Genomic DNA, 56,167 nt, shown 5'->3' on the forward strand with positions numbered 1-56,167 from the left:
ATCAGCTTTTTCCCGGGCTTTGGCGCAACGCCGACGCCCGCGCGGGGTGTTTCCCCGGAAACCCTGCGTGACGTGCTCGCAGCGATCCGCGAGCCATCCGCCTTGCAGGTGACCTATCAGTCCATGTCGCGGCCCGAACCCAGCGCGCGCTGGATTGAGCCACATGCACTGGCCTTTGACGGGTTCCGATGGCACGCCCGGGCGTTCTGTCAGAACGACCAAGTGTTCAAGGACTTCTTGTTGTCTCGGATCGTCGAGGTGGGTGATCAGGGGGCCGTGACCGCTGAGCCCAGCGCTGATGAGGCTTGGCAAAGGGAGATCGTGCTTGAGATCGGCCCGCATCCGGACCTCTCGGATAACCAGCGCCGTGCCATCGAGATGGACTACGGCATGGAGGAAGGCAGGGCTCGGATCGCTGTCCGCCGCGCGCTGTTGTTCTATGCGCTGAAGCGTCTTGGCCTGGACACCGACCCAGCAGCACGCCGTCCCCAGGACCAGCAGATTGTCCTTCTGAACCGTGACGAGGTCATTAGATGACCATGGCGGCACGGAAAGCAGAGATTGGGGCGAAGCAGCCCTACAAGATGTCCTTCACCTCCGGGGGGCTTTTCTTGAACGAATGCATCGATCTCGCCGAGAGCTACCTGGAAACCCGCGACTGGGATGTCACGATCTCCCAGTTGCAGGCTGATGGCCTCACATCATCGCCCAAGCAAAAGTCAAAGCGTCGAATACTCCGGGAACTGGTCAATCGCATCGAAACGCTGACCGAGGACGAGTTGCGTTTCCTGGTTGAGCGTGCCGATCGACAAGATCAAGCGCTGCTCATTTGGCTTTCCTTTTGCCGTGCCTACCGGCTGGTCCGCGAGTTCACACTCGAAATCGTGCAAGACCGGTATCTCGCCTATCAGCTGGATTTGTCGACCGACAGTTTCGATTTGTTCTTCGAGCATAAAGCCGAGTGGGATGACACTTTGGCCTCCACCTCTGCCTCCACACGCGTTCGCCTCCGGCAGGTCGTGTTCAAGACCATGCGAGAGGTTGGGATTATCTCGGAAGAAAACCGGATCCAGTCGAGTTACCTCTCGCCTCAGCTGCGCGCGCTGATTGAGGCGACCAATCCGGCTGATCTGGCCGTGTTCCCTGGAGTTGTGATTGAGGGAGGTCTGTCGTGAGCCTGCAATTGACGCGCAAAGAACGCGCCGAGCATCTGTATCGGGTCATCACCAGTGAGCGCTTCCTGACGAAGCAGGGACTGGGCAATGAAGTGCCGTTCTTCATTTGCCCGTTTCCGGCCGAAGAAGGCCTCACGATGATCGAGGACCGGCTCGACCTGATTGAGCGCATTGGGCATGGGGCCGGCACGCCCTTCGGAAACGAGACCGACGAATTGGTCGTAGATCTTCATAACCTCCGCCTGCAGGTCTGCGCGCACGGCGTCCGAGAGCGGTCCGAACGGATGTCCGTCCACCTTGTGGGCGCCCGCGTGAATCAGCGTTGGCTTGACACCGCGGTCCTCAAGTTCCCCCGAGCGATCAAAATGGGTCAGCACCACGCCGATCGATCCGACCATTGAGGTCGGCGAGACGATGATTTCCGATGCCGCACTGGCGATGCCATAGGCGGCAGAAGCAGCGACGTCATTGACGAAGGCCAAGACCGGTTTGGTCTGGTTGATCGCGCTCACCAGTCTGGCCGTCGCGAACATCCCCGTGGCCTCACCGCCGGGGCTGTCGATGTCGAGCAGGATCACCCGAACTTCCGGATCAGCTCGCGCATCCCTCAGCTGCGCCGCAATGCCCTCGTAAGACACGAGCCCCGAACTGGCCCCGATCCAGGCGCCGCGGTTCACCAGACTGCCGACGATCGGCAGGATCGCAACGCCGTTTTCCACGCGCATGGACCCCACGCTGCCATTGTCGCGGCGGTATGTGCCAACGAAGCGGTTCGATTGCGGGTCTGGCGCCGCCAATGGCGCGATGCCGATCCGCCCCTGCAACACATGCAGGATCAGATCGACCTTGTCCGGATGCAGCAGCAGCGGCCGGTTCAGAACTCGGCTCGCGATCTGCGCAAGCGATGGTCCTGCGCTCCGTTGAAGATCGGGCTCCAACATGGTCCCTGGGAGACCGGTCATCGCAGCCCTCCTGTTCCCAGAGCAAACCGCATCGGCCGACGGCTCTGGTGTCGGGCACAATCCTGTTCGAAACCCCGAATGACTGCCAGGAGCCGGTCGGGATGCGCACTGTGATACCGCACCGAGCGTTCCACCCCGTTCGATCCCGCCCGGAACCGCACCTCCATGGCGCCTTCACCCGCAACAAGCTGGACATAGACCTGCCGCAAGCCGGCCGCCGCCGCGCAGGGGTCAGCCTCATCGATCTGAACTGTCATGGGTCATCCTCTGCATCCGCGTTGGCGGGGTCAGCGTCTTGGTCATCGTCGTCACCAGCCTCATCGCCGTCACCGCCTGTGGGACCACCGCCCTGCGCCCCCATCATCTGCGGCTCCGGTAGACCGTATTCGGCCCGCAAGGCCCGCTCTTGCGCCAGCTGCTGGTAGACATCGTCCACATCGGCACCGAGATCGGTGCAGATCATCGCATCCGACATCACGCCGAGCCGCTTCCAGACCTCATGCGCCTTGGCTTTCTTCAGATCATCCGCCTGCGGTCGCGGATCGCCGCGCCACTCCGCCCGGCACGCCGCCGTGCGGTTGGCCATGAACCCTGCCACACCGCCCGGAAAAGGCACACCGCCCGCTTCGATCTCTTCCTCGAGCCAGGCCTCGTAAATCGGCTGACAGAACGGCGCCATGATATTCCGCCGTCGCGCTTTCGTGATCGCGAATATCTCCGTCGTCGCCGCCTGCAGCGAGGAATAGGTCGCCCCCACATTGTCGCCCGTCGCGCTTTCATAGGTCAGCCCAAGGCACCGCGCGAGCTCTCGCAGCAGATGCATCGAGAAGGCTGCGTATTCCGAAGATGGCTGGTTGGCCGTGTGGAAGGTCAGCTCCTGACCCGGAAACAGATGCGCCAGCCGGCCATTGATCCCGACATCCAGCGTGCTGTCGTCATAATACCCCGCCACCATCTCGATATACGCCTCCATCGGCGACACACCCTGCGCCAGCATCTGCGCCTGCTCCTGCGGCGTCAGCAGACCCGCCAGCACCTGCTCGGTCGGCTCGTCCGAAGTGATCGTCACCGCAAAGAGCGTCTGCACGATCGCCGCCATCAGCGTGGCATCCGCCAACTGGTCGAATTGCCGCGCCACCTGCAGCGCCGGAACCAGCGGCGAGATGCCCCGATGCGTGCCCGGCGCACCCTCGAAGACATGGATCACCCGCGGGCGTCCCGCCCGGTCCCGCGCCCGCACGTCATATTCCACATCATGACGAAACAGGTCCTTGCGGATCGCGCGGTAGCCCACCGGCATGCCGTCAGCATCCGTGTAGACCCCGTTGATCAGCCGTCGCAGGCTTTCGGTCTTGCGCGACAGCCGCTGTGGCGGCAGCAGGCGCACCTTGGTGCCGTAGCGGTTCCATGGGCGTTTGCGCCAGGGCAGTTCCGCGAGGATTTCCCCGGTCACCAACCAGGACCGAAAAGCCGCCGCCTGCATCTGGCCAAACGTGCGCAAGCCCTGAATGTCGCATTCCTGTGCGCTGCGGGCCCAGAGCTCGAACCGCCGCTCCACCGTCTTCGCCCAATCGGACGCCTCCGAGGGCGTCATGCCGAAGGTCTCGTTTTCCGGCAGGGCTTTCAACTGCAGCCCCGTACCCACGGTATTGGCCACACATTGCTCCATGGCACCGGCCAGCCAGCCGCTGTTGTGCAGCAGGTCCTTGACCCGTGCCGCCGCATCATCCCAGGCCTCGCCGATATCGTCCTGCGCCTCCCGAAGCGCAGGCTTCCACCCCGCAAAGGTCACGCCCCGACCGCCGCGCATGTATTTGCCCGAGGGGCGCGGCAGAGGGGTGGGGCCTTGTGGCACGGCTAGCGGTATCGCCTCTGCAAGGAGAGATTTGAGCCTTTGAATCATGAGCAATTGACCTTATCGGAATACTGCGGCTGGCCTGCACCTGTTCTGCTCCAGCCGCCTGCCGCTGCCTCCGCGTTTGCTCGGAAATTGCGTTGACGGCAGCGGCGCAGCGCAATGCATTTTTTCTTGAGTTCCCGGGTTCTCGTTTTTTAACTGACTGGGCAGCCTCAGGTTTTGGCGGTGGGAGGCTGCATATGCTGCATGTCGGGTGTTCCCAGCACACGACAGAAAGCATGGGCAGCGCCCTCAAATGCTCTCCAAGTTGGTTTCGTTGAAACAGACCGAGGGCGCTGCCAAATCATCTTTCTTCGTCCTCACCGCGGAATATAGGTATTCATGCGCGCGCATTGGACATGCTGAGATTTTTGCGGTTTACCTTGCCTCGCAGTGGGGATTCGTGACGATACCGAACTGCATCTGCCCGGGTTGCTGTGTTGTTCGAAGGCACGCGCATCAACAAGGGTAACGGCAGCGCCCTCCTTTCCGTCGTTCGCTCACCTCGTTGGAGGGCGCTGCCATCTTGCGCGGTGGCCTGCCGCGCTGCGCTCTGTGCACCGGCTTCTCTTGAGCCGGCGCGGGCGCTATCTGTTCAGCCTGCTGCCGTGGCGCGCAAATCGCGCCCGCAGCGCGCCGCCGCCTCCGCGGACTGGGGAACAGCGCGATGTTGGCGGCGGCGTTTCAGCATCCTCGCCACCCACCTGCGCCTGATCATGTGCGCCGGGCACCGCCGCCTCGCGATTCGGGGCCCGCTCAACGCCCTCCGGAATGCGCTGCACATTCATCGTGTAGCCGATGGCGGCACAGAGCGCCTCGCAGTCGAGATAGTGGTTGTGACGCGAGCGTTTCACCCAGACCGGCTTGCCCTCAATCACCACCCGGGCCTCCGAGGTCAGCTGCTTGCAATACTCCTCCGTGATCGCCTCATGCACATGAAACGCCCCCGGCTGATCCGCCGGTGTGCGGATGCGCGACATCACCAGCGACTTGAAGAAGTCGGTCGACAGCGTCACCAGATCGATCGAATAGAGCGCCTTTTTCCCGTCCGGCTTCACCTCGATCTTCGACACCCGGTAGGGCGGGCTCTGCTGATCCCGCCCCTTGGTGGGCGAACAGAGCCAGCTGTAGCGACGGCAGAACTCGTAGACCTTGTGCTCGTTGCCCAGCTCCGGCTTGTCCGGCCGGAAGCCTGAATCGATGAACACCTTCTCGATCTGCAGCCCACCCACCTGTGTCAGCATCAGATCGGCCAACGCCGACCAGACGTCATCGTCTTCCGTCGGACCGTAGAGCTCGCCATGGTCGATCAGCCAGGATGTTCCCCGCGCGCCAAAGGCCCGGATCACATAGACAAGGCTGAACTTCTGCACATCCACACCCATCACCAGCCGCAGCCCACCCGCGGGCACATCCCCGGGCCGGTAGGGCTGGCGCCGCTCCAGGATCTCCTGCCAGTCCGGCACATCCCCCGAGGCGGTCATGGCATGGCATTCGCCAAACCCTGCATTCATCGCCGTCTGGATGCGACCATGATCGCCGGACTGCAGCGCCGTGAGATAGGTCTCCGCCCGCTGGCCCCAGGTCACGAAGGGCGAGCAAAGCCCGGAGGTCCACATCGACAGCGTGGCGCTGTCAGCCGACGCGCCGGTGACATGCGCCGCGTCATCCTTGAGCGCCACCTGCTGCCCCGGTGCGACCATCGCGCCCCGGGCATTCATCCAGACCTTGTCGGTCTCCACATGCTGCGCGCCGCAGCGCGGACATTCCAGCGTTGCGGCCTGCTTGGCCTGCGCGGGACTGCCCGTCTTCGGCCAGCGCAGCTGCTTGAAGCGCGGGATGAAGTAGTCCGCGCAGGACCGGCAGGGCCAGGCCCAATGGTGCCGCGTGCCCTCCTGCCAGAGCCTCCAGATTGGGCTTTCCAGATCCTCCGGGCTGGACCGTGCCCAGAACTCCAGACCGCTGGCATCATCCGGTTCGATCTCCACAAGGCCTCGCGCCGGTGTGCTGGTGATCGCGGTGACAAAATCGGCGTAGGTCTCGCCCCGCGCCTCCACCAGACCCAGCACATCCCCTTGGCCTTTCACATTGGCCATCATCTCGTCGTATTCATCGATCAGCGCCAGTGCCGCCGGGTCGGACTTCAGCGCCGTGGACGAGCCCGCATGCGCAAGGCGCAGCCGCACACCGGCCACATGCTTCAGCGTCTTCTTCATCCGCCGGCCGCGTACCACCTTGCCCGCCAGCGTCTCCGCCTCATCCAGCAGCGCCATCAGCCGTGGCTCGAACTGGTCGGTCAGGAACTCTTTTGTCGGCCCGACATACAAGATCGGTGCTGGCTTTTGATCGAGCCGCGCCCCGATGATGTCCAGCATGCTGTCGGTCTTGCCCGACTGCGCCGAGGTCACTGCCACCACCCGGCGGTAGCCGCCGCGATGCACCGCCGAGGACCACGGGATCATGTAGGGTGTCAGCCCCGGGTCCCGCGGTCCGGGAATACCCGCGGTCTCGGGATACACCCGGTGGACAGCCGCCCAGGCCGCAGGGTCACGCTTCTCGCTCGGCCTCCAGATCGCCGCGACCAGCGCCCAGAGCTGCGCCCGCTTTGTCCGCGCCGCCGGCAATGCGCTGGAGGGAGTCATCAATCACCTCTTCAAGCACCCGTCGCGCCTCCATGTCGCGCGTGTAGCGCGCTGCCAATCCCGCAAGTTCGGCGCGGACAAGGGCGGCCATTTCGCCAATGACCGCCCGGGCATCCTCCATGGCGATCAACTCGCGACTGCGTTCCTGAATGCGCAGTTCGATCTCGCGGGTGCGCGCCTCCGAGGCGCGTGTGGCGGCTGCGGCCTTGTTGTTCTTGGTGATCTGGTCTTCGTAATAGGCCACGGCACCGCGGATGACGGCCACCAGCGTGTATTCGCCGCGATTGGCGCGCTCGATATATCCCGCCTTGACCAAACCCTGCACCCAGCGGTCGGAGCGCCCCAGCAAGGCCGCCGCTTGGGAGACGGTGATGGTCTGGCCGCGTGGGCGGGACGTGGACATGGGTCATTCCCTCTAGAAGGCAGAGTGTACGCAACAAAGCGGCAGCCCCGGTTGGGGGGCTGCCATTCGTGATAAGTGAAACGTGCGTGTCAGACGTCTGTTTCTGCCAAAATGGCGTAATGGGTGACCCAACCATCGAGATGAGGCAGGCCTTCGGGGATGCCGTGACTGGCCTCGGTCTGGGCGGAGATGCCGCGGCGTTGCCATTTGTCGATCGTGGCCTCGAGGGCTGCCTTGGTGTTTGTCTCGCCAGAGCGCAGGGCGTCGATGACCTCATCGGCGAAGTGACGCCCCATCTTGCTGTCCAGGAAGTCGCGGATGCCGATCATCTCGGCCTCGCCTTGGGCATTGACCGCCTCGGCGATCAGGGTGCTGGCCGATGTCCAGAAGACGGCGCTGGTGCAATCGCGCAGCGGGCAGGTGGTGACAGTGCCGTAAAACCCATAGGCGGTGTTCTGGCTGGGCAGAATGGTGCGGTTGGTCATTTTGGGTGTCTCCCCGTGTTCATGGCGCGCAGGATGGCGTGCTTTCTACGGACCCAAGCCCGGACCAGCCGGGCAGGGGGGGGGGGCAGGCTGCGCGATCAGGACCATGTAAACTCGATGCTGGCGAAGTCCTCTTTCTCGAACCCGTCAGCTGTGAAGTCGTCAAAGATGTCCTGCGGTTCGCGTTCGGTGTCGAAGTAAAAGCCTCCGATCAAGCGGTTTGCAGTCTTGGCTTCGGTCTCCAGAAGGATGCTGCCAAGGGCACGCTCGATGCTGTCGTGTGCGGTGCGCGGGTTTGCAAAGCGGATGGTGACTTGCATGTCGGTGTCTCCTGTTCGTGCGCCGCGTGCATCGCGGGCCTTCTACCGCCGCGAGCCCGGAGGTTCCGGGCTGTTGTCGCGCCGCGGGTCAGGCGGCTGTGTGGGTCTTGATGCAGATCTCTGCGAGGTAATCCCGCAGGGGGGTGTTCACCGCGAGTTCGGCGAGCATCTCCGTGATCGGCATGTCCGCCTTCTTGGCAAAAACCTCGACGGCGGTGGGGAGCACGATGAGCGCTTCGGGTGGCATGCGCATCTGCGCGGCAATCGGGGCGAGGGCTTCAGGTGTCAGGGCCATGTCAGGTCCTCCGGGATTGGGAGCCGTTTCCGGCGAAGGATCATCATGTTCGCTCTGTAAAACCCGATAGTGTAGAGAATTCAGCCTCATAAGATTGCTGATATACGCGGGCGATTGTTCGATCAGAGCACATCGAACCAGCGCATGGCGGTTTGCAGCAGGTGGTCGTAATCGCCGGATGTGGCCTCGGTGACGAAGGCGGTGATCTCGCTGTCCCGCAACCCGGCCTCGCGGGCGGCTTTGCGGCAGCGGCCAAGGATGGCGAAGGCATTGCCATCCTCGCCGGTGAGCGGAACGGTGATGTGCGGATGCTTGGGGGTCATGCTACGGGTCTCCTGTGATTTGCCGCAAATGCAGCCCCGGCGCATTGAGCCGGACAAAGTGGGTTATCTGTTTTGCGGGCAGGGGATCCTGCGCAGCCATGTTGCCCGGCCATTGCCCTGCACGAGCCAGTATCCTTCGCCGTCCTCGTCCCGTGTCAGCCAGCTTTTGGGGATGGCGCCGAGCGCGTTGCCGATCGGGTAGCCGCGCAGCCAGACAACATTGCCAGCCGCGTTGTTGTTGACCCTGTCAGGCCCCTCGTTGCGCGTGCGCAGTTCCAGAAAGGCGCCCTCGGCGCGGATCACGTCGCCGATCTGCAGCGCGTGTGTGGTCACCGTCTCGTAGGTGTCGCCGTTGATGATCGTGATGGTCATGTTGCGTATCTCCCCGGTGTTGCGTCGCGTCGCGCAGATCGCGCCGCTGCTACTGCCGCAAGCCCGGAGGGGCCGGGCAGACGCGGAGGAGGGGATGCCGTCAAAGGCTGTTTCGGCACACAGAATTGATCGTTTCTACCCGGTTATCCACGATAATCGGGGTCAGAAGATGGCTTTCTCGCCGGCATCCTTGTCATGATCTTATCCGGGGTCGTCGTCGGTTTCGGCGTCCGTGTCCTCACCGGTGGTGGCTTTCGCGCCAGACCGTGTGCCAAACGCCTGTCCGGTGCTTTCCAACACGGCGACCTCTCCGGTGAAGTCCTGCCAGCGTGTGACGGCAACATCGACATAGGCCGGGTTCAATTCGAGACCCAAACAGACCCGTCCGGTCATTTCCGCGGCAATCAGCGTGGTGCCTGATCCCATGAACGGTTCGTAGACGGCCTGGCCCGGGCTCGAGTTGTTCTCGATGGGCCGACGCATGCAGGCCACCGGCTTCTGCGTGCCGTGGATGGTGCTGGCATCCTGATCCTTGCTGGAGATGTGCCACAGGGTGGTCTGCTTGCGATCCCCCGACCAATGACCCTTGCCGGAGGTGCGGACCGCGTACCAGCATGGCTCGTGCTGCCAGTGATAATCGCCGCGGCTCAGAACAAGCCGCTCCTTGGCCCAGATGATCTGGGAGCGGATCGCAAACCCGCAGGCCTCAAGGCTTTCGGCCACGGTCGCGGCGTGCAAGGCGCCGTGCCAGACATAGGCCACATCCCCGGGAAAGAGCGCCCAGGCCTCGCGCCAATCGGCCCGGTCGTCATTCAGCACCTTGCCGGTGCGTTTGGTCTTGGCCGCGCCTGCGGTATTCCGCCAGGCCGGATCATACGCCACCCCGTAAGGTGGATCGGTGCACATGAGCAGAGGTTTGACGCCTCCCAGCACTTTTTCGACATCGGTCGCCACGGTGCTGTCGCCGCAGAGCAGCCGGTGCGCGCCGAGGATCCACACGTCACCCGGCCGTGTCCCCGGGGTTTCAGGCAGCTCCGGCACATCGTCCGGATCGGTCAAGCCGCCTGTGGTCTCCACCAAGGCGTCTGGCAGCATCTCCGCCAGGTCGTCCGCGCTGAACCCGATCATTCCGAAATCCTCGATCCCGAACTCCGACCGCAGGTCCTCGATTTCCAGGCGAAGCATCTCCGGGTCCCACTCGGCGATCTCGGCTAACCGGTTGTCCGCCAGCGTGTAGAGCCGTCGGTCTTCCTCCGTCCAGCCACGGGCCACCATAACCGGCACTTCGGCCAGGCCCAGTTGTGCTGCCGCCATCAGCCGCCCGTGACCCGCGATGATCGTGCCATCCTCCGCCACCAGCATCGGGATGGTGAACCCGAACCGCTGCATGGACGCCGCGATCTGGTCGATCTGGTCCGCCGGGTGCTGCCGCGCATTGCGGGTATACGGCACGAGATCGGCGACCTGCCACATCTCGACCTGCGCCGCGGGCCAGGCCCGGGCGGTGTGTTCTGCATCAGCTGTCATCTTGGACCTGTTCTTTGGGTGCGAAAACCGGGCCGGCGAACCGAAACGGGGCCGGGGTTGGGTTAATCAATCTTGGGTGGTGCCGCGCCGATTCAGAGACGCATCAGGCGGGTATTTCATGCAAAAAACACGCTGTTTTGCAGCGCCGACTGTTCGTCAAATCGACGCCTAAGTCATTGAAAACATTCGGTCAGACCACCTCTGAAGCGCACAAGATCGCGGTTTCAATTTGCGAAACCAGCGGGGGGCATTTCGGCAATTCGAGACCCAAGCCATTGAAATCCTTGCATCGGACCCTCTCTGAAACGAAGCGAAATGGATTTTTCAAAAAATAAAAAACACGAAAATCCCGCGAGGCGGCGGCCCCGCATGAGATCAAACCTCTGGAAGGGACCCAAGGGGTGGGGGGGCTGAAGGCCGCGGCTGGCCGACACCAAGCCAATTCGGGCGCCGGTGCGGCCGCACGCTTCCGCACCGGTGTCGGAAAGGGCATCTTTGTGCGTCATTGGGCGGGCTTTCGATTCTATCGGGCTTGATCTTCGAGCAGGCGTTGGAGCTGCCGTGTGGCTTCTGCCAGCACGTTTGGCTGCGCGGCCTCGAATGCCGCGCGTGTGGCGTCCTGTATCATCTCCTTCGGGATGGATGGGCCGAACATCTTCTTGATCGGGAACCTGGCCTTGCCCTTACGGACAAAGGCGTTGTTGCCGAGGGAGCCGACGAGGAACGCGCTCTCGAACCGTTGCCAGCGGCCCCAGGGCTTGGCGCGGACGCCGTAGCCGAACTGCCGTGGGCTGAAATGCGACAGCCCGAGGTAATCCCCACGCGCCTCGATCGTGTAGGTCAGGTTTGCAAAGGTTGACCGGATCGTGCGTGTCTCGCGGTTGATCAGCGCGGCTTTTGCGCCGGTCTGTTTGCGCAGGGCACGGTGCACCTGAGTGCGGACCTTGTTGTCCGAATTGATCCGCGCGGCTCTTTCCGGACAACGCCTGCGCACCCGGCGTGCGGCCCCGCGCGTTGACCCCGATCTGGTGCGCGAGCTGGCCCGGATCGGGAACAACCTCAACCAGCTGGCCCGCGCCGCGAACCGCCGCTCTCCGGTGGAAACCGTCTCCCTCCTGGTGAAGCTGATCGAGATCGACCGGGAGCTGGCCGTTCTGCGTGCTGCACATGAGAGGCCGCGTGATGCTGATTAAGTTCACCAGCGGCGGGCGGGGCGGGGGTGGGACCATCGCGCAGTATCTGACCGCCCCGGACCGCGAGGGCCGCGACCATGCTCCGCCCGAGGTTCTGCGCGGTGACATGGACCGGACGCGGGACCTGATCGACAGCATTGACCGGAAGTGGAGCTACACCCATGGCGTGGTCAGTTTCGCCCTGGAGGACGCGCCGACCGAGGATCAGCAGCGCCTGGTCATGGATGAGCTGGAGGCGCTGGCCTTCGCGGGTCTCGACCCCGAGCAATATGACATCACCTGGGTGCGTCATCAGCACACCGAAGGCGGGCGGGTAGAGCTTCACTTCGTGACCCCTCGCCTGGAGCTGACCACCGGAAAAGCCCTGAACATTGCCCCGCCGGGCTGGGAAAGCACCTTCAGGCCGCTACGGGACTGTCTGAACCATTCCCATGGCTGGGCGCGGCCAGACGATCCGGAGCGCGCCAGAGAGCTGCACAGCGCCCCTGTGCGCGATCTGGAGGGGTTTTCCCTGCGTGAGGGCAGGGAAGCCCTCCACGGCCTCCTGACAGACCTTGTGGGTGCCGGTCTCATCCAGGACCGCGCCGGGATGGTGGCGGCGCTGGAAGACGCCGGCATGACCGTTCCCCGGCAGGGCAAGGATTACATCACCGTGCAAGACCCCGAGACGGAAGAGCGCTTCCGCCTCAAGGGCCGGATTTACGAGAAGGACTGGACTTATGACGCAGAGCTTGACCGAGCGGCTGCAAGCGCGACACGCCACGCAGATGGCCGAGATCGAGGCCCTGACCTCGGCCGAGCTGAAGAAGCTCGCCGAGAACTTGATGCGCGTATCGGAAGCCGAGCTGATTTCCACGCACGACGCTATCCGCGAGATGAACGCGAGATGGACCTCTCAGCTGGAGACCGTGAACGCGATCGCGCGCTGGTGGTGGGTGGCGCTGATCGCGACCTGGGTGATGGTGGGGGGCTTATGGGCCTGGCACTCGCTGACCAACCCGACCCCGCCCCAGGGGATCGCGCAATATCAGAGGTTCTGGTTCGAGGGCCGGACCTATCTGATACTGCCCGAGGGGACGGAAGTGATGACATGCCGCAGCGAGGGACAGGTCATGCCCTGCGCGGCCCTACCAATGCCGGAGTAGATCATGGACCAGTTGACCCCCTTCGAGCGCGCCTTGCTCGCACAGTTCGAGAGTTTGGCGCGCGGGTCCGAGAACTCGCTGAAAGCCTCAAAGGTCATGGAGAGCGCCTTGCAAGACTGGTCCGCGAAGATTGGGGCCCGGATTCAACAGATCGAGGCGCGACAGACCGCTTTGACCGAGCACTTGCAGGACTTGGACACAGCCTTGACCGAGCAGACGCAGCAAACGAAAGCCTTGGTCGATGCCGTGAACAAGTTGCTGGCCACACAGAAGAGCTAGAGCGCGAGATCGAACGAACGGCTCAGCGAGATCGTGGATGGTCTCTATAAACGGGCCTATACAAGATGTTATCGGTAATTTTGTATGATACCTATCGTACGGGTTGAAGTAACTCGTTTACAGTGTGGGCACACTTCAGTTGTTATATTTCGATCAATAGAAGATCTTAATATGAATTTACAGTTATTACAAAAAGCACCATCACATACTGAGCAACACTCAACCCGATTAGCATTGGCAGTAGAACCACAGTTCTGACATGAATTTATAAATTCTGCCATTTTTCATCACCTTGCAAAAACAAAATACATTACTGCTAATAATACTAACACCCAAAACCAAGGGAATTTTGATCTATCTGAACCAGTCTTGCCATCAGACGTTGATTTATTTTTCCTTCCAGAGCCTCCGAACGTGATTGCCCGTGGGTTTCTGCGCTGATCTGCAAATTCAGATTCACTTGGCGCTCTTTCGCTGTACGTAAAATTGAGCACCATATTTCCTTTACCAGGAGCTCTGATACTACCCTTTTTTCTTAAATCGTTGATGTTTAGCCCGCTTTGGCTGTCATAAGATGGGAGCTCATTGTCATCACGCCAATCCACACCACTCCCTGAGCACTTCGGGCAGTTTCGATCAACGCCCCGAAAAGAATTATCGGGATTGCACCTCCAGCAGTTTGAAAAGTATGGCATCACGAACCTTAGAATGTTAATTATTTTACTGTCACACGCTCAGGACTTATGCCCAGCTCGCGGAATTTTTGCCATGCAAGGCTTTCAGCCTCAGCTCTAGAATTAGCCACAACGCTGGTGAATTTCCACGGCTTTCCATCCTTGTAAGCACAACATTCATACGACATACTCATTGCCTACCACCTCCCCACAATGCGACGTGTGTCATTGTTTACAGACCAAAGCCCGCCAGGGTATCCTTTATTACGTACGTTCATTTCCTCAAAGCATTTTGGACAATGGGTGAATCCCGTGTTCTGGAAACTTGTTTTCAATGCTTGAACTTCGCTTGAACTTCGTAAATTGTTCGGCAGTCTTCATCATCACACTTGATGGTCAGCCACTCATATCCACTCATAGTACTCTCCACCTGTCGTGCGTTCATTCATGGGAAGTCCGTGCCACAGTTTCGGCACTTACTGGAATAGTACTTGCTCGAAGATAAAAGGATATCAGGATTTGCGCAACATCCCCTGGAAGATCTCATCTTTCCTCGCCCTAATAGGGATAATATACCGACTACTATTACGGCGAGGATTATATACTCCATTGAATCATTTCTTACCGTTAAGCACGTTTGCGACCTTTGTTGCAGTGCTGTCTCGTGCGGCTGTCACCGGAGAACTACCAGAAGATGACCCTGAACCAGATTTCTGGGTGTTGGGCGACGAAGGCGTGTTGCTGAGCTTCTCGGACATGTCGTTCTCCTGTTTTGTGCATTAGCAGCTATGCGCTTATTTTTTCAGTATTTTGTCCACTGAATCGTTTGTTTTGTTGACGGCGCTCGTGACTGGGTGAGGCTTGTTCTCACTGGATCTGGATGTGTTGCGCTCCACAGAGCCTTCGCCGCTTCCTTTGCCTTGCTTGTCCACTGACATTTCACTCTCTTACTAGATGAAATCGTAGCCTATAGGAGATTCCCCATCGATCAATAGCTTTGTTCGAAGAACTTCATCGTATCTTCAGAAGGCGTCGCCAAAAGCTGGGACGCCATTGACCTTCCTGATGAAGGCCCTGCTGTCGCTCTGCCAGCCTACGCCAGTGATCCCGATCTTCCTTGATCTGCTCCAGCTGTTCCCGCAGCGCGTCCCGCTCTGCCTCGGCGCGTGCAAGTGAAATCGCCAGATCAGGAGTGGGCAAGGTGGGCACTTCAGGGTGGGCATGCACACTGGGCGTCCACTGGGCGTATGCCCACTTATCAAGTGCTTGCGGATCGATCTTCCAGTGATTTCGATTGTCACGAAATGCCTGTAAATCTCGGGATTCTATCGCTCGCATGATGGTTCTGCGGCTGACGCCTTTCATCTGGGCAGCCTGGGCGGGAGACATGGGCGCAGAGGTGGGCGCTTTGGTGGGCATGTGATCAGACCTTGCCCACCTTGGCACAGAAGTTCCGGAATGCCTTCTCGATGCTGGGCGCATCCAGGGCAATGCCCTTGTCCTTGCACCAGGCCCGGAACTTGTCCGCGATCAGCCCATTGTCCATGTTGCACCCAGCCGCCTGTTTCAGTCCCATCCAGTGGGCATCATACCCTCGGAGTTGAGCGCGCGGTTAAAGGCGCGCGCGGCTGCCTGTTCGCCAACCCGGTGGATCGCCACTTCGAAATGTACACGGGTCTGGTCGAGATCGCGCAAGATCACGTTCATGGGCCACCTTTATCGAGTTGATTGTCATCGGTGTCAGAGCGACACCAGTCATGCTGCATCGCGCCCGGCCCGCCAAACTGCGGGCTCCATCTGGTAGAAGGCAGCGCGCGACGCGTTGTCCCTGACCACCAGAGGACACGATGCTGAAACTCACTGATACCCAAAACCTGATCCTCAGCCGCGCGGCGACACGCCCGGGCAATCTGGCCATGCCGCTGCCCGAGGGTCTGCACGGCGCTGCCGCCAGGAAGGTCGTCACGATGATGACCGATCGCGGTTGGCTTGAGGAGGTCGATGCAGACCTGCGCAAGGGCGAGCCGCTCTGGCGCGAAACCGGCGATGGTCACGGCACCACGCTGGTGGCCACCGCGTCCGGACTTGAAGCCATCGGCATTGAGCCCCTTGTGGCGCAAGTTACCGCAGCCGTTCGAAAAGCCCGCACGCAGAAGGTCGCGCCCAGCGCGTCTGACACTCCCGCCCAGCGCGCCGGCACGAAGCAGGCTCAGGTGATCGAGATGCTGCAACGCCCCGACGGCGCGTCCATAAAAGAGATCGTGGCGGCCACGGCGTGGTTGCCGCACACGGCGCGCGCGGTGATTTCGTCCGCTCTGAAGAAACGTCTTGGTCTGCCGATTACGTCGCAAAAAGAACCGGGCAGGGGGACCGTGTACAGGTTGCCGCCTGCGTGACGGCACAGATTATCGCCAGCGTTCAAACACACGGCGCAGCGCGTAGCTGCGGATCAATGAGACGCCGACAAAAGCTGCGCCGATGGCAAGGTTGTCCTGCAGGCTCGCGGTTAACCCAAACCACGGGAACACGATCAGCTGTGTGAGCACGGCCAGCGCGTAGCCGACGACGACATTGGTCATCGCCTCAAGGAGCGACAAGCGGCGAGACTGGGGCATGGGTTGGTCTCAGGACGAAGTTGGTGAAGAAAGTCGTGACGCGTTTACGGGCGAGCTGACGTGGTGCCCAGCGCGGGACCGTATGTTCAAAGAAAAAGCGCCCGGGTGAACTTTCATCCGGGCGCAGCTCTTCGATGATCAAGGTGTATGTCAAGGGGGGCAGCTTGTAAACCCTCAATGTGAATCGGAGTCACTTTTTTAAAAGATCGCAATTTTTTCGGGTTTTTCACGTGTCGGTACCGATTACCGTTCTGACACGAGAGATCGCAGGTTGGCTTCGAAGGTTCTCGGGTCACCCATCAAATCGACCGTCTTGAACCGCATCACATGTCCTTGGACGGTTATTTCTTCGTCGACTGATCCCCCGGTCTGTGGGTGTAGGAGCATGCCTTCCGCCATCAGGCTTGCGGGGTCATCGTCTCGCTCCTGACTGCGCAAATATGTATAAAGCTGATGCATGTAGCCGCTTTTTAGGATCTGGTCGCGATAGGTGGATGCGGTAAAAATCGCAGTACATTTGGTGTCGATCTTGGCCACAATCTCAGTATAGGTCATGTCACGATGGTCCTGGGCTTGATTGTCCTTCATGTGTTGTGGCGCATGTCCCAGAAGGTTAGCCGCGAGTCACGTCGCGGAGTAATTACCTTACTAGAGAACAATATCATTAAGACTGTCGATCGGGCGCAGCGGCACGGCCGCAGATTCGGACCGCTCGACCCGGCGTGCCAGCGGGTCCAAGCCCGGCAGGGTGCCGAAGTCGTAGCCCAAGGTTGCCGCCAGATCAGCCAGACGCACCTGGAAGGTACGGAACGCACCGAAGGCGAAGCCTTCGATGACTTCGCTGCGGCCCTGCCGCGCCAGCATGGCCTGGATCAGCTGCCCCTGGCTGAGGACATATGCCGTGACATGCAGGCGCAGCACCTCGTCCTCGTCCTGCGCCAGCATGGTGACAACCTTCCAGAACGCCAGGGGGATCGTGGCGCCGGTATCTCCCAGCGGCGGGTCGTCGGGGGTGAAGACCGGCCCGGCCATCACATTGGCGCGAAAACCGTGGGTGGCAGTGGAGGACAGGATGTAGTTCTCCAGTCCCAGCCACATCTCGGTATTGCGGTTCAGGTCGGCATGTTGCGGCGCGCAGACGGTGTAGTGAAAGCTGTCGGCATCGGATTGCCGTGCGGTGTCGTCATCGGGGCCCCAGTTCGTCGCCGCGCGCCGCACCAGGTGGCCGCGGTCGATCTCCGGGTCGCCGTAGTCGGCGCCGCCCAGCTGGATCGCCTCGGGCAGGCGCATGTCCTTGCCCCAGGCGATGTTGCGCCGCTTGAGCGGGCGCATCCGACTTCCGTCGATGTTCAGCGCGCAGAGCGCTGGCATCTTCTGGGACACCGAATGCAGCACCGAGAAGTGGCGATAGCGCAGCTCGAACGGGCACTCGGCGCTAGCGTCGGAGGGGCGGGCGAGGTCCAGCCAGCCTGGCACCACCGGCAGCGGCACCTCGGCCACGCGCAGGAACTGTGGGTCATAGCCGGGACGCCCGGCGAAATGGTCGGCCGGGCGCAGCGGATCGCGGCGCTCGTCCAGGTCGGGCATGGCGGTGCCGGGGACCAACCCGCGCTCGCCGACCATCAGGGCGCGCAGGGTGCTGGCGCGGACCGCGCTGTTGGCGACGCCGTATTCGCCCGCAAAATGCAAGCCCACAGCGACGCGGCGTTCCAGGCTGATGACGGGCGAGCCGGAGTTGCCCCCCAGCGTCGTGCAGTCATGCGACAGCACCTCGTCTGGGCCCGCGGCGGTGATTCGCCCGGGCGAGAAGCGCTTGATGTCGTAGAGACCACGGAAATACCGTTCCATCGCGCCGGGATCATTGCGATAGGGATCGGCGGCGGGGTAGCCCACCACCGCCACCAGCTCGCCGCTGTCAGTGTCGCTGTCGGCCAGCGGCATCGCCACCGGCGCCGCACCGGCGGGCAGGTGCAGACGGGCGAGCGCGACATCGGCCTGAAAGGCGTCGGCGATGTAGGTGAACCCTTCGACCCGGTGCAAGCGCGCGGCGTCGGCGGGCATACCGGGCTCTTCGGCGGTGTTAAAGCGCGCGCCGTAGCGGGCGCTGCTGGTCGGCGCGAAGAGAAACACGCCGTCGCCGCGATGGGTGCGGCGCGCGATCTCGGTGGCGACATGACGGTTGGTGACAATCAACGGCCCGGCGGGATCGTCCTGTACCACCCAGGCGGTACCGCCCCAGGACTTGGCGTGGTTCACGAACTCCACCCGCCCGACCGAGGGCAGGAAACGCTCGACCGCGGTAATGCGGTCAGCGATGTCATGGGGAAAGGCGGTGCCGTCATTGGCGTCTTCCAGCAGCGACGTCTTGCCCTCGACCCGGTCGTTGCGCACCATCAGCGGCGGGCGGCCCGCCATCCGCACGATCGCCTCCAAGAACATCGGCGGATGCGCGGATTCCAGCGTCGAGCCGGGGGCAAGAAAAGCGGTGGCGACATCATCTGGATCAAGGCCCAGTTCGCGCAGGACCGGGTTGCCGCGTTCGGCGGCGCGGCGGATCAGGTCGCGGCTGCGGTCGGAGATCGGGGTGCTGTTCATCGTCAAGACCTCTGCTAAAAAGTGTCAGTCGAATTCTTCAGGTTGGGACAGAGCCGCGGGCACGACCAGCCCGGGCGGCAGGTCGCGGCGCAGCGCCGCCAAGGCGCGCGCAGCAGTATCGCCGTCCGGCATCCGGCCCTTGAGGCGGCCGGACAACCTTGTCCGCGCCTCGGGCTCGGGCAGCCAGAGCTGCGCCAGGCGGTCGGCATCGCGGGGCGGCATGGCCAGCAGGTGCTGCGTCACGGCGTCCAGGCCGACCGGTCCCTGCCAGCCCTTCGGCGGGCGCTTGGACAACGTCCACAGACCGTGCGACAGCCGCCGCCAGCGCTCGGCCGAGACGGCCAGTCGCGCGGTCTCGGCGTCGCGCAGCGCCAAGGCCATGGCGGTTGCCGCCTCGGTAAGCAAACCGCAGGCGGCCAGCAGGTCAAGCATGTCAAAAGGTGTGTCCAACGCGCGTGCCAGATTGTCCGGCGCCATGGTGATCCACGGTGCCTGAAGGCGCAGGATGCCGTGCAGGCGCGGCGCTAGTGCGGCCAGCCAAGCCGCCCGCGCCGCGCCCGTGCGGTCTGTGGCCAGCGCGGTCAGGGGCACCAGATGCGGGATCATTGGGGCGATGGTCACACCGGGCCGTAGCGCGTCCGGCAGGTCGGGGGTCAGCGACACGCCGGAGCGTTCGCGCCGCACCTCGGCCTCGGCCCGAAGACGTGTTGCGGCGCTTTCATTCATGCCTGGCATCCATGGTGCCAGCAGGGCCTCGGCCCCCAGTCGTCCATCCGAGGGCGAGGGCTCCGGATCGCCGGTCGTTGCCAGCGCCACGTCATAGGCCGAGCCCAGCAGCGCGCTGCGCCCGGAGGCGGGGGGCGCGGGCAGATCGGGCAGGCGACGGCGCGCCGTGACGAAACGCGCCTCGGCGTCGATCTCGCGCAGCAGGCGGGCGAGCGCTGGGTCGTGGTCGTCGCAGGGTGCGCCCATGGCCCGCCAGAGCCGCAGGGCCGAGGCCCAGGTGCCCGAGAGCCACAGATAGCCCAGCAACACCACCGCGCCGGGGTCGTCGGCCCGGAAGGGGTTGGACAGCGCCTTTTCCACCAGATAGGCCGCCTCGCGCAGGTCGCCGCCGGTCAGCATCAGGCGCAGATCGTCGGTCAGGCGCGGGTTCAGCGGACGGGGAGCCCGGGTGAACCCCGTCGTCAGGCGTCCGGTGGCGTGGTCATGGGCAAAGGCGGGAACGGGGCGTTGCACGGGGTAGAGCGATGGCCGCAGCGCGATGGAGTCGTTATCGGTCGTGTCCATCCAGTAAACCGGTGCGGTGTCAGGCGGCGCATCGCCCGAGCCTGCGCGGAAATTGTCCGACCGTTCTCCCCGGGCACGGCGCAGCGCGTCGCGGGCCTTCTGCGGAAGTTCGTCGATCATCGTGGCGCCAAGCCGGGTGGCGGCCAGGGGGTCGATATCCGGAATATCCGCCCCCGTGCGCGTCAGTTGCAGCCGGTGATAGAGCGCGGCGCTCGGGTCCGTGTCGGCGAGCACCTCGGCGGCGCGGGCGTTGACGCGGGCGGCCAGCTGCGGCTGGTCTGCATAGAGCAGCGGCAGGAACGCCGCTCGGATGTCGGCGCGATGGCGCAGCCAGCCGCCGCCGCTGTCGGCCTCGACTAGCCAGTGCTGGGTCCCCAGGTCATCAAACAGGGCCTCAGCCTGTCTCTCGGTCAGGGAAAGGTCCAGCGCGGGGGCCAGGATGGTGCCTATATACTCAGGGTGGATGCAGTGCAGCACCAGCCCGGCCTGTGCCAGAACGTTCAGCGGAGGATCGAGCCGCGACAGGATCGCGCGGTAGAGATACGCACCCGCCGTGTTTGGCCCCGCGCCTGGTGCCTCGGACAGCGACAGCCCGTCGGCATGGGCGCGCGCGCTCATTTTCAGCAGCAGCGGATTGCCCTGCGCCATGCTCAGGATCGCGGCGCGGGCCGTGTCTGGCACCTTCTGCGCCGCAAGGTAGCTGTCGGCCACCCTGTCCGGCAGGCCCCTTAGGATCACCCTGTCGCCGCACCGGTCGGGCACCGGGTCCAGCGCGTCGCCCCGCCCAGCCGAGATCACGCCAAGCGGCGCGACACCTTCGGCCAGCAGGATGTCGAGATTCTCGAACAACCGCATCACGGCGGTTTCGCCGCGGGCGCGCAGCACCTCCAGAGTGTCCAGCACGATCAGAACCGGCCGGGGCTGGACTGACACGATCCGGCCCATGGCGGACAGCAACTGCCGCGGCAGGGCATAGGCGGCTTCACGCGCGGACAGCGCGCTGCGTTCGCGTGCGGCTTGCAGACGGATGTCGCGCAGCGCTGCCGCCGAGGAGGGCAGCGCGTCTCCGATCTGGCGCGAGACCTCTTCGAAGAACGCGGTGGCGTCGGTGACGGCGAGACCCGAGCGGTCGAAATCTAGCCACACCGTCAGAACCCCGGTATCGCCGGCCGAGGCCGCCCGCACGGCGGCTTGCAGAAGGTAGGATTTGCCGATGCCCGGCAGTCCCGAGACGTGCAGGCTGCGAACCGGCGTCTGGCGATGCGGTTTGGCGATCCACTCGGCGATGCGCGCCTGTTCGGCCTCGCGTCCGAAGACACCGCCCGACAGAAGGTCGGTGGCGCGGGCGCGCTGTTCCGCGGCGTTCAGGGCGCTGCGCAGGGCCACGACCTGATCGTGGGCCGGGGCCTTCGGGCCTGCCCTTTCCAGCGTGTGCAACCGCCGCGCCAGCACGGAGGCGGGTGCCGGGCGGGCGCCTTCGGCATAACGCACAAGGCGGCGGATGGCGTCTGGTTGGTAGCCCGCACTACCGGTCAGGGCCTGTGCGACCGCGCTGTCATGCGCCGCCAGAGCGCTGTCCGGGGTCGTTTGCAGAACCTTGCGGCGCACGGCCGGGCGCAGGGTCCAGATCTGCCCCTCCTCATCCCGGGTGACTGTGCTGTCCGCGCGCAGTGCCGACAGGGCGGCGGCGATCACCAGGTCGTCCTCGGGCAGGCCGCCGACTAAAGCGGCCAACGTCTGTGCCGGGCGAAAGCCGCCGCGCAGGGCGGCATCGGTGCGCAGACGAGCGTGCAGGTCGCGCACGGCCCCCGGATCTGGCTGGCGCGCGGTCATGCCGCCAGCCTCTGGCGGAGGGTTTCGGCGAGACGCAGCGCGACGGTGCCCAGATGCTCGGCCGCCAGACGTTCGCTAGGGTGCGGCAAGCCGGCAAGCGCCTGTTCAACCTCGTGCCGGATGATGTCCGGGGACCATTCCAGACCTGTGTCGCGGCAGGCCTCGGTCAGAGTTGCGCGGATGTCGGCGACGGGTGTGTCGCCCAGAATCTCGACCAGCAGGCCCGGGCGGGTCGAGGTGTGGACGTCATCAATGCTTTCGAAACGGGTGTCGACCAGGCCGTAGGTCTCGAATCCGGCCAGCACAACATGCACGCCCGCGATGCGCAGTGCAAGGCGCACGATATGCTCCATCTGGAACTGGGCGCGCTGGCCCAAACCTTCGGGCGGGTTCTCGAAGAACAGCCATTGTTGGCGCCCGGCTGCGGCAAGGGCGCCGAGGCGATCCATCAGCGCGGCGGCGCGGTCGGCATCGCTGGCGGTTAGCGTGGTCTCGTCGCCGCGCACCCCGGCGCGGGGCGTTGCGGGATCGGCACCGGTCAGACTGTCGATAGTGGCGATCAGGTCGCCGCTGGCCTGTTCCGTCGGGATCAGCGTGACATCGGCAGCAACGTCCAGCCCCTGCAGAAGGGCCGTCAGGATGCGGTGGCTGAAGGACAGGCCTGTTGACATCGCGGTATCCGCGCGGCGGACCCACAGACCGGCCAGCATTGGCACCTCGCCCAGAGCAAGCGCGCGGGCCGCATCGACGAAAAGGCTGCGCCCCAGCACCAGATGTCCGTCGGGCGAGCCGTCCAGCGACCAGAGCGCGCGCAACCGGCTGTCGGCGGCGATCTCGTCACGAAAGGCGGAATTGGCAGCAAAACGGTCGAACGGTACCAGACGGCGGTTGTTGCCCCCCCGCAGTCGCCCCTGGTGCAGACCGACGAAGCGAAGCCCGCGGTCGAAGCCCGGCCCGCCAGACGAACCCGGCTCGGTCGCGATGTCATGGACGAGGCGCAGTTCGCCCGGGTTGCGCAGCACGCGCCCGGGGCTCCCGCCTGTGTCCTCGCCTTGCGGGAAATGCACCAGGAACAGGTGGCGTGGGCCGGTCCAGTTCGGGTCCAGCCCCTCGGGCAGACTGATGGCGGCAAGGCGGCGCCCGACCGGATGCAGCAGCTTCAGCAGCGCCGCGTCGGCATTGCTGACGGCGGCGGCTGTCGGGGGCAACCCGCCCAGGTGCTCGTCCGGGTGGCAGGGCGAGTCCCAGACCTTGCGGGCGACATGGCGCGTCCCGTCCTCGGCCATCACCTCCAGCCGCTGTCCGTGCGTCAGCGATTCGATGACATGGGCCGCGGTCAGCACAAGGCGGGGTGAGACGAAGGCGCCCGATCCCCACGGCGCGCCATCGATCAGGATGCGGCAGCGAAAGGCCTTGGCGCTGAAGGCGAAGCGGCCCAGTTCGTCCAGGTCGAAGCCGCCCTCGGTGACCTGCCCGATGGCCATGTCATGTGCCGCGGGCAGGGGGGCGAAGGGTGCAGGTGCGCCCTGCGGCAGCGCGATCTGCCGGGCGCGCAGCATGACAAGGAAGGCATCCGTCTGTTGCATCTGGTCCAGCAGCGACAGCAGCATATCGGCGGTATCGCGCCCGCGCAGCATGGCCTGCACCTCGATCGCATCGAGATTGTACTCCGCCGCCCCGGCGCCGAGAAAGCGCAGAGTCTCATCCACCACGGGACGGTGGGCTGCGATCACGGCGGCCAAGGCTGCGGCGGTCAGCATGGCCTAGACCGGGCCAAGCGCCCTTGCCAGCGCAGGGCGAGTGGCCAGTTCCGCGGCAAGCGCACCGGAGGGCGCATCGGGCACGGCGGCCAGCGCCTCGGCATGGCCGGTGGCAACGGCGCGTTCGCGCGCCGCGTTGCGATAGGCCAGCCAGAGGATTTCCGCGGCGTGATCGGCAAGGTCAGCGTCCAGCTCAGCCGCCGCCTTGGGCATCTGCGCAGCCAGCGCGGTGACCGCGACATTGAGCGTGCTTTGCGCCCCCTGCGGCGGCAATTGCGCATCGGCCACCGCCTCGGCCCCAGTGGGACCGGTGGGCAGCGGGGCGTCCAGCGTGCGTTGGGCATCCAGGAGCCCTGCGCCCAGATCGGCTGCACCGTTCCACACCGGCGGCGGCACGAGCCCTGCGGTGGCGCAGCGGTTGAACATGGCCTGCACTGTTGTCCTCGCCGCATCGGCGCGCGCCTTAAGCGCGGCGCGCCCGCCGTGCTGCGCGACCCAGAGCGCGGCCACCCCGGCGGTCAGCGAAGTGGCCAGGGTCGTGCCCTGCGCCGGACGAACACCAGCATCGGGGTCGGTCGCCTTGTTCTTGGCGGCGGCCCAGACCTGCTCGCCTGGCGCGGCGATCGTCACCTGCGGGCCGCGCCCCGACTTGGCCCAGGGCGTCAGACCCGGCGTCAACGCGGCTACGGCACAGCACAGCCCGTCCGGCGCATAGGCGGCGGGAAAGACGACCCAGGGCCAGCAGTTTCCGGCGGCCGAGGTGATGATTACCCCCGCGGCGACGGCATCGCGTAGCGCGCGTTCAGTCGCCGCCACCCGCGACGGACCGCCCATCGCGAAAGTGATGACATCCGCGCCCTCGCGGACTGCGTGGGCGATGGCAGCGGGAACATTGGACTGGTTGAAATTGATGACCGACCTGATGGCCCGGATCGGCAGGATCGTCGCCTCAGGCGCCGAGCCGGTGATCGCGCCGGGGCCGGTGGTGTTGCCCTGCTCGTCCGCCCTCCCGCGCGACGCCACAACCGAGCAGACCACGGTACCGTGGCCAGGGTGCTTCAGGAACCCGTCCGAGAAACGATCCTGCGCATCGCTGCCTCCCTCGACGAAATTGCGCTGCCCTTGCACGCGGATCGCGCCGTGCAGTTCCTGATGAGTGGAATGGCCGGTGTCGATCACCGCTACGGTGACGCCCGCGCCGCGCGTCGTCTGCCAGGCCTGCGTCGTGCGGATCACCGGATGCACCCAGCCGAACGGTAGGTCGTCGCGGCGCGGCGTCTCGCACAGGGCGGGAAAGCTCTCGGGGCTGGTGGCCCCCACCGCGACGGCGCCGATGATGGAATCGGGCAGCACCGGGTGCGCCTCGACCGCCTCCATCTCGGGCCGCAGTGCCCGCGCCAGGGAGAACAGCGCCCGTTCGTTACCCCGGGGCGAGACAGTTTCGAAATCGAGAAAAACATAGCGGTCGCTATCCATCTCGAAGGCGCTGCGCGCTGTCACGGTAAGGTCGGGCATCAGCGCCCCGGCCCGGACGGCGATCTCCGTCACAGAGCGGGGCGCGTCGAACACCAGTTCGAGAACCGCCCGGTCTTCGGGGGCGAGGATAACCTCGGACGCCTTCAAACGGGAAATGGCTTCAATAATCATGACTGCCTCTCGATATGGTGACGCAGATTGGCTCAACTTGATGAATTTTACACAATATTTCCATTGCAGCAAATCCCATGGACATGCCTCTCGGTGATAAAGTCCGAACCCATCGATCTGCTTCAAGGGTTTGCGATCGAGTGCCCGCAGTGGCGGCCTTCGAGTGTCGCTGTGGAGAACAATGAGTGGCCGCTTTCCGCCCTCAACGTCGGTCTCGCGCTTCATGCAGCGCTCTGCCCGACCGTGCGCAGAGTGTCGGGCTTACCCCGTCGCTGCCCCGAGCCTGAACGGCTGCTTAAGCAAAATGCGCGTAGAGGCGCGACAGGCTGCTACGGATCAACCACGCGGTTGCCCATGATGATCGTTCCCACGCTATGGCTGGTTTCGCTCCCACGGCCGACATTTCGGCATCACGCCTGTAACCTCAACCTCTCGCAGCAACCCCACGGCCTGCAATCCGTCACGCAAGTACTCTAGCGCCTGCCACCAGTCGTGATACGCGCGTCGCGCGGCGTTGATCTGCTCTGGATAGGGCCGCCATATGACGGGGCAGGCCAGGACCTCAACGGTTCGCCATTTTCCGCGGGACCAGACACGCTCGGTGCCAACGACGATTGTGACAGCTTTTGGTCCATGCTGGTTTTCAAGGACATCCACGGGCACACAGCGCGGCACGGCCCCCGGCATCCAGTCTGGCGTCATCCCCGCCCGCGCGAGCTCTGCCACACGAATGGCCATGCGCTTGCCGCCGTGACTGTCGGGGAGCCCGGCGACAATCGCAGCGATGACCTCGGCGTCGGGATGGGTGTAGCTGCCCAATTTGTAGCGCCCGCCGTCGACAGCGGTGCCAAGGACGGCGCGCTGCGCCAGCACGTGTTCCAATCCGAAGCTGCGGGGTTCCCCATCATCGGTCCCAGGCTCGGGCAGGTCGAGCTGGGCTTGCTCAACCCGGAAGGCCCATTCAAGGGCCTGCTGAATACTCAAGCTACGCTTGGCGCGGGCGCCTGTGCCGGAGCGGCCGTGCAGGCTTTGATCGTGTTTCACTGGATGTTCCTTTCGCGCAGGCGCTGGGCGGTGACGAGGCCGCGGTTCAACATCTGATCGCGCATGGCGTTGGTGATGGCGTTGGAGGGCAGGTAGCGGTCCGAGTTGACCCAATCGGCGTAGAAGGCGGGTGGATCGGCGCTGGGCGGGCTCGCCATGCACGCGGTGGCGGCCTTCTCCGAGGCGCGACGCGGTGCGCCTGCTGCTTCCGCCTTGCGCCGGGCTGCACGCTGCATGACGCGGTCAAGCGCCTTGGGCCCATCCGGCGGGGCAGGGTGGGTGTCCCGAGAGGCCGACGCTGCCGCAACGATCTCCGCCTCGGTCAGACCGAGATCGATCTTCCAGCGCCGGACGTGTTCCCGGGGTGGCCAGCCTTGCCACCAGCCGGGCAGGGCGCCGCTGGGATCGACGCCCAGCGCCGTGAGCAGCGCGCCAAAAAAATCCTCATCGCGGCTCGCGCGCGCCTGCGCGCCCTCCTCCTCATTTACTGGTTTACTTAAAGGTTCCCTTACAGGGTTAGTGTCCCATTTTGAGACACGGGAATCGCCATTTTTGAGACACGGGTTTGCGCCAAAATGAGACACGGGCCCGTGTCCCGGTTCGAGACACGGCGGAGCTGGGGTGGGGGGCTGCGCACCCGTGCCCTGCATGGCAGATTCGGCTACATCCCCGTGTCCCAAATCGAGACACGGGGTTTCTAGCGGCGCTGCAGGTGGATGTGACGGGGTTTCGGACCCGCCATCAGGATCCGGCGTGCCCTTGGTCAGGCCAGTGAGCTCGAAGCCGAGCAGATACCGGGTTGGGCGCTGCTGGCCGGTTTTGGTGTCGATGATCGGCACCCGGCGGATCAGACCACGGGCCTCCAGATCGTCGAGATGCCGGTTCAGCGTGGCGCGGCCGATCTCGCAATCCAGAGCCAGGCGCTCCTGCGTCGGGAAACACCCGAAGTCGGGATTGTAACGATCGCACAGATGCCAGAGGACAATCTTCGTTGTGGGCTTCAGCCCGCGTTGCTGGATCGCCCAATTGGTGGCGGCGTGGCTCATGACGACGCCCTCCCGGAACAAGGTCGAGACCCGGAGACGCCCAGCGCCGGGCTGCCGACAGCGCCGACCACCCGTGTGGTGAACCCGTGATCCGCCAGTGCGCCTAGCGCGTCATCCAAGGAGCGCACCAGTGCCCAGCCAAACCCTTGCGCCTGCACCGCGTCGCGAAACGCCCGCTGCGCCGGGCTGAGCTGCCCCTTGCGGGATTTGAGCTCGAGAAACAGCACACGGCTATCACACAGCACCACCAGATCGGCAAAGCCGGGATGCACCCCCATGCCGGTCAGGATGGCCTGGCGCTTGGCGCCCCGAGGCCCGGCCTGCGCAACCTCGTTGGCGCTGTGATGCACGATCGCCCCTTTGGGCAGGACGACCCGCAAAGCGCTGACCACAGCGCGCTGCAGGTCCGCCTCCGGTGTTCCGCGCGTCTTCATCGCCGGTCCTCCGGATCGGCCGAGGCGGGGCGGCCGCGGCCATGGGCTTTACCACCCAGAACGACCAGCAGGATGCGGGCATCCTCGCGCTCCTCGGGCGTCTGGCCATGCTGGACCAGCACATTGCAGGCCAGCCGCACCATGTGGTCGGAATGGTGCACCACATCGGCCACCACGATGCGGGCCTCGCGCAGGCGCTCGTCGATCCAGTCCTGGCGGCTATCATCGCGCGCGCCGCGCCGGCGGCGGCTTTGCGCACGGAAGGGCAGGGGAATATTCATCGACGTGCCCCCCGGCGTCCACGACGCTGGCCGATCGTCTCTTGCTCCTCCAGCCAGTCGAGAACGGCACTGCGTCGGTAGAGGATCTTGCGTCCGGCTCGGATGTATGGCGGCCCTCGGCGCGCATCCGCCCAGCGCCGGAGCGTTTCCTCACATACGCCAAGTTCCAGGGCAAGGGCAGGCCGGCTGATCCAGCCGCTCAGAAGCGTGGGGCCCTCTGAATTCGATGACCGACCGGCGTCGGTGCACATCTGTGTCATGTCATGTTCTCCCGATGATCGCCGGGTGTCGGCGAATGTGGTCTCTCATCCAAAACACACCAGGAGGGGTGGCAGGGTGGCACTGACCGGCAGTGACCGGCAGTGACTTTGCAAAGTTTGCCGGTATGCGTGCCACCCCCTGTTTTATTGACGATTGCGGAGTTCACGCTGCGCTGCGGCAAAATTTACAGCGGTTGTAAATAATCTTGGCATCGACTGCTGGTGATTCAAAACGCGCTGCGCGATCGCTGTAGCGGCGGATTCAGCCACATTCGCGGGATTTGAGCCAATTTGAGCAACATTCAGGGGTGGCAAGGGTGGCACTGACCGGCAGTGAAAATCAAAACCTGTGCCGGTCATTGATTTTATTGAGAAATCCCCTGTTTCCGCGGTTTCGGCCCAGTTTTGGAGGTGCAGGACGTCCTCCCCGTTTGCAGGCGGCAACCGGCATTTTGCCAAAACCGCAATAAAATATGGGGTGGCACGCAGACCGGCACGGTATGAAAAGTCACTGCCGGTCACTGCCGGTCAGTGCCACCCTGCCGGTTCGTTGCGCATGATTAACTTGATGGCGCCGCGTTTCTACGCGTGATGACGGGAAAGGAGGGTGCCGATGGCCAACAGAGTGCATTTGACAGAGAAAGTGCTGCGGGAGGCGTTGCCGGTCGCGGGACGGGACTATCAGATCTTCGATGATGACATCCGAGGGTTTGCGGTCTGTGTCTATCGGGGTGGGGGCAGGGCATTCACCTTCGACTACCGGGTTTCCGGGCGTCAGCGCCGCATGACCTTCGCGCGTTGGCCAGCATGGTCTGTCACGGCAGCACGGGATCGGGCGCGAGAGCTACGGCGTGCGGTTGATCTCGGGCAGGACCCATTGGCCGAACGTGACCTGCAGCGGTCTGTCCCACGCGTGCAGGATCTGATTGATCGATACCTCAAAGAGCATGCTGTTCGGCTTGCCCCGACAAGTGCGGCAGATCATAAATCGATGCTGGAAAAACTGGTGGCCCCGCATTGGGGAAAGAAGCTGGTGACGGAGATCACCAAATCCGACGTCGATCGGCTTTTGACCAAGATCGCCGAAGGGAGAGCGCGGCCGCACAAGGCCAAACCGAACAATCGGGCCCGCAAGCTGCAAGGCCCGAAGCGAACGCCGATCCGAGCGAACCGTGTTGGTGAAGTGCTGCGCAAGATGTTCAATCTGGCGATTGATTGGGGCATGCGGGAGGACAACCCTGCAAATGGCTTCTACCGTCGTGTTGAGACGCCGCGGGAGCGGTTTTTGACGAAAGAGGAAATCGACCGTGTGGCCGCCGCATTGGATGCGGACGAAGATCAACGTGCGGCCGGGATCATCCGCCTGTGCATGCTGACAGGCGCGCGTGTCGGTGAAGTTCGTCAGGCGCGGTTTGAACAGTTCAATTTGGACCTCGGGATCTGGACGAAGCCTGCCGCGACCACGAAGCAGCGCAAGGTGCACAGGGTGCCGATATCCTCGGATGTGGCCGCGATTGTGCGCGAACGGCTGTTGCTTGTGCCCAAGGGCAATCCTTGGCTGTTCCCAGGAGATGTGCCGGGGCAGCCCGTGAAGGAAATCCGACGCTTCTGGAGCCGCATCCAAAAAGTCGCCCAGATCGAGGACGCGCGCATTCATGACCTGCGCCATACATTTGCCTCGCTGCTGGTGAGCGGTGGCGCCTCATTGGAAATGATCGGCAAATTGCTGGGGCATACGCAGCTGCAAACCACGCAACGCTACGCACATCTGCTGGACGCGCCCCTGCGGGCAGGGGTGGATGCCGTGGCCGACGCTGTCCGGCCGCGGCTCAAGGTCGTCCATGACGCAGACGCAGGACCACGCGCAAGGAGCGCGTAAGTCCGTCACTCTGTTTATTTGCGCGCCTTTTTCAACGCACGCCAAACAGGCGAGACCCTGCGCCGTACGGAGCGCTCGTCTGGGAGATCATCGGCATCGCCGTTCTCGGCGAACCAATCCAGCATCGCAGATACCAAAGCCCCTTGGGAGTCAGGAACACCTTCTTCGTGAATGTAGAGGGTCAAGGCTTGCAGCATGCCTTCCCAGTCATACGGTGACACGGAGCCGGTGGCACCGCTGATGCGACCGAGCAAATTGTGCTTTTCCTCGAAACGATGCACTTGTGGCGCGGCGACGAGCAGGTCTGCTATGCACACCTTGACACCTTTTCGCGGCGTCGTGATCAAGGACCAGACCGGTATGTCCTTCTTGCGGACTCTGCGCACCCGCGCGACCTGTGGCCCGGTTCCACAGCGGCGGAACATGGAGATCATGTCAAAAGGACGGATCACCACCTCGCCTGCGATCACGTCCTCGGTGCAGGTCACTGGCGGGATGCCAGTCAACATGTCGAAATTCCCCGATGCTGCCCAGCCGGCAATATCTGCATTTGTGCACCCCCATCGCGCAGACAAGTCGTTGACGGAGTAGTAAGCAGGCTTGGGCAGTTTCATGTTCATAAAGGACTCCTGTTCCAGGTGAGGTCGCTGCGGCCGCGCCGCTGAACCGAATGATGATGAGCAATGGGTCGCGCTGAGGGGATGTCATCTGCGACTCGCTTGCTGGTCCATTCTGTCCTACCGTGGGTGTCACAACCTTACGTGGAGGGCATGATGTCGTTTCAAAAAGCGCAGGATCTCATGCGGATTGCCGAAATTGCGAACTCTCGGCATCGCGGTATTTGTCTGAATGACGTGGAAGAAGAGTTCGGGGTGAACCACAGAACCGCCCAGCGCATGATGCGCGCGTTCGAGCTGGCCTTTCCGTCCTACACCTGCACGACAGACGCAGACCGGCGGAGGCGGTGGAAGATCCCCGACACGTCGATCCTCTCGATGCGCGGTTTACAGGACACGGAACTTGTGGCGCTTGATATGGCGATTGTGCGCGCGCGACGCGATGGGGCCGAGCAGGACGCCCGGGTCCTCACATCCATTCGGGACAGGTTGCTAGCGACAATTCCCAGCCTTGACGCGCGCCGGGCGCAAACCGACGCCGCAGCCCTCCTGGAAGCACAAGGTTTTGCTTGCCGCCCCGGGCCGCAGGTGAAGATTGACCCGAGAATACTGGGCGTCATCACAATCGCGCTCAAAACGCCGTTTTCTTTGGAGATCCTTTATCAGGGTGCAGCAGACGCTGAACCCAAGTTGCGACATGTGGAGCCCTACGGCATGTTGCTGGGAACACGGCAATACCTGATCGCGGTTGATGTCAAGAAGCGGCGAGAGTTCCGACGTTTCCGGACAGACAGGATCAAAGAGGCGAACATCACCGGGCAATCGTTCCGTCGAGACCCGGAGTTTGATCTGGCCGCCTATGCGAAAAAATCGTTTGGGTCCTATCACAGTGACGCGGAGTATCGGTTGGTCAGGTGGCGCTTCACCCCTGACGCGGCTAAAGAAGCACGCGAGTTTGAATTCCATCCAACACAGATAATGACCGAAGACCCCGATGGCAGCCTGCTGGTCGAGTTCACGGCATCCGGCTGGCTTGAGATGGCGTGGCATCTTTACCAATGGGGCGATCGGGTCGAGGTCCTGGCCCCGGCAGCTTTGCACGACATGGTCGCCGACTACAGAAGAGGGGATTGGCCGTCGCCGCCCTGAGGAGTGCATCGGCGACTGCACGATTCCCCGCAAAGGTTAGGACAGGTGCAGCCAGCGTTGATGGGCAGTCAGGTTTGGCTGCTCCCTGGTCGTTGCGAAGCCGGTGCTCGTAGCGGATAATAAAGCTCTATGGCTGCAGGTGCGGCAGACGACTTTGTGGGCGGGAAGCTGCCATTCGCTGCGGGTGCGTACCCATCCTGGGCTCGACGTGGAACCGGACATTCCGCCACCTCCCGGCCGCCCATGTCGCGCCGCTGCCCGCATCGACAACCTTCAGGCATGCGGAAGTTCGCTGTTGTGGCGCAATCACGTTGCCTTGGGTACGGAAGAGGGCATAGCAGCAGACGCTTTAGAGCTGTGCTTTCCTCACAAGGCATGTGCAGAGTGCAACAATCTCTAAAAACTGGATCGATGGCGTCACGTCGTATTCGCAATTTTCACAGGACTGTCTAAGATGGCCCGCAACAGGGAGACGAAACTGGTGGCCAACGCAAAGCAACTCATTGGACTCTTGAAGAGTCACGTTGAGGGGAACGAAGAACGATTCTTCGATCTCGCGCTTCAGCTTGCGTCCGCAGAGGAACAAAAGGGTCATACTCGTTTAGCCGAACAGCTTCGTCAGTGGGTTGAAGCGGGGCAGACACCTAAGTCGCAGACGCCAACCCCAACATTGATCGCCAAGCCACGGGGCGAGTTGGCATCGATCATTGGGACTGCCTATCCAGAGACCAGGCTGAATGATCTCATCCTACCAGAAGCTGTGTCGTCGGAGCTCGAGCAACTCGTCGTCGAGTTCCGCAAACGCGACATCCTGGAGAAACATGGTCTGACACCACGGCAACGTGTGTTGTTGGCGGGTCCCCCGGGCACCGGAAAGACCATGAGCGCATCGGCATTGGCGGGTGAATTGAAGCTTCCGCTCTATTCCGTGCTGTTGCACGGGCTGATTTCAAAGTTCATGGGGGAGACGGCCTCCAAACTGAATGCGATATTCGAGGCCGTCAGGACCCAACGCGGTGTCTACCTGTTCGATGAGATCGATGCCCTTGCCGCCACCAGAGATAGCGACAATGATGTTGGCGAAGCGCGGCGAACCCTAAACTCATTTCTCCAATTCATGGAGGAAGACACAGGGCCATCATTGATTATCGCGACAACGAACCTGCCGCGAATCCTGGATAAGGCAATCCTTCGCCGCTTCGATCTTGTATTGATGTACGATCTACCCACCGCCGAAGCGATGCAGAAAGCCATGTCGCGCCGCCTGATCGGATTTGATTTGTCCGAAGTTATCTGGGACGATGTGGTTGAGCAGGCCCACGGCCTTTCATCCTCTGATGTAATTCAGGCCGCGATGGACGCCGCACGTCGGGCAGTATTGGATTCGAAAAAGACAATAACGTCGGCTGATTTGTTACGTTCAATTGGTCGCCGACGAGACTTGCAGGCGTTGGGTATAAGCAGTGGCAGAACGGAATCTCCCTCACATCGTAGTTAACGGTGTCGCGACAAGAAAAGGGTTCAAAGGTCGCGGCGGGGGTGGCAGTCCAAGGCCATCCCAAATCCAAGATAGACAGGCCCATGCACAAAGGTTGGTCGCAGAACTTGATGCCATTCCGGTCACAGAGACTGCCAAAGCAACTTACATCGCTGTTGAGGGACGCCCTGGCGAACCTTTGATCGCAGACAAATTCAACGTCAGCGGGCTATCACTTCTTTCCACGCAGGATGCCGACATCGAACAGCAGATTGCTGGACGCGCAATCATCAAAGCAAACCGTTCGAAAGATGGGTTGACCAACCTGAAAGGCAAGTTGAACGAGTTCGCTGGTGACCTTCGACCGCCAAACAAAAGTGGTGTTAGGAACCCCTACAATGCTGACCTTGCGAACAGTGTTGGCATGTTTGCCGAGATTGAACTGCGGGATTTGTGGCGACACCCTACTAAGCCCTTTCCGCAATCTGCCGAACCAATCGCATGGGAGGTTTGGCTTGAACCCGATGAGGTCAATGACTTTGTGGCCAAGGCTGTCGAAGAAGGGATGACGGTCTATCCCGACCGCCTAGAATTTCCTGAAGACACGGTTGTTCTAGTCGAAGGAACGACGGATCAAATGGCCACAACGACCGTTGGAACAGGCTCTGTACGAGCCGTTTCCCCACCTGGTGTGCCAATCGATTTTGTCGATGGCCTAGAAGCGGAAGAACAGGCCGAGTGGGTTCAGGATGTTCTTGGCCGGACGCAGTATGTGCGTCAAGCTCAACAGAATGCGTCTTACGTTACGCTCCTAGATACGGGCATCACGTTGGCGCACCCATTGATCCAGCCCGCGTTGGACGCGGCAGATCGCCATGTGGCTGTGCTCGGTTGGGACCTAGAGGACCTGGATGGTCATGGTTCCAGAATGGCAGGCTTGGCTCTCTTCGGGGATTTGCGTTCCCATCTGCAAAGCACATCTGCAATCCAAGTCCCTCATCGGTTGGAGTCGGCGAAAGTCATCCCAGATGCGGGTCAGAACCCTTATCACCTGCTTGGAGATCGGACCCAGAAAGCGATCAACGCGGTGGAAGTCGAGCCGAATAGATTAAGAACCTTCGCGCTGGCAACCACGACTGATGATGACACCCCGCACAGCGGAGCCCCCACGTCCTGGTCCACCGAACTGGACCAACTTGCCGTAGGTCGTTCTGGCACTGTGAAACAGCAAAGGTTGATTGTCGCATCGGCAGGAAACCTATCTCCTCAGCATGACGGCACGGCGAACTATCTTGCCAAATGTGACGACAATGATGAAGCCGAGATCGAGTCTCCGGCACAAGCATGGAACACAATTGCGGTGGGTGCGATGACCGAAATGAGCGGTTTTGGAGGTCCAACCCATGGGGCAACCCTCGCCCAGATCGGAGACCTGGCACCGATGTCTCGCACAGCGAGTTGGACCAAAACCTGGCCGATCAAACCTGATATCGTGTTGGAAGGCGGAAACTGGTACGATGACGGGCTTTCAACGACACCCAATCAGCATTCTGATTTGATGCTGGTTTCGACCAGTCGGAATTACCCTGCTCGGTCTTTCACACACATTTCTGACACTAGTGCCGCAACGGCTCTGGCCGCTCGTGAAATCGCAATCCTTCGCGCCTCCTATCCCGACCTTTGGCCAGAGACGATCCGCGCTCTTTACGTGGGCTCGGCGAGATGGACTGATCAGATGTGGTCTCATGTTGCGCCAGCGGATCGAAAGAAAAAGGGTGCCTACGATGTTATGTTTACCCGATATGGTTACGGTCAGCCGAACTTGGAACGTGCGCTGAGCAGCGCCAGCAGCGCGATTACACTGATCGTTGAGGACACCATCCGCCCCTATGAGAACAAGGGATCGGGACGTAAATTGAACGAGATGCGGTTGTTGGAACTGCCATGGCCGACGAACGTTCTCCGTAGCCTTGTCGGACAGAACGTTTCTTTGCGCGTCGCCCTCAGCACTTTCATTGAACCGAACCCATCGGAGGTCGCACGTGGCCGAAAGAACAGATACGCATCTCATGGTCTGCGCTTTGCCCTGAAGGGTGCGGATGAAGGCGTCGATGCCTTCACCCAACGTGTCGGTCGCACGGCGGCTGAAGACCAACAGGATGACAACGGTCCAGACAGTGGCGAATGGGACTTCGGCTACAATCGCCGCAGCGTCGGGTCCCTGCACATTGACACGCTTACCGTCGCTGCCAGCGATCTTGCGCAACGCGGGGTTCTTGCCGTCTATCCGGTCGGGGGCTGGTGGAAAGAAAATCGCAATGTGGACCCTGAGCGGTGCGAGGCGCGTTTCTCATTGGTCGTCGAAATTGATGCTACCGAGGCAGACGTGGACCTTTACGCGGAAGTCCAACAGAAAGTGGCACCTCAAGTGAAAATTCAGGTCTGAGCACATCCTTAGTCGTTACCACTTCGTCTATCCTCGCGGCTACAATCCCACTTTCCGTTTTGACGCACTGCGCAGCGAATGACCGCAAAGCGCAGTGCTCCGCAGCATTACATCTCAAGCGCGAATGGCTGGTATGGGCCGACCAGCGCATGGCTCGCCAGTCGGCGATATCACTACAGATCGATCCCTTCAGACAAGGACAGCGCATCGTCCAGGTCGACACCAAGATACCGAACAGTGCTGTCCATTTTGGTGTGCCCGAGCAAAAGTTGAACAGCGCGCAGGTTGCCCGTCTTCTTGTAAATCTGTGCCACCTTCGTGCGTCGCATCGAATGGGTGCCGTAGGAGCTCGGTTCAAGCCCGATCGACAGAACCCAGTCGCGCATGATCCGCGCATACTGGCGCGTAGACAGATGCGGGCTGGCATGGACACGGCTGGGCCAAAGATATTCGCAACCGATCATCTCTGGATCTTTGATCCAACGCTCAACCGATAGTCGCGTGGTTTCGGTGATCTCGAAGCGGACAGGCTTGCGGGTCTTGCTTTGCGTGACCGAGGCGCGCTCCTTGACACGGCCTGCGGCGTAAACATCGTTCACCTTCAGGCAGACTAGGTCGCAACCCCGGAGCTTGCAATCAATGGCCATGTTGAACAGCGCAAGATCGCGTTTATTGTCGGCCATTTCCAGCCGGACACGGATGGACCAGACATGTTTGGGCAACAGCGGGCGTTTCTGGCCGACGATGCGGCCCTTGTTCCAAGGCGCGCGTGTGGGACGAAGGGCGGGAAGTGTTTCGATGGACATAGCTTCTCTCCTGTCCACCATGCCCGCCACGTCTTCGGCTTTGCCGACAGGACACTGTAACATCGATCACCATTCCCGTGCTGATGTATCGTATCGGGCGGGAAGCGGTCATTCGGGGTTACACCGCTTGACCGCATCATGAACGAGCGACCCGATGAACGGAGCGGCCTGCGCCAATTATCCTCTTCCTCGCGTAGTGATGGCCCGCGTCGCTCCATGAGCGGCAGCCCGGATTTCGGCGGTCTCGAAGCCAGAGTAGCCGATCACAAGCCCTTGTTGTGCAGGGGCCTTGAGGAACATCTGCGAAAGGCGGCGGCTGGTAAGTCCGCCCGCCTGCGCTAGGCGCTGCAGTTCGGCATCCACCTCGTCGCCGCGGGCATAAGCAATCAGATGCAGCCCCTGATCGGGGATCTTTACATCCAGCGGTGCTGCGGACAGCCCCTCGACCAGCGCATCCCGCGCCATCCGACAGCGTTTGCGGGCGCGGCGCAGGTGGGCGGCGTAATGCCCATCGGCGATGAATCGGGCCAGCACCGTTTCGATCAGCGGGTTGGGATAGCGGTCGGTCAGGTCGCGCAGTCTGCGGACGGTTTCGACAATCTCGGGCGGTAGCACCGCGTAGCCCAGCCGCAACCCAGGTGCCAGCGCCTTGGAGAAGGTGCCGAGATAGATGACGCGGCCCGCCCGGTCGATACCGTGCAGCGCGGCCAGAGGCGGGCCGGTGAAGCGGAATTCGCTGTCATAATCATCCTCGATGATCCACGCGCCAGCCCTTTGCGCCCAGTCCAGCAGCGCCAGACGGCGCGGCATGGAAAGCGTCGCGCCCAGTGGGAACTGGTGGGACGGCGTCAGATAGGCCGCCTCGGCCTCGGGCGCGGCAAGAACGCCTGCGGCGGGGTCAAGGCCATCCTGGTCCACCGGCACCGGGATGATTGCCAGCCCAAGGCTTCGGAACAGGTTCAGCGCCTGCGGATAACAAGGGTCCTCGACCCAGATCCGGCTGTCAGACGGCAGAAGCGCCCGAGCAATCAGCGACAGGGCCGATTGCGTGCCCGACGTGATCATCACCTGCTCGATCCCCGCACGGATGCCGCGCGTGGCGCGCAGGTAATCCACGATTTCACGGCGCAAGGACAGGTCACCGAAAGGATCGCCGTAATGCAGGAACTCCGGCGGCGGGCGCATCAGCACCTCGCGGAACAGGCCGCGCAGATCGCGCAGTGTCTTGTCGTCGGCCGTGCCCCCGCCCAGCTTGCCCGGTGCCGGGGGCGTGGGACCGGTTGGCACGGGCGCCTGCGGTGCGGTGCCGTGGGCGGCATGCTCGGGAACCTGCGCCGCAACATAGGTGCCGGCGCCAAGCCGCGCATCGACAAAGCCATCCGCCGCCAGCTGTTCATAGGCCGCGACCACGGCACCGCGCGCCAGTTTAAGCCGCTGCGCCAGCTCTCGGCTCGGCGGAAGCTTTTGCCCGGGCAGCAGGACCCGCGTCTCGATCAGCCGCCGCAACTCGGCCTGCAGCGCATCGCGGCGCGGCCCTGCGGCAGGCAGCACCGGGATCAGCGCGGACCAGTCGGGCAAATTGGTTCGATGTTTCTGCAAATGATTGGTCCTTTTGGGGTCCAATATTGCCTGCTACTCCGCCCGCAACAAGAGGAGACCCTCCATGACCGACGCCGCAACCCCGACCTATCCCGTCACCACCCGCAACCGCCTCAAGCGTCGGCATGACCGGGGCCGCTACGACCATGCCAGCGTCCATGCCATCCTGGATTCGGGGATGCTGTGCCATGTGTCCGATGTCATCGACGCCCAGCCCTATTGCACGCCGACCCTTTATTGGCGCGAGGGCACACGGCTTTACTGGCACGGGTCCTCTGCCAGCCGGATGTTGCGTGCGCAGGAAGGCGGCGTGCCGGTCTGTTTGACGATGGCGCATCTCGACGGGCTGGTAATGGCGCGGACGGGGTTCAACCACTCGGCCAACTACCGGTCGGTCATGTGCTTTGGCCAGGCCCATCTGATCGAGGGCGAGGCAAAGGTCGCCGCGCTTCACGCGATGATCGAGCGTTTCTATCCGGGCCGGGATGCCGGGCTGCGGCCCGTCTCGACGCAGGACATCAAGGCCACGACTGTCATCGGGATGGAGATCGAGGAAGCCTCGGCCAAGATCCGCGCGGCAGGGAACCTCGATGAGCCTGGGGACATGGACAATCCCAGTTGGGCCGGCGTGATCCCGGTTGCAATCGTGATCGGCGCGGCGCAGCCTTGCCCGAAGAACCCCGCCAAGCCCATCATGGCGGGGCTGGAAAGCTATGTCGCGGGGGCCCATCTCGATGCGGTTATCGCCGCGCTCGTGCCCCGTTGATCCCTTCCCAGGGCGGGTTGCCTGCGATCAGCGCGCGATGAAGCCCCCTGGTCCGTTACAGTCGCCTAGGGTTACAAGAGGTACAGATGCATCCCAATCCCGCCTTCCGGCGCGTTGACGCCGCGCAAAGCCTTGCACTGGTGCGGGCGCGTTCTTTTGGCATTCTGGTGGCCCAAGGCGCCGAGGGGCCGCTTGCAAGCCATATTCCGTTCATGCTGTCCGACGATGGGTCGGTTGTGGAGTTCCACCTTGTCCGCAACTCCGCCATGGCGCGCGCGATTGCCGATGGCGCGCCCGTGCGGCTGATCGTGGACGGCCCCGAGGGATACATCTCGCCCGACTGGTATGGGGTCGCCGATCAGGTTCCCACATGGAACTATGTCGCCGTGCATCTGGTGGGTGAGGCGCGGCTGAGTGATGAGGACGGCTTTCGCGATCTTCTGGATCGGCTTTCGGCGCATTTCGAAGCGCGGCTTCTGCCGAAGAAGCCCTGGACCTCTGACAAGATGGCCGAGGGCGTGATGGAGCGGATGATGCGCGGCATCGTGCCCTGCGTCATGCGTGTCAGCGACCTGCAGTCCACCTGGAAGCTTGGCCAGAACAAGACCGAAGACGCGCGCGCTGGGGCAGCCAAAGGGCTGGAGGGTCAGGGCAACGCCGCATTAGCTAATCTGATGCGCAACCCGCCTGCGTAGCGAGGTGTCACCAAGCTTATGCCGGTCGTTCGAGTCGGATCGTGCTCCTGTCCTTTTGGCAGTGGCGACCCGTAACCGCTCGTCAGAGCTGGCTTGGAATGAGTGTTCACTCCATGCAATTCACATCGCGCTCTTGAACGTCCGGTCCCGGCGGGAAGCCGACTTTCGCTGCATCTGCGAGCGCAACAAATCCAAACGGTCAAAGCAGACACTGAATTTCTGACTGCGCCGGGTGCCAGTTGATTATGATTGCGGGGCGCGAGGGGAACATTCTCCTCGGCGAGGAAGGCACTGGTTTTCAAGTAGACATCCCCGGGTGTTGCCTCTTGCCGGCTCGAGATAAGCACACAATATCAGATGCTTGCCTAGTAATCGAGCGCCCTTCCAATTTGCGATCGATGCAGCTAACCTGCAGAGCAATAGGCGCATTGGAAATGCCTGAGCCATTCAGGGCCAACCATCAAGCACGAGATAATCGGTGACAGTACAGTTAAATGAATAAGGAAATCAGAAAAGACTTACGCGTCACGAAACCGCGCGCAACTCTGCAGTGCTTTCAGCCTACGTGCCACTTTCCTGAAGACACAGGGGCGCAACTATCCGAATTCCTTTCAGAATATGTAAGATCAGGCGGGCTGACAATAGAGGTATCTTTTCGAGAGCTTGTGCCTTGGGTACATGGCGGAAGTCGGGCTAGTCATTACTTGCATAGTTATCCAGCCAAGCTTCTTCCCCAAATCGCTCATTTCTTTCTGGCGAACGCGATTCTCTGCCCCCCTGGTGGCGCTGTGCTAGATCCTTTTTCAGGGTCTGGAACTGTTGCACTTGAGACGATTCTTTCTGGGCGGGATGCCTACTATTGCGATGTAAATCCGTTTGCGCGATTTCTGACCAAAGGCAAGACAACGGCCTTGTCAAAATCTGAAGTAGAATGCGCTATGAAACAGGTGCAGGACGCTTACGCAAAAAACCATCTTCTCAAGACGCCCACGCCTGACGTTGTCAACCTAGCCTACTGGTACAATCAGACAACGTCGAAAAACCTGTCGAGGTTAAAAGCGGCAGTATCCAAGGTGTCAAGTGAAGACGCACAACACTTTCTGAGCATTTGTTTTTCGTCCGTTGCGAAGAAATTGAGTCGTGCAAACCCCAGATTCTCAGTTCCAGTTCGCCTGAAGAAGGATGGGGAGCCTGTCGATATCGTCGCGAATTCAGAACAAGTATGGGACAGCTTTGAGAAAACAGTATCAAAGGCGAAGCAAAAAGTAAGCGATCTCTTGAAATCGCCATCCTTAGGGAAAGCAACCCTAGTTTCAGACAATGTTCTCAATTTAGGTACCAACTGGCCTACCGAAGGTCGCCGTTGCGGCGAGATGGATCTAATTATCACTTCGCCTCCCTACGCCGGAGCACAGAAATATGTACGGGCCACAAGTCTCTCTATGGGTTGGCTAGATCAGGTCAGAGCGAGTGAGCTTACAACAATAGAAAAGCAAACTCTTGGAAGAGAACACCTTCCAAAGAAAGCGATACATAACCTCGAACCCACCACAATCAGTGCCGCAGACGAATTGATTCTTTCGATAGCGTCTGAGAATCCAACACGAGCCGCAATCGCTTCGGTCTTTCTGAACGAGATGAGGTGTGCAGCGGTACAGGCCATGAGCGCACTCAAGGTGGGTGGGTACGCTGTGGTTGTAATGGCTGATAACACAATATGTGGACGGAGTTTTCCAACAACGAGCTATACGGCTGAAATGTTCAGACGAGCCGGAGGTGTTCAAGTCTTACAATTAAACGACAAGATTGTTTCTCGTAGCTTGCAAACCAAGAGAGCTTCCACTTCCTCGAGCATAAGTCATGAAAAAATCATGGTTTTCAAGAAGGCATAACAAATTGAATAGTATAGACGAAATTCTTGGAATAGATGACGATCATCCTGCTGCGCTCTCCTCGGATACTTTCGAATTTTTACGTTCAAGGATTACAGTCTTGAACATTAGGTCTTGGGAAAACAAACTTCAGTGGAACACTGTCGAAAAGTGGCTTGATAACTTCGATGGTCGATCAGGTCAAAGCAAGGAGGTCGAGCAACTTCACGCCCTATTTATCTTGTCAAAGTTCATGTATTTTGGCGGTCGCGAAGTGCGGGTGCTACTTAGAGCACTCTACCGAGAAAAGATCGTAGTACCGTTTGTTCAACGAGCTCGAAGTTCTCAACAAAATACACGTGATCTCGACATGATTGAAGCTCAGCTCAGTATCATGTTGGACAACACCAAAATACTGGGTATCGGCAATCCCTCCGAAAGTGGGCCGCACCTTTTGTACTTCTTTCGTCAGGAGAATTCACTGTCAAAGACGCGTTTCATGGGCGCCTCGGAGATCATGGAAGCGACACGCACTCAGGATGGCTTCTTCAGTCGAACAATCCGCCACCCAAATGTGACAGATTACTTTTTCATCGATGATGTTTGCGGATCAGGTGAGACTGCCCGCAAATTTTCCGAAAGCGTCTTGGAAGAGATCGCTTCGATGGTCGACGCGTCTAAGGTGAGCTTTCACTACTACTCGATTTTTGGAACTGAAGCGGGCATCAAGGAAATCCGGGACAAGACAGTGTTTGGTCAAAATAGCGGCGCAATTTACGAGCTCGACGAGACGTTTGCATCTCTTTCGGCGAACTCGCGTTTTCTGAAGGACCACCCAGATGACATTGACCCGGAAATTGTGCGTAGCGTGTGTCTTTACTACGGAGAGCTGCTCTGGCCAGGCCTGCCAGGTGGATTTGACAACAATCAACTCGTTCTAGGGTTTGGCCACAACACTCCCGACAACACTCTGCCGATTTTCTGGGGACACCGCGATCATACTGCACAGATCCCGTGGGAGCCCGCATTCCAGAGACACTGGAAATATGGATACTAGTCATATGACACAGAACCCATTCGATACTCCGAAGGCATCGCATTTCACCGCTGACGAAATCCTTGACCTCTACGTCGATGCGACCGGCGACAATGAAGAAGTTGTAGCTCGGCTTCTTGAGCCTACTTCTACCACGCCATTGAGACTGTTGGGTGGCAAGGGAAGTGGCAAGACTCACTTGTTGCGTTACTGTTCTCACTCAGTCAGGAAGCGCAAGTTTGGTGACAATTTAGTCCAGGCGATTAGAAACGACGGCTACATCGGCCTATACATCGACTCGGGTGCCTTGAACGCCCAAAAGTTCTTTGGAAAAGGTATGGAGCGTGAGCAGTGGCAAAGTGTTTTCGGCTACTACTTTGAGATGTGGTTGGTTCACCATTTCTTGACTGTATTGCAACAGTTGCCCACGGTGTCAGAAGGCGATGTTTTCCTAAACTTAGATCAGTTCCTGTCAGAGGTCAGAAACTGTTTTGACGTCGATGTCGGTCACGAATTTGATAGTTTGGAGGGCTTACTCGCATTCTTAACTCGCCTTCGAAAGGACGTCGACTATCGGTCGAACAATGCGGCTTTACAAAAGGATATCTTTAACGATCTTAAAATTCTCTTCTCCCCGGGTCGACTCATTTTTGGCACTGCCAAAGCGCTTCATGCTGCATGCACCGAAATCGGTGGCGCAACGGTCTGCTACATGATTGACGAAGCTGAGAATTTCAGTGAGCTCCAGCAAACATTCATTAATTTCCTGATCCGCTATCGAGAAGGGCGCGTAACATTTCGAGTTGGCGCACGTCTTTACGGTATTCACACAAACGATACTATGAATGACGGTGAGCCGATCAAGCGAGGATCGGAGTATGATGAAGTTAGGCTTGATGATTTCTTAAGGGGCCTCGGGGACGCAGAGTATCGCGACTTCTCAGCTAAATTGATTGCGAAAAGGTTGAATCAAGCTGGGATCACTTGCTCCCAAGAGAGGAAGAACAAACTTTCACAAGAGTTTGAAAGTGTTGATCCAGCCAACGACTATTCTGACGAATGCTTGGAAATCCTGCGAAGGACCGATCAGGGCAACCGTGAACGCCCGTATTTTAAGAAGTTTCGCTCAACTTTACTTACAAGAACTACAATAGACGAAAAGTCAGTTGATGAAATTATCGACCAGCTACAATGCAAAGAACGTCCACTCATAGAGAAGACAAGTTTGCTCTTATTCTATCGGAGAGCTCCTCGAGAGGTCGGTACTGCCAAGATGGCGGCAAAAGAAATAGCGGATAGCGCCAAAGCTTATTCCGAAGGAGATAAGGCGAAGGGTAGACTACACCTAAACGTGCTAGCGTACTATAAATCTGACCTTCTGGCACAACTGTACAGGGAAGCGAGACAGCCAGTTGCCTATTGTGGCTTCGACACTATCGTGACTCTTTCCCAAGGAATTCCGAGAAACCTTTTGATGCTTCTAAAGCACATTTACCGTCGGTCTCTTTTTGCTGGTGAGCAACCGTTCGAAGGGGGTGTCATTAGCAAGCATGCGCAAACAGACGGTATCAAAGATGCATCGCAATGGTTCTGGGAAGACGCACAGCCCGAAACAAATGCAGCATCTGTTCGGCTTAGCATAGAGGCTGTCGCAAGGTTGTTTCGAACGGTTCGATATAGCGCAAAACCGTCGGAGCCGGGACTTTCTTCATTTAGTGTTCGAGAAAGTGAGCTGACTGAAGAAGCTAGGAAGACCTTACGTACCGCTCAAAACTGGTCTCACCTGATACACGTTCCTCATGCAGGCAGTGACAAGAATACGGAAGAACGGAGATACAAGTACCAACTCGTACCCATGTTGGCGCCAAAATGGGATGTTTCATACACCATCCGAGGAACGATCGAACTCGATGATGATTTTGCCAACGCTCTGTTCGACGAAGGCCACCGAGACAATTTAGGTATGCTGTTCAAGAAGCGAACTGAGCCGATGCTTGAAGTGGGCATTTTCCGCGTTGACCCAGATCAGGACGTACTATTGTGATCTCTAGAACTGAAGTTTCCTACCTAATTGATTCAAAGCAAAGAATTGAAAACTTTGATGCTCTTGGCAAGTTCGATGTATTCATTTCTGCATTCAATCATAGTGAACGCGTCAGGCATGTATTCGCGAATATCCAAGCAAGTAAGAAGCATTGGTGGATACTCCCAGAATATCACTATTCCGACCAAGACTTAAACGAGATTTCGATTGATCTTTCGCGGATAGAAGGACTACCTGAAAACGAAGCCGAACTTGTTCTCAAAGGTGTACATGATTCAGGACTAGCTGAACCAGCAGCTCTTTCTGTTTGCATCGATATAACAGGCTTTATGCGGCATCACATTTTTATGCTTTTAAAGTACTTTGAAGCGTCCAGAGCGAAATCGTTGTCAGTAATCTATTCGGAGCCGGAGCGGTACTCCAGAGGAGCAGACACGAGCTTCTCTCTTGAGGATATCCAGGACGTTCGGCAAGTTTCAGGCTTCGAGGGTGTTCACGTTCCGGATACTGGCCGGGATGTCTTACTTCTCGGTGTCGGATACGATCACTATCTAATGGGGCACGCAATTCGTTATAAAGAGAGTGCTCGGTTACTTCAACTATTGAGCCTCCCGTCATTGACTGCCGACATGTATCAAGAGAGCCTTATCCGAGTTGATAAAGTTGACACAGACGAGCTTAATCCACCCGGAAGAACAGAGCAGTTCTGCAGTGCCAACGATCCTTTTTTGGTCGCTGCAAGTGCTTCGCGATTGTATCACAGAGAGCTGAGAAACAGTGGTATATCAAATTTCTACTTGTGTCCGTTAGCTACAAAGCCTCAGGCCCTTGGATTTGGGTTGTTTTACCTGCGCGAGCTTACGGGTACACCCTCCAGCGTATTCTTTCCATTCCCACGCAACTACAGTAAAGCTACGTCAAAGGGGATCGGTAGGACATGGCTCTATCCTATCGTTTTTTGACTTTCATAGTGACCCAATGGAACTCTCCGATGACGCGAGTATCGTCATGCTGCCTCTATCAGCAATCAAGGCCAGCTTTGACAAGCCACGTTTCATAATCGGTAACATCTTTGAATGTCAGCTTTAGTGAATGCCGCAAGCTAAAATTGAGCCAATGTCGAATGTCCGCTTAGGGCCGTCAGGCACCAAGTCGTTTTAGGTAGGTTTCCTGGTCTTCGTACTCTATCTGTGTCCACTCATCGGCGTCTTGGAATGATGGATAAGCGGTATTTCGCTTCGGCCCGATTGATCGAATGAGTAAGGCCTCTAGATCGCCGATTGTGGTGTTGGTATCGCCCGTCAAGTCTTCTGAAGGCGTATCTAGTTCCAAGATACCGGTGTCCGGAATCGGCCCGCCTATGGGACGAAATCCGAACCACGAGAAACGATCCCATCGATTAGCCAAATGATCGTCCAAGTGATCCTTGAGACGCTTCCCAAGTCCTTGAGCTCTTGTTAGACCGACGTAAGAGGGGCCGTACTCGTCATAAAGGATATAAATTCCCTGCTGAAATCGGAGAGTTATTGTCAAATCTGGTGTCCAAGCGATCATCATGCGGCGGTTAGCTGCTGGTTTATTGACTTGATGCCGTTGACGAAATCGACGCCCTGGATGACGTCGGCGAGATGAACGAAGCCGCGCAGCTTGCGCCAGCTTTGCTCAGCGCATTGTCCGAGTTTGAACATCATGTGAAGCATGCCGTCCCGGCTGAGACAGCCTTTGGTGCGCTTGGTCCGGTGCCGGATCGTGGCGAACGCGCTTTCGATCGGGTTTGACGTCCGGATGCTCTGCCAATGCTGGGCTGGGAAGTCGTAGAATGTCAGCAGTTCATCCCGATCCTTGATCAGGCATTCGGTCGCCTTCGGATATTTCGCCTCGAAGTTTTCGATGAACAGATCGAACGCAGCATGGGCATCCTCGCGGGTCTCGGCCTGCCAGATGTCGTGAAGCATCTTCTTAGCCTTGGGCTGGGTGCGCTTGGGGAGGTAATTGAGCACATTGCCCGTTTTATGCATCCAGCAGCGCTGTTGGCGCGTGGTTGGAAGAACCTCTTCCAATGCCGCCCAGAACCCCATGGCCCCGTCACCGGTGGCCAGCTTCGGAGCAGCGAGCCCACGGGCTTTGAGGCCGAGAAGCACCTCGCGCCAGCTTTGCGTGCTTTCCCGGACGCCATCTTCAATGGCCAGGAAGTGCTTCTCGCCACGGGCGTTGACCCCGATCACAACGAGCACGCAGAGCCGATCATCAGTGTCACGGAGCCCGCTGTAGATGCCGTCCGCCCAGATATAGACCCACTCGTCACGGCTCAGATCGGCCTTGCGCCAATCATTGTATTCCGCCGCCCACTGGCCTTTCAAACGTGAAATTGTCTTGGCAGAGAAACCGGTGGCCTCCGGGCCCAAGAGCATCTTCAGAGCCGCGCCCATTTCGCCTGTCGAGATACCCTTGAGATAGAGCCAGGGCAGCGCGGCTTCGATAGTTTTGGCCTTTCGGACGTAGGGCGGCACAAGCGCCGAGCGGAATGTCACGGGCTTGCCGTCCTTCGCCCGTACCTTCGGCACTTTCACCGTGACCGGTCCGATCCCGGTCTGCATCGCGCGCTCTGGATGATATCCGCTGCGAACAACCGCAGCACGGCCTTCTGCTGTCCGGCGTTCAGCAAACGCGGCGAGAAAGGCGTCTCTCTCAGCTTCAACAGCGGCCTGAAGCAATTCCCGGGCTCCTTTTCGCAGAAGGTCTGTCAGCGGGTCCGTGATGGCGTCTCGACCCGCAAAATCGATGATGGTAGCGTCGTCCATGATGGTGGTGCTCCTTTGGATGGTGGCTTGTGTCGCAACAACAAACCAACCAGATGCACCGCCGTCATTCAAATCGCCCAGACACCAGATTCAGCCATAACTCGAAATCGGAAGTCAGCAATCTGAATGGTGCCTCGATTGGCGCCTTTCCTGCCTAGGAGGCGAAAACTGTTTTTATATCCCTGCCCAGGATTCCAGTCGATCTCGCTTTGCCTCCAAAACAGCCCGAAGCTCGTGACTTTCATGAAACCAACTTTCCCTTGAAGCACAAACCACTAAGGTGAGGGGTACCAGCTACTCGGAACATGTGTCAAACCCCCTTGGTGGTGAAGCTGCATGGCAGCAACGATGATAATCGCAGACGGCAGATATGGGCCGATCAAACCGTTTTTTGAGCAAGGCGACGTGATGGTCGATTGCAATGAATGGGCCGGGCTACATCAACGCCACATCAACAGTCGAACGAGGTTTTTTGAAGGTGGTTGACTGCCAATTTGCTCGAATGTTGTTGGATGTGGGTTTGAAAATGGCCGCAGTTCAAAGGCTTGCATCTTAAGTGATTGATTTAACGTTATTTTCCACTTATCGGCCATTTGGGCTCATAACCTGAAGGTCGTAGGTTCAAATCCTACCCCCGCAACCAAAATAAATAAATAAATCAAATGCTTGCGTGATGGTAATCTGATACCCCATGCTATTTTGCGGTTTACGTCAACGCCACGTCAACACCGCTCCAGAAAAACAACATTCGTCCACAATCGCGTGCGTTCGCATACGGCCCACGCGCACTCACCGACATTCAACCGCCCCAAAATCGACGTTGGCCGCTTCCATGACGGTTACCTTATTCAGCAAATGTGGGGTTTTGATCTGATCGAATCTCATCGTTTTTACCGTTTACGATAAATTTCAGTGAAAGCCCCATGGGGTCTCCATCCTTGTATAAAGCGGAAGGGTGAAGCTCTTGGTTAATGGTGAGAGATGATCTGGGCCGCCTTACCCGCGAGGTCCGGAGCGATCGGACTATTAGCCTTGAACAGTTAGCGCTGCTGACAGGTATCTGCGCACCTGCTTTGTCCGAAATCGCAAATGAACAGCGAGACCCACGGATAGCAACTCTAAACCGGATCGCTGAAGCGTTACCTTTGTCTCTTGCATTTTTGAATGCCGGCCGGGTGGGCGTTGCAGAGCGCGCCGGACAGTCGCGATTAGCAGGCTACGATGTCGAAGAATAGCAGTGACCTCATGGTGCGGTTGGGTGTGGTTGGGGAATCGTCCATCTTGTCACAGCGCCGTGTGATGTGTAGATTACTAGGTCATACTTGAGGCTTCGCTATGACAGTCAAAACCACGCTCAGTTTCACAGATCGCCATCATCGTTTCCTAACTGACAAAGTAGGTGAGGGCGTCTTCGCCTCGCAGAGCGCGGCTGTAGCGGCAGCGCTTGAACAGATGATCCGGGATGAAGAAGAGCGCGGGATTGCGCTTGATGCCATGGTAGATGAAATCCGCGCGCGCATGCGAACACCAAATGCGGAATATGTAGATCCCGAAGACGCCTTTGCGGCGGCCCGCGCCCGTATCGGCGTCGTGCGGCAGGGATGACATATCGAATCCGGTTTCACCCGGCTGTCGCGGATGACTTGGCATCGATCGTGGAGCTGATCGCCGATTACGCTGGGCCGGAGGCGGCCGAGCGGCGGCTTTCAGAGATTGAGGCCGTAATTTACAGTCTGGCTGACACTCCTCTAAAAGGCAGCGTTCGCTCAGAAATCGCTCCGGGTCTTCGCGCGATACCGGCAGGACGCAAGGCGGTCATTGCCTTTACTGTCAACGAGGCCGAGCGCGAGGTCTTGGTGCATGTCATCGGTTATGCTGGTTCGGACTGGATCGCGCGCAGCACCGCGCGGCGGCGTTAGGGGATGGCGAAGGCAGCAGCACATAAATGGGCGTTCAAGCCGGGCATGCGGGCGGGCGCTTACAGCTGGCGGTCATCGTCCAAGGCCATTGAACGTCTGAAATCCGCAAGCTCAGAAATTCGGGCTGTAGCACGGGTCGATCCTGCGACAGCGGCAGAAGGTGTCATAGCGCTTGCGCAGCGCATCTGGCCAGCCTTTGAGCATATCGACACGTCTTCGGGCGCGCTAGGCAATGCCGTGCGCCGGACGCTCGAGGAATTGCTGCCGGTCCTCATCGATGCGCCCGCTGATGAAAAAACTCGCGCGAAATGGCTTGAACAACTGCGCGAGGCGATCGAAGACGACGGTGTGGATTATCTCGCGCCGATCGCAGACCGATTTGGCCAAATCGCAGCTTATCCTGCGCTGATGAGTCTCCACGCCGACCGGGACCTCGAAATGATCGAGGCAGCTTGGTCCGACCACATGCACTTTATTCATGTGCCAACGGGGACGCTGACGCTGTCTTGCTTGTTAGAGGCTGGGCGGTATGACGAGTTGCTGGAGCTTCTTGAGCGGAAAAAGACACGCCTCTGGTTTGATGAGAAATTTGGCGCCGAGGCACTGCTGCGCCAAGGACGCGAGGATGACGCTCTTGCCCGTGCTGAGGCATTGCTCCTGGATCAGCGTCGACAATGGGGCCATGTCGAGATTGCTGCGTTCTGTGAACGCATTCTCGTAAGTCAGGGCCGCGAGGAAGAAGCCTATCGCCGCTTTGGCCTGCCCTCGGTCTCGGGCAACACCTATCTCGCGATGTGGCGCGATCTGGTGAAGCGTTACCCCGACCTCGACGCGCGACGAATCCTCGAAGATTTGATCGACACGCATGGCACGAAAGGAAAGTGGTTTGCCGCCGCGAAGACAGCGCGGTTCCTCGATATCGCGCTTGACTGTGCCGCACATCACGATGCGGCACCTGCGACCCTGATCCGCGCAGCACGGGACCTGAAACTCAAGGAACCGGGCTTCGCGATGGCGGTCGCTTTGCAGGCCATTCGACATCTGCTCGAGGGCCGTGGGTATGAGCCGAGCCCGATCGACATCGATGAAGCTGTTGAGCACCTGATGGTAGCGGCTGCGCGTCTTGATGAGGTGGATCAGGCGCGGCAAGCGCTTCAGCGAATTGCAGGGTCCGCGCTTTCGGCGGGGCTGATGGCCGAACGGCTGGCGTGGAATATTGCGGCCCTTTCGGAAGCAGATCGCGACGGCTGACTCAGCTAGGCCGCTAGTTTGCCGCTGAGCCACTCATCCAGCTTCGACCAGCGCCGCCGCGCCGAGATTTTTTTTCGCCAAGATCGCCACAGCCTTCGTCTGGCAAACGCGAACGATAAGCTTCTTGCCCGGTGTGATCCCGGTATAGATCTGGTTGCGCTTCAGCATTGGGTAGTGCTGTTTCTCGATTGGGATAACCACGGCGGGATATTCCGCCCATCCCTCTTGTAGAGGGTCGTGACATAGGCTGGGACCAGCGTGTCGTAGGGTGGTTTCGCGATGCGAAGAGACACTGAATTGCACGCATGCATCCCCAACCAAAAATGCTGCACCGCAGAAAATCCTTGCAATGCTGCAACGCAGCAAATACGTTTAAAGCATCACCAAAGGACAGCGGGGTGGACCCGCCGAGCAAAGAAGGATTTGCGACAATGAATAAAGCGACAGACATGGCGGCGACCCTCAAGGAGATGATGGACGCGTTCCCGGTTGATACCAAATCGATGGAAGAGGCGTACAAGAACTCGCTGGCCCTGACCGAAAAACTGTCTCACGTTGCCATCGAAGCAGCAGACAAGTCGGCTGAAATTTCCCAGAAATGGACCAAGGACACGCTGGCGAAACTGGCTGAGATGTCGAAAGCCAAAGCAGAGCCGGCCGATTATGCGCAGGCGATGAGCGATTTTGCATCTGCCCAGGCAGACGTCGCAACCGAGAGCATGGCGGCCTTCGCAGAACTTGCAAAAAAACTCCAGATGGAGACCTTTGAGCTCATGATGGCTGCCAGCAAGGATTTCTCGGGCGAAGCGGCGACTTCTTTCAAGAAGGCATCCGCCGACGCGGGTAGCGCTGTAAAAAAAGCGGCAGCTGCTGTCTGAACTTCACGCTATCGGGTGTGGCACTGCACCCAGGTTTTGAGCCACTATTGTACGGTCGGATTCCCAGGGGTCCGGCCGTATTTCGTGACCATGGTGAGGAACGATCGGACTTGGAACGGATGTGCAAGCGTTCACCTCATATTCGAACATTATCGCGTATTGATATTGACGCCTACCAAGGGGTCTTCCGCCAACCATTCATTCAGTTTTGACCACCTCTGGCGCCCCGCCACATTTTTCACCGCGATGGCCACAGCCTTTTTTTGTCCGACCAGCACGACAAGCTTCTTGCCCCGCGTGACCCCGGTATAGATCAGGTTGCGCTGAAGCATCGCGTAGTGCTGTGTCATGACTGGGATGACCACGGCGGGGTATTCCGACCCCTGGCTTTTGTGAATCGTGGCTGCATAGGCTGGGACCAGCGTGTCGAGTTCGCCAAAGAGGAAGCTCACCGTGCGGCCATCGAAGTTCACGGCAACCTCGCCGTCGTCGAGGTCGACGTCTTCGATCATGCCGATATCCCCGTTGTAGACGTCCTTGTCGTAATCGTTCTCGATCTGCATCACCTTGTCGCCCGGCGCGAAGGTCCAACCGAAGCGCTCGACCTTCTTCTCCCCGGCAGGGTTCAGCGCGGCCTGAAGCTCGATGTTGAGGGATCGCGCGCCGACCCCGCCGCGGTTCATCGGGCAGAGGACTTGAATGTCCTTGATCGGGTCGAAACCGAACCGCTGCGGGATACGCTTGGCCACCAATTCGACGATCCGCGGTACGCCCTGCTCCGGATCCGCGGCCGGAACAAAATAGAAATCCGCCTCGCCATCGGGTTTGCCGAGATCGGGCAAGCGGCCTGCATTGATGGCATGCGCCGTCGTGATGATCTTGCTCTGGGCTGCCTGCCGGAACACCTCGGTCAGACGCACCACGGGCACTGCGCCGGAGCCGATGATGTCTGCCAAGACCTGGCCAGGGCCAACCGAGGGCAACTGGTCGATGTCGCCCACGATGAGCAACGCTGCGGTGCTGGGCACGGCTTTCAGAAGCGATTGCATCAGAAGAACATCGACCATCGAGCTCTCGTCCACGACCAACAGATCGCAGTCGAGAGGGTTTTCCTCGTTGCGTTTGAAGCCGAAGGCCTTCGGGTCAAACTCCAGCAGCCTATGGATGGTCTTGGCCTCCATGCTGGTGGCTTCGGTCATCCGCTTGGCTGCGCGGCCGGTGGGCGCACAGAGCAGCAGCTTCACGCCCTTGGCAGCCAGAATCCGCAGGATCGAGTTTACGATGGTGGTCTTGCCCACCCCGGGACCGCCGGTGATCACCGTGAGCTTTGAGCGCAGTGCCAGGCGGATTGCCTCGGCTTGGCTGGCAGCAAGTGTGAGGCTCGTCTTTTGCTCGATCCATGGCAGGGCCTTGTCCGCATCGATCTTGGGCCAGGGCAGGGCGCCCGCATCGATGCGCTTCACATGCGCGGCGATCCCGCGCTCCGCATGATAAAGCCCGGTCAGGAAAATACAGTCTGCATCTCCCACGCGATCCGCCGTGACGGTGTCCTCGGCCAGTTCCTCTTGCAACGCGCTGTCGATCAGGCGACGCTCTACTTCGAGCAGCTTGCCCGCAAGACCGATCAGCTCCGCCCGCGGGAGGCCGCAGTGGCCATCCCCCATGGCTTCACTCAACGCGAACGAAATCCCCGCTCGCACACGGATCATCGCCGTCTTCTCGATGCCCAGCTTTTCGGCAATCCGATCGGCTGTCCTGAACCCAATGCCCCGGATGTCTTTGGCCAGTCTGTAAGGGTTCTCACTCATCACCTGGACGGCATCTGTCCCGTATGTCTTGAAGATACGAACAGCGCGTGCTGTTCCCACTCCGTGTTGGTGCAGGAAGACCATGATCTCGCGGATTACCTTCTGATCCGCCCAGCCGGCCGTGATCTTGGCCGCGCGCATCGGCCCAATGCCAGTGACTTCGCGCAGGCGCTCGGGCGCTGCCTCGATGATGTCGAACACATCCTTGCCGAATGCCTTGACCAGCCGCTTGGCATATACCGGCCCGATGCCGCGGATCATCCCAGAGCCCAGGTACTTCTCGATGCCTTCGACCGTCGACGGCTCATGGGTCTTGAGAAAGTGAGCTTTGAATTGCAGACCGTGATTGCGGTCATTGATCCAGACGCCCGAGGCTGTGATCCACTCGCCTGCAGAAATCATCGCCGCGTGCCCGACCGTGGTTACCAGGTCCCGGTGCCCGCGCGCCTTCACCCGAAGCACGCAGAAGCCGCTCTCCTGGCTGTGGAAGGTCACCCGTTCTACCAAGCCAGCGAGGACCTCCGTCGTGCTCTCGGCCGATGACGTCATGGAAGGCGCTGTCCGCGTCGCCAATCCCACGGCAGCACGAATTGCCCGGACCAAATATTACGCCCAGCGCTGCGGGCTGCAGTTTCTGCATCACTGTAATCGCGAGAATATCGACGATAAGCGACAGCCCATCCTTCGCTGACCAGCCAGCGGTTCAGATCTTGGTTGCCGTGTCTGCAAACAGCGATTGCACGACCATAGCGGTCCACGTCGCGCACCGAGCAGTTGACCGTGCGCCGACCAATCCGGTCCGAGAGGGCGAAAGCGGCCTGTTGCCCGCAGCGCCACCGAGCGCCAGATGCGCGCATGCACGATTGCCGGCTCTCAGGGGCATCAATCCCGTGCAGGCGGATGCGGACCCCGCGGATTTCAAGCGTATCGCCGTCTATGACGCTGGCCACGCCAACCAGATCACTTGCAACAGCATGCGTCGGCGCCAACGAGGTCGCGACTGCCAACACAATCGCCCGTATGATTGCCCATGTCTTTCGACCGGCCGAACGGCTCGACCCGCTTAAGCACCTGTCGGCACGACAAGCCATTGAGCGAACCAGTCCGACATGCAAAGGGAAGACTTGTTCTGAGTTCTGCATGCTATCGCTCCTGTCCAAAGTCTGTTTACGGTCACGACCGCCGGAAATCTACATGCGGAGCGGCATGGATATCATGGCGTTCGAGCTTTGCCTGCTCTATCGTCGTTATATGGATTTTGTTTTCTACGATCTTGAAACCACAGGCATCTCGCCGGAATTCGACCAGCCGCTGCAGTTCGCCGCGATCCGGGCGGATGAGCATTTTGTGGAGAAGGAGCGGGTCAATATCCGCTGCCAATTAGCGCCGCACATCTTGCCCTCGCCGCAGGCCTTGGTGGTGACAGGCGTCACCCCTGACCAGCTGACGGACCCATCCCTGCCATCCCTCTTCGAGTTTTCGCAGCAGGTGGCTGCGCTCATCGGGCGATGGGCGCCAGCGATCTGGGTCGGATTCAACACCATACACTTCGACGAGGAAGTCCTGCGGCAGACCTTTTATCAAAACCTGCTGCCAAACGTCTATGCCACGCAGTTCAATGGAAACACGCGTTTTGACATCCTCCCTGCGGTCTATGCCGCCTATGTCCGGGACCCTGATCTGCTCGCCTGGTCTGCGGATCAAACGGGACGGCGCAGCTTCAAGCTGGATCGATTGGCGCCTGCAAATGGCTTCGACGCGCACAACGCGCATGATGCTTTGGGGGATGTCGAGGCGACCATTCATATTGCGCGCCTGATTGCGACACGCAGCCCAGCGCTATGGGCGGAGCTGCTCGACAACGCGCACAAGACCCGCGTCCAGGAGAAGCTTGAAAGTTTCCGCCCTTATGAACTGGTGACCCGAGTTGGCGGTGGTGAGCCGCAATCTTGTGTTGGATGTTTTTGCGGATATTCGGAGAACAACAGCACGCAGGCAGCATTCTTCGATCTGGACGCAGAGGACCCGGCCGAATTTCTACAAGCGTCCGATGAGGTGATCCTTGCGGCCGTTGATGGCACGCCAAAGATTATCCGGATCGTTTCGACAAACAAGGCTCCGGCGCTCCTCCAGCCAATCCGGCCCAGCGCGGAACATCTGCGCCGCGCCGCGATCATCGCGGATGCGCCAGAGTTTCGGCAGAGGGTTAGCGCGGCGATGGCGGCGCGCTTCGCTGATGTTGCTGACGCGCCGCCCCAGCCAGTGGAAAGGCAGATATATGGCGCGTTTTACACCAACGCTGACAAGCATCTCCTTCAGGAGTTTCAAGGCGCCGACTGGCCGCGGCGACAGGAAATCGTGGCAAGCCTTTCGGATCCACGTCTTCGACAACTTGGTCGTAGATTGGTGGCGTTTTACAGTCCAGAACTGCTGAACCCCCAGGAAAAGGCTCAATTCGACAGCTACTTGCGCGAAAAATGGTCTGCGCCGGATGCGCCAGAAACCGGATGGACGACTCTTGCGAAAGCGCAAGCGGCACTCGAAAGCCTGCGTGATGCTCATGCTGCGGCGCCACAAGAGCTTGATGAAATCTCGTCATTCCTGACGGAGTGGTCTGCAGGGTATGCG

57 protein-coding genes (2 of these 57 only partly in view) are annotated in these 56,167 nt (G+C 60.3%); 21 read left to right on the forward strand and 36 right to left on the reverse strand.

Going from position 1 to position 56,167, the window contains the following annotated elements; all coding sequences use genetic code 11:
- Both ACK3EW_RS21225 and ACK3EW_RS21230 read left to right on the forward strand, forming a co-directional pair.
- On the forward strand, window positions 1-537 hold the 3' portion of the coding sequence (locus ACK3EW_RS21225) for a BrxR family transcriptional regulator (protein ID WP_493809769.1). Its footprint begins 108 nt before the window's first position; only the last 537 of its 645 coding nucleotides appear in the window; its start codon lies beyond the left edge, outside the window; the stop codon is at window positions 535-537.
- Window positions 534-1,175 (forward strand): DUF1819 family protein, encoded by a 642-nt coding sequence (locus ACK3EW_RS21230; protein WP_493807739.1) that lies wholly within the window; start codon window positions 534-536, stop codon window positions 1,173-1,175. Before ACK3EW_RS21225 ends, ACK3EW_RS21230 begins: the two co-directional genes overlap by 4 nt.
- Here ACK3EW_RS21230 and ACK3EW_RS21235 read toward each other — a convergent pair.
- The 12 genes from ACK3EW_RS21235 to ACK3EW_RS21290 all read right to left on the reverse strand — a co-directional run bounded on the left by ACK3EW_RS21235 (window position 1,091) and on the right by ACK3EW_RS21290 (window position 11,332).
- Window positions 1,091-2,137 (reverse strand): S49 family peptidase, encoded by a 1,047-nt coding sequence (locus tag ACK3EW_RS21235; RefSeq protein WP_493807740.1) that lies wholly within the window; start codon window positions 2,135-2,137, stop codon window positions 1,091-1,093. The two genes, ACK3EW_RS21230 and ACK3EW_RS21235, sit on opposite strands and share 85 nt — an antisense overlap.
- A complete protein-coding gene (locus tag ACK3EW_RS21240) occupies window positions 2,134-2,394 on the reverse strand; it encodes a hypothetical protein (protein WP_493807741.1) in 261 nt (86 codons plus the stop codon). Before ACK3EW_RS21240 ends, ACK3EW_RS21235 begins: the two co-directional genes overlap by 4 nt.
- Window positions 2,391-3,992 (reverse strand): phage portal protein, encoded by a 1,602-nt coding sequence (locus ACK3EW_RS21245; protein ID WP_493807742.1) that lies wholly within the window; start codon window positions 3,990-3,992, stop codon window positions 2,391-2,393. Before ACK3EW_RS21245 ends, ACK3EW_RS21240 begins: the two co-directional genes overlap by 4 nt.
- A gap of 629 nt (window positions 3,993-4,621) precedes the next feature.
- Entirely contained in the window at window positions 4,622-6,676 is a 2,055-nt protein-coding gene (locus ACK3EW_RS21250; RefSeq protein WP_493807743.1) for a terminase gpA endonuclease subunit, read from the reverse strand.
- Entirely contained in the window at window positions 6,582-7,079 is a 498-nt protein-coding gene (locus tag ACK3EW_RS21255; RefSeq protein WP_493807744.1) for a hypothetical protein, read from the reverse strand. Before ACK3EW_RS21255 ends, ACK3EW_RS21250 begins: the two co-directional genes overlap by 95 nt.
- A gap of 89 nt (window positions 7,080-7,168) precedes the next feature.
- A complete protein-coding gene (locus ACK3EW_RS21260) occupies window positions 7,169-7,564 on the reverse strand; it encodes a hypothetical protein (RefSeq protein ID WP_493807745.1) in 396 nt (131 codons plus the stop codon).
- Window positions 7,565-7,662: 98 nt separating this feature from the next.
- On the reverse strand, window positions 7,663-7,884 hold the full coding sequence (locus tag ACK3EW_RS21265; RefSeq protein ID WP_493807746.1) for a hypothetical protein: 222 nt from the start codon (window positions 7,882-7,884) through the stop codon (window positions 7,663-7,665).
- 88 nt (window positions 7,885-7,972) lie between these two features.
- Complete coding sequence (locus tag ACK3EW_RS21270) at window positions 7,973-8,179, reverse strand: hypothetical protein (RefSeq protein WP_493807747.1); 207 nt, start codon at window positions 8,177-8,179, stop codon at window positions 7,973-7,975.
- A 122-nt stretch (window positions 8,180-8,301) separates the two neighbouring features.
- On the reverse strand, window positions 8,302-8,502 hold the full coding sequence (locus tag ACK3EW_RS21275; RefSeq protein ID WP_292270695.1) for a hypothetical protein: 201 nt from the start codon (window positions 8,500-8,502) through the stop codon (window positions 8,302-8,304).
- A gap of 63 nt (window positions 8,503-8,565) precedes the next feature.
- The gene (locus ACK3EW_RS21280; protein WP_493807748.1) at window positions 8,566-8,874 is read right to left on the reverse strand and encodes a hypothetical protein; all 309 of its coding nucleotides are present in this window, start codon (window positions 8,872-8,874) and stop codon (window positions 8,566-8,568) included.
- 201 nt (window positions 8,875-9,075) lie between these two features.
- A complete protein-coding gene (locus ACK3EW_RS21285; protein ID WP_493807749.1) occupies window positions 9,076-10,401 on the reverse strand; it encodes a site-specific DNA-methyltransferase in 1,326 nt (441 codons plus the stop codon).
- Between the two features lie 523 nt (window positions 10,402-10,924).
- Window positions 10,925-11,332, reverse strand: a complete 408-nt coding sequence (locus tag ACK3EW_RS21290; protein WP_493807750.1) for a hypothetical protein — start codon at window positions 11,330-11,332, stop codon at window positions 10,925-10,927.
- 16 nt (window positions 11,333-11,348) lie between these two features.
- Here ACK3EW_RS21290 and mobC point away from each other — a divergent pair, with 16 nt between their 5' ends.
- Entirely contained in the window at window positions 11,349-11,594 is a 246-nt protein-coding gene (mobC, locus tag ACK3EW_RS21295) for a plasmid mobilization relaxosome protein MobC (RefSeq protein ID WP_493807751.1), read from the forward strand.
- Window positions 11,581-13,068 carry a relaxase family protein gene (locus tag ACK3EW_RS21300; RefSeq protein WP_493807752.1) on the forward strand — a complete coding sequence of 496 codons (1,488 nt, stop codon included), beginning with the start codon at window positions 11,581-11,583 and terminating at the stop codon, window positions 13,066-13,068. Before mobC ends, ACK3EW_RS21300 begins: the two co-directional genes overlap by 14 nt.
- 237 nt (window positions 13,069-13,305) lie before the next feature.
- On the opposite strand, the gene ACK3EW_RS21305 is transcribed toward ACK3EW_RS21300, so the two are convergent.
- From ACK3EW_RS21305 to ACK3EW_RS21320, 4 genes are all read right to left on the reverse strand, one after another.
- Window positions 13,306-13,623: a hypothetical protein gene (locus ACK3EW_RS21305; RefSeq protein WP_493807753.1), complete on the reverse strand. Its 318-nt coding sequence runs from the start codon at window positions 13,621-13,623 to the stop codon at window positions 13,306-13,308.
- 1,080 nt (window positions 13,624-14,703) lie between these two features.
- Complete coding sequence (locus ACK3EW_RS21310; RefSeq protein ID WP_493809770.1) at window positions 14,704-15,174, reverse strand: helix-turn-helix domain-containing protein; 471 nt, start codon at window positions 15,172-15,174, stop codon at window positions 14,704-14,706.
- Window positions 15,116-15,268 (reverse strand): hypothetical protein, encoded by a 153-nt coding sequence (locus ACK3EW_RS21315; protein WP_493809791.1) that lies wholly within the window; start codon window positions 15,266-15,268, stop codon window positions 15,116-15,118. Before ACK3EW_RS21315 ends, ACK3EW_RS21310 begins: the two co-directional genes overlap by 59 nt.
- The gene (locus ACK3EW_RS21320) at window positions 15,259-15,399 is read right to left on the reverse strand and encodes a hypothetical protein (protein WP_493807754.1); all 141 of its coding nucleotides are present in this window, start codon (window positions 15,397-15,399) and stop codon (window positions 15,259-15,261) included. Before ACK3EW_RS21320 ends, ACK3EW_RS21315 begins: the two co-directional genes overlap by 10 nt.
- Window positions 15,400-15,539: 140 nt before the next feature.
- Here ACK3EW_RS21320 and ACK3EW_RS21325 point away from each other — a divergent pair, with 140 nt between their 5' ends.
- Entirely contained in the window at window positions 15,540-16,088 is a 549-nt protein-coding gene (locus ACK3EW_RS21325) for a DUF3489 domain-containing protein (protein ID WP_493807755.1), read from the forward strand.
- Between the two features lie 9 nt (window positions 16,089-16,097).
- Here ACK3EW_RS21325 and ACK3EW_RS21330 read toward each other — a convergent pair whose 3' ends face one another.
- The 12 genes from ACK3EW_RS21330 to ACK3EW_RS21385 all read right to left on the reverse strand — a co-directional run bounded on the left by ACK3EW_RS21330 (window position 16,098) and on the right by ACK3EW_RS21385 (window position 29,019).
- Window positions 16,098-16,307: a DUF7220 family protein gene (locus tag ACK3EW_RS21330; RefSeq protein WP_493807756.1), complete on the reverse strand. Its 210-nt coding sequence runs from the start codon at window positions 16,305-16,307 to the stop codon at window positions 16,098-16,100.
- Window positions 16,308-16,550: 243 nt separating this feature from the next.
- Entirely contained in the window at window positions 16,551-16,862 is a 312-nt protein-coding gene (locus ACK3EW_RS21335; RefSeq protein WP_493807757.1) for a hypothetical protein, read from the reverse strand.
- 93 nt (window positions 16,863-16,955) lie between these two features.
- Window positions 16,956-18,902 (reverse strand): DNA/RNA non-specific endonuclease, encoded by a 1,947-nt coding sequence (locus ACK3EW_RS21340; RefSeq protein ID WP_493807758.1) that lies wholly within the window; start codon window positions 18,900-18,902, stop codon window positions 16,956-16,958.
- 24 nt (window positions 18,903-18,926) lie between these two features.
- Window positions 18,927-22,025 (reverse strand): AAA family ATPase, encoded by a 3,099-nt coding sequence (locus tag ACK3EW_RS21345; protein ID WP_493807759.1) that lies wholly within the window; start codon window positions 22,023-22,025, stop codon window positions 18,927-18,929.
- Window positions 22,022-23,785, reverse strand: coding sequence for a trypsin-like serine peptidase (locus tag ACK3EW_RS21350; protein WP_493807760.1), 1,764 nt, complete (start codon window positions 23,783-23,785; stop codon window positions 22,022-22,024). The genes ACK3EW_RS21345 and ACK3EW_RS21350 overlap by 4 nt, the downstream gene beginning before the upstream one ends.
- A 3-nt stretch (window positions 23,786-23,788) precedes the next feature.
- Window positions 23,789-25,432, reverse strand: coding sequence for a S8 family serine peptidase (locus tag ACK3EW_RS21355; RefSeq protein WP_493807761.1), 1,644 nt, complete (start codon window positions 25,430-25,432; stop codon window positions 23,789-23,791).
- A gap of 372 nt (window positions 25,433-25,804) precedes the next feature.
- Window positions 25,805-26,476: a hypothetical protein gene (locus ACK3EW_RS21360; RefSeq protein WP_493807762.1), complete on the reverse strand. Its 672-nt coding sequence runs from the start codon at window positions 26,474-26,476 to the stop codon at window positions 25,805-25,807.
- A complete protein-coding gene (locus ACK3EW_RS21365) occupies window positions 26,473-27,522 on the reverse strand; it encodes a helix-turn-helix domain-containing protein (RefSeq protein ID WP_493807763.1) in 1,050 nt (349 codons plus the stop codon). The genes ACK3EW_RS21360 and ACK3EW_RS21365 overlap by 4 nt, the downstream gene beginning before the upstream one ends.
- A complete protein-coding gene (locus tag ACK3EW_RS21370) occupies window positions 27,519-27,956 on the reverse strand; it encodes a VRR-NUC domain-containing protein (protein ID WP_493807764.1) in 438 nt (145 codons plus the stop codon). Before ACK3EW_RS21370 ends, ACK3EW_RS21365 begins: the two co-directional genes overlap by 4 nt.
- On the reverse strand, window positions 27,953-28,237 hold the full coding sequence (locus ACK3EW_RS21375) for a hypothetical protein (protein WP_493807765.1): 285 nt from the start codon (window positions 28,235-28,237) through the stop codon (window positions 27,953-27,955). Before ACK3EW_RS21375 ends, ACK3EW_RS21370 begins: the two co-directional genes overlap by 4 nt.
- Window positions 28,234-28,497, reverse strand: coding sequence for a helix-turn-helix domain-containing protein (locus tag ACK3EW_RS21380; protein WP_493807766.1), 264 nt, complete (start codon window positions 28,495-28,497; stop codon window positions 28,234-28,236). The genes ACK3EW_RS21375 and ACK3EW_RS21380 overlap by 4 nt, the downstream gene beginning before the upstream one ends.
- A gap of 144 nt (window positions 28,498-28,641) precedes the next feature.
- Complete coding sequence (locus ACK3EW_RS21385; RefSeq protein ID WP_493807767.1) at window positions 28,642-29,019, reverse strand: hypothetical protein; 378 nt, start codon at window positions 29,017-29,019, stop codon at window positions 28,642-28,644.
- Between the two features lie 91 nt (window positions 29,020-29,110).
- On the opposite strand from ACK3EW_RS21385, the gene ACK3EW_RS21390 reads away from it, so the two are divergent.
- Window positions 29,111-30,376, forward strand: a complete 1,266-nt coding sequence (locus ACK3EW_RS21390) for a tyrosine-type recombinase/integrase (RefSeq protein WP_493807768.1) — start codon at window positions 29,111-29,113, stop codon at window positions 30,374-30,376.
- 14 nt (window positions 30,377-30,390) lie between these two features.
- Here ACK3EW_RS21390 and ACK3EW_RS21395 read toward each other — a convergent pair whose 3' ends face one another.
- The gene (locus ACK3EW_RS21395; RefSeq protein WP_493807769.1) at window positions 30,391-30,996 is read right to left on the reverse strand and encodes a hypothetical protein; all 606 of its coding nucleotides are present in this window, start codon (window positions 30,994-30,996) and stop codon (window positions 30,391-30,393) included.
- Window positions 30,997-31,149: 153 nt separating this feature from the next.
- Between ACK3EW_RS21395 and ACK3EW_RS21400 the strand changes: the two genes are divergently transcribed.
- The 3 genes from ACK3EW_RS21400 to ACK3EW_RS21410 all read left to right on the forward strand — a co-directional run bounded on the left by ACK3EW_RS21400 (window position 31,150) and on the right by ACK3EW_RS21410 (window position 36,065).
- Window positions 31,150-32,142 carry a helix-turn-helix transcriptional regulator gene (locus tag ACK3EW_RS21400; RefSeq protein WP_493807770.1) on the forward strand — a complete coding sequence of 331 codons (993 nt, stop codon included), beginning with the start codon at window positions 31,150-31,152 and terminating at the stop codon, window positions 32,140-32,142.
- A gap of 481 nt (window positions 32,143-32,623) precedes the next feature.
- On the forward strand, window positions 32,624-33,640 hold the full coding sequence (locus tag ACK3EW_RS21405; protein WP_493807771.1) for an AAA family ATPase: 1,017 nt from the start codon (window positions 32,624-32,626) through the stop codon (window positions 33,638-33,640).
- Between the two features lie 178 nt (window positions 33,641-33,818).
- Window positions 33,819-36,065 (forward strand): S8 family peptidase, encoded by a 2,247-nt coding sequence (locus tag ACK3EW_RS21410; protein WP_493807772.1) that lies wholly within the window; start codon window positions 33,819-33,821, stop codon window positions 36,063-36,065.
- A gap of 173 nt (window positions 36,066-36,238) precedes the next feature.
- Here the strand turns inward: ACK3EW_RS21410 and ACK3EW_RS21415 are convergent, their stop codons facing one another.
- Both ACK3EW_RS21415 and pdxR read right to left on the reverse strand, forming a co-directional pair.
- Window positions 36,239-36,871, reverse strand: a complete 633-nt coding sequence (locus ACK3EW_RS21415) for a tyrosine-type recombinase/integrase (RefSeq protein WP_493807773.1) — start codon at window positions 36,869-36,871, stop codon at window positions 36,239-36,241.
- Window positions 36,872-37,048: 177 nt separating this feature from the next.
- On the reverse strand, window positions 37,049-38,470 hold the full coding sequence (gene pdxR / locus ACK3EW_RS21420) for a MocR-like pyridoxine biosynthesis transcription factor PdxR (RefSeq protein ID WP_493807774.1): 1,422 nt from the start codon (window positions 38,468-38,470) through the stop codon (window positions 37,049-37,051).
- 64 nt (window positions 38,471-38,534) lie between these two features.
- On the opposite strand from pdxR, the gene ACK3EW_RS21425 reads away from it, so the two are divergent.
- From ACK3EW_RS21425 to ACK3EW_RS21450, 6 genes are all read left to right on the forward strand, one after another.
- Window positions 38,535-39,236: a pyridoxamine 5'-phosphate oxidase family protein gene (locus ACK3EW_RS21425; protein WP_493807775.1), complete on the forward strand. Its 702-nt coding sequence runs from the start codon at window positions 38,535-38,537 to the stop codon at window positions 39,234-39,236.
- Window positions 39,237-39,322: 86 nt separating this feature from the next.
- On the forward strand, window positions 39,323-39,931 hold the full coding sequence (locus ACK3EW_RS21430; protein ID WP_300587964.1) for an FMN-binding negative transcriptional regulator: 609 nt from the start codon (window positions 39,323-39,325) through the stop codon (window positions 39,929-39,931).
- Between the two features lie 494 nt (window positions 39,932-40,425).
- On the forward strand, window positions 40,426-41,823 hold the full coding sequence (locus ACK3EW_RS21435) for a TRM11 family methyltransferase (protein WP_493807776.1): 1,398 nt from the start codon (window positions 40,426-40,428) through the stop codon (window positions 41,821-41,823).
- Entirely contained in the window at window positions 41,792-42,859 is a 1,068-nt protein-coding gene (locus ACK3EW_RS21440) for a phosphoribosyltransferase-like protein (RefSeq protein WP_493807777.1), read from the forward strand. The genes ACK3EW_RS21435 and ACK3EW_RS21440 overlap by 32 nt, the downstream gene beginning before the upstream one ends.
- Before the next feature lie 4 nt (window positions 42,860-42,863).
- Entirely contained in the window at window positions 42,864-44,882 is a 2,019-nt protein-coding gene (locus tag ACK3EW_RS21445) for an ORC-CDC6 family AAA ATPase (RefSeq protein WP_493807778.1), read from the forward strand.
- Window positions 44,879-45,844, forward strand: coding sequence for a hypothetical protein (locus tag ACK3EW_RS21450; protein ID WP_493807779.1), 966 nt, complete (start codon window positions 44,879-44,881; stop codon window positions 45,842-45,844). The genes ACK3EW_RS21445 and ACK3EW_RS21450 overlap by 4 nt, the downstream gene beginning before the upstream one ends.
- A gap of 178 nt (window positions 45,845-46,022) precedes the next feature.
- Here the strand turns inward: ACK3EW_RS21450 and ACK3EW_RS21455 are convergent, their stop codons facing one another.
- Both ACK3EW_RS21455 and ACK3EW_RS21460 read right to left on the reverse strand, forming a co-directional pair.
- Window positions 46,023-46,439: a GIY-YIG nuclease family protein gene (locus tag ACK3EW_RS21455; protein WP_493807780.1), complete on the reverse strand. Its 417-nt coding sequence runs from the start codon at window positions 46,437-46,439 to the stop codon at window positions 46,023-46,025.
- Entirely contained in the window at window positions 46,436-47,683 is a 1,248-nt protein-coding gene (locus ACK3EW_RS21460) for an IS256 family transposase (RefSeq protein WP_493807781.1), read from the reverse strand. The genes ACK3EW_RS21455 and ACK3EW_RS21460 overlap by 4 nt, the downstream gene beginning before the upstream one ends.
- A gap of 971 nt (window positions 47,684-48,654) precedes the next feature.
- Here ACK3EW_RS21460 and ACK3EW_RS21465 point away from each other — a divergent pair.
- The 4 genes from ACK3EW_RS21465 to ACK3EW_RS21480 all read left to right on the forward strand — a co-directional run bounded on the left by ACK3EW_RS21465 (window position 48,655) and on the right by ACK3EW_RS21480 (window position 50,853).
- A complete protein-coding gene (locus tag ACK3EW_RS21465; protein ID WP_493807782.1) occupies window positions 48,655-48,918 on the forward strand; it encodes a helix-turn-helix domain-containing protein in 264 nt (87 codons plus the stop codon).
- Window positions 48,919-49,018: 100 nt separating this feature from the next.
- Window positions 49,019-49,288: a hypothetical protein gene (locus ACK3EW_RS21470; protein ID WP_493807783.1), complete on the forward strand. Its 270-nt coding sequence runs from the start codon at window positions 49,019-49,021 to the stop codon at window positions 49,286-49,288.
- Window positions 49,285-49,602 carry a type II toxin-antitoxin system RelE/ParE family toxin gene (locus tag ACK3EW_RS21475; RefSeq protein WP_493807784.1) on the forward strand — a complete coding sequence of 106 codons (318 nt, stop codon included), beginning with the start codon at window positions 49,285-49,287 and terminating at the stop codon, window positions 49,600-49,602. Before ACK3EW_RS21470 ends, ACK3EW_RS21475 begins: the two co-directional genes overlap by 4 nt.
- 3 nt (window positions 49,603-49,605) lie before the next feature.
- Window positions 49,606-50,853, forward strand: coding sequence for a hypothetical protein (locus tag ACK3EW_RS21480; RefSeq protein WP_493807785.1), 1,248 nt, complete (start codon window positions 49,606-49,608; stop codon window positions 50,851-50,853).
- Between the two features lie 33 nt (window positions 50,854-50,886).
- Here ACK3EW_RS21480 and ACK3EW_RS21485 read toward each other — a convergent pair whose 3' ends face one another.
- Complete coding sequence (locus tag ACK3EW_RS21485; protein ID WP_493807786.1) at window positions 50,887-51,054, reverse strand: hypothetical protein; 168 nt, start codon at window positions 51,052-51,054, stop codon at window positions 50,887-50,889.
- Window positions 51,055-51,284: 230 nt separating this feature from the next.
- Here ACK3EW_RS21485 and ACK3EW_RS21490 point away from each other — a divergent pair, with 230 nt between their 5' ends.
- A complete protein-coding gene (locus tag ACK3EW_RS21490; RefSeq protein WP_493809771.1) occupies window positions 51,285-51,731 on the forward strand; it encodes a phasin, PhaP in 447 nt (148 codons plus the stop codon).
- A 149-nt stretch (window positions 51,732-51,880) separates the two neighbouring features.
- On the opposite strand, the gene recD2 is transcribed toward ACK3EW_RS21490, so the two are convergent.
- Both recD2 and ACK3EW_RS21500 read right to left on the reverse strand, forming a co-directional pair.
- Entirely contained in the window at window positions 51,881-54,088 is a 2,208-nt protein-coding gene (gene recD2, locus ACK3EW_RS21495; RefSeq protein WP_493807787.1) for an SF1B family DNA helicase RecD2, read from the reverse strand.
- A complete protein-coding gene (locus ACK3EW_RS21500) occupies window positions 54,085-54,549 on the reverse strand; it encodes a thermonuclease family protein (protein WP_493809772.1) in 465 nt (154 codons plus the stop codon). Before ACK3EW_RS21500 ends, recD2 begins: the two co-directional genes overlap by 4 nt.
- A gap of 196 nt (window positions 54,550-54,745) precedes the next feature.
- Between ACK3EW_RS21500 and ACK3EW_RS21505 the strand changes: the two genes are divergently transcribed.
- Window positions 54,746-56,167, forward strand: the 5' portion of a protein-coding gene (locus tag ACK3EW_RS21505) for an exonuclease domain-containing protein (RefSeq protein WP_493807788.1). 3 nt of this gene lie beyond the right edge of the window; 1,422 of the gene's 1,425 nt are visible here — the first part of the coding sequence; its start codon is at window positions 54,746-54,748; its stop codon lies off the right edge, out of view.

It is taken from the genome of Marivita sp. NO-S04, assembly GCF_059070475.1.

Excerpts from the sequence above, each read along its gene's own strand:
- ACK3EW_RS21340 (WP_493807758.1), bottom strand. The coding sequence starts at position 18,902 with ATGAACAGCACCCCGATCTCCGACCGCAGCCGCGACCTGATCCGCCGC.
- ACK3EW_RS21315 (WP_493809791.1), bottom strand. The coding sequence starts at position 15,268 with ATGGGACTGAAACAGGCGGCTGGGTGCAACATGGACAATGGGCTGATC.
- ACK3EW_RS21440 (WP_493807777.1), top strand. The coding sequence starts at position 41,792 with ATGAAAAAATCATGGTTTTCAAGAAGGCATAACAAATTGAATAGTATA.
- ACK3EW_RS21250 (WP_493807743.1), bottom strand. The coding sequence starts at position 6,676 with ATGACTCCCTCCAGCGCATTGCCGGCGGCGCGGACAAAGCGGGCGCAG.
- ACK3EW_RS21365 (WP_493807763.1), bottom strand. The coding sequence starts at position 27,522 with ATGAGCCACGCCGCCACCAATTGGGCGATCCAGCAACGCGGGCTGAAG.
- ACK3EW_RS21240 (WP_493807741.1), bottom strand. The coding sequence starts at position 2,394 with ATGACAGTTCAGATCGATGAGGCTGACCCCTGCGCGGCGGCGGCCGGC.
- ACK3EW_RS21380 (WP_493807766.1), bottom strand. The coding sequence starts at position 28,497 with ATGACACAGATGTGCACCGACGCCGGTCGGTCATCGAATTCAGAGGGC.
- ACK3EW_RS21480 (WP_493807785.1), top strand. The coding sequence starts at position 49,606 with ATGGCGAAGGCAGCAGCACATAAATGGGCGTTCAAGCCGGGCATGCGG.
- ACK3EW_RS21470 (WP_493807783.1), top strand. The coding sequence starts at position 49,019 with ATGACAGTCAAAACCACGCTCAGTTTCACAGATCGCCATCATCGTTTC.
- ACK3EW_RS21260 (WP_493807745.1), bottom strand. The coding sequence starts at position 7,564 with ATGACCAACCGCACCATTCTGCCCAGCCAGAACACCGCCTATGGGTTT.
- ACK3EW_RS21345 (WP_493807759.1), bottom strand. The coding sequence starts at position 22,025 with ATGACCGCGCGCCAGCCAGATCCGGGGGCCGTGCGCGACCTGCACGCT.
- ACK3EW_RS21375 (WP_493807765.1), bottom strand. The coding sequence starts at position 28,237 with ATGAATATTCCCCTGCCCTTCCGTGCGCAAAGCCGCCGCCGGCGCGGC.
- ACK3EW_RS21355 (WP_493807761.1), bottom strand. The coding sequence starts at position 25,432 with ATGATTATTGAAGCCATTTCCCGTTTGAAGGCGTCCGAGGTTATCCTC.
- ACK3EW_RS21415 (WP_493807773.1), bottom strand. The coding sequence starts at position 36,871 with ATGTCCATCGAAACACTTCCCGCCCTTCGTCCCACACGCGCGCCTTGG.
- ACK3EW_RS21455 (WP_493807780.1), bottom strand. The coding sequence starts at position 46,439 with ATGATGATCGCTTGGACACCAGATTTGACAATAACTCTCCGATTTCAG.
- ACK3EW_RS21395 (WP_493807769.1), bottom strand. The coding sequence starts at position 30,996 with ATGAACATGAAACTGCCCAAGCCTGCTTACTACTCCGTCAACGACTTG.
- ACK3EW_RS21320 (WP_493807754.1), bottom strand. The coding sequence starts at position 15,399 with ATGAACGTGATCTTGCGCGATCTCGACCAGACCCGTGTACATTTCGAA.
- ACK3EW_RS21400 (WP_493807770.1), top strand. The coding sequence starts at position 31,150 with ATGTCGTTTCAAAAAGCGCAGGATCTCATGCGGATTGCCGAAATTGCG.
- ACK3EW_RS21325 (WP_493807755.1), top strand. The coding sequence starts at position 15,540 with ATGCTGAAACTCACTGATACCCAAAACCTGATCCTCAGCCGCGCGGCG.
- ACK3EW_RS21390 (WP_493807768.1), top strand. The coding sequence starts at position 29,111 with ATGGCCAACAGAGTGCATTTGACAGAGAAAGTGCTGCGGGAGGCGTTG.
- ACK3EW_RS21275 (WP_292270695.1), bottom strand. The coding sequence starts at position 8,502 with ATGACCCCCAAGCATCCGCACATCACCGTTCCGCTCACCGGCGAGGAT.
- ACK3EW_RS21350 (WP_493807760.1), bottom strand. The coding sequence starts at position 23,785 with ATGCTGACCGCCGCAGCCTTGGCCGCCGTGATCGCAGCCCACCGTCCC.
- ACK3EW_RS21310 (WP_493809770.1), bottom strand. The coding sequence starts at position 15,174 with ATGCGCCCAGCATCGAGAAGGCATTCCGGAACTTCTGTGCCAAGGTGG.
- ACK3EW_RS21490 (WP_493809771.1), top strand. The coding sequence starts at position 51,285 with ATGAATAAAGCGACAGACATGGCGGCGACCCTCAAGGAGATGATGGAC.
- ACK3EW_RS21435 (WP_493807776.1), top strand. The coding sequence starts at position 40,426 with ATGAATAAGGAAATCAGAAAAGACTTACGCGTCACGAAACCGCGCGCA.
- ACK3EW_RS21465 (WP_493807782.1), top strand. The coding sequence starts at position 48,655 with ATGGTGAGAGATGATCTGGGCCGCCTTACCCGCGAGGTCCGGAGCGAT.
- ACK3EW_RS21425 (WP_493807775.1), top strand. The coding sequence starts at position 38,535 with ATGACCGACGCCGCAACCCCGACCTATCCCGTCACCACCCGCAACCGC.
- ACK3EW_RS21430 (WP_300587964.1), top strand. The coding sequence starts at position 39,323 with ATGCATCCCAATCCCGCCTTCCGGCGCGTTGACGCCGCGCAAAGCCTT.
- ACK3EW_RS21285 (WP_493807749.1), bottom strand. The coding sequence starts at position 10,401 with ATGACAGCTGATGCAGAACACACCGCCCGGGCCTGGCCCGCGGCGCAG.
- ACK3EW_RS21460 (WP_493807781.1), bottom strand. The coding sequence starts at position 47,683 with ATGGACGACGCTACCATCATCGATTTTGCGGGTCGAGACGCCATCACG.
- ACK3EW_RS21445 (WP_493807778.1), top strand. The coding sequence starts at position 42,864 with ATGACACAGAACCCATTCGATACTCCGAAGGCATCGCATTTCACCGCT.
- recD2 (WP_493807787.1), bottom strand. The coding sequence starts at position 54,088 with ATGACGTCATCGGCCGAGAGCACGACGGAGGTCCTCGCTGGCTTGGTA.
- ACK3EW_RS21265 (WP_493807746.1), bottom strand. The coding sequence starts at position 7,884 with ATGCAAGTCACCATCCGCTTTGCAAACCCGCGCACCGCACACGACAGC.
- ACK3EW_RS21335 (WP_493807757.1), bottom strand. The coding sequence starts at position 16,862 with ATGACCTATACTGAGATTGTGGCCAAGATCGACACCAAATGTACTGCG.
- ACK3EW_RS21330 (WP_493807756.1), bottom strand. The coding sequence starts at position 16,307 with ATGCCCCAGTCTCGCCGCTTGTCGCTCCTTGAGGCGATGACCAATGTC.
- ACK3EW_RS21475 (WP_493807784.1), top strand. The coding sequence starts at position 49,285 with ATGACATATCGAATCCGGTTTCACCCGGCTGTCGCGGATGACTTGGCA.
- ACK3EW_RS21370 (WP_493807764.1), bottom strand. The coding sequence starts at position 27,956 with ATGAAGACGCGCGGAACACCGGAGGCGGACCTGCAGCGCGCTGTGGTC.
- ACK3EW_RS21230 (WP_493807739.1), top strand. The coding sequence starts at position 534 with ATGACCATGGCGGCACGGAAAGCAGAGATTGGGGCGAAGCAGCCCTAC.
- ACK3EW_RS21235 (WP_493807740.1), bottom strand. The coding sequence starts at position 2,137 with ATGACCGGTCTCCCAGGGACCATGTTGGAGCCCGATCTTCAACGGAGC.
- ACK3EW_RS21270 (WP_493807747.1), bottom strand. The coding sequence starts at position 8,179 with ATGGCCCTGACACCTGAAGCCCTCGCCCCGATTGCCGCGCAGATGCGC.
- ACK3EW_RS21280 (WP_493807748.1), bottom strand. The coding sequence starts at position 8,874 with ATGACCATCACGATCATCAACGGCGACACCTACGAGACGGTGACCACA.
- ACK3EW_RS21255 (WP_493807744.1), bottom strand. The coding sequence starts at position 7,079 with ATGTCCACGTCCCGCCCACGCGGCCAGACCATCACCGTCTCCCAAGCG.